The organism is Pseudomonas sp. CC6-YY-74 (assembly GCF_002025205.1).
GTDB lineage: Bacteria > Pseudomonadota > Gammaproteobacteria > Pseudomonadales > Pseudomonadaceae > Aquipseudomonas > Aquipseudomonas paeninsulae.
Genome location: NZ_CP019947.1, coordinates 4,520,354 through 4,576,998, shown reverse-complemented (window position 1 = coordinate 4,576,998; position 56,645 = coordinate 4,520,354). Strand labels below are relative to the sequence as shown.

General features: G+C 61.7%; 52 protein-coding genes, 1 tRNA gene and 4 pseudogenes (2 of these 57 running past the window's edge). 38 read left to right on the top strand and 19 right to left on the bottom strand.

Going from position 1 to position 56,645, the window contains the following annotated elements; genetic code table 11:
- A protein-coding gene (locus B2D37_RS20740) for a PAS domain S-box protein (protein WP_079204479.1) crosses the window boundary here: on the bottom strand, positions 1-2,391 show its 5' portion. Its footprint begins 9 nt before the window's first position; 2,391 of the gene's 2,400 nt are visible here — the first part of the coding sequence; it begins with the start codon at positions 2,389-2,391; the stop codon falls past the left edge of the window.
- A gap of 220 nt (positions 2,392-2,611) precedes the next feature.
- Here B2D37_RS20740 and B2D37_RS20735 point away from each other — a divergent pair, with 220 nt between their 5' ends.
- Positions 2,612-3,628 (top strand): alpha/beta hydrolase family protein, encoded by a 1,017-nt coding sequence (locus B2D37_RS20735; protein WP_079204478.1) that lies wholly within the window; start codon positions 2,612-2,614, stop codon positions 3,626-3,628.
- Between the two features lie 8 nt (positions 3,629-3,636).
- On the opposite strand, the gene B2D37_RS20730 is transcribed toward B2D37_RS20735, so the two are convergent.
- From B2D37_RS20730 to B2D37_RS20720, 3 genes and pseudogenes are all read right to left on the bottom strand, one after another.
- Positions 3,637-4,395: a TerB family tellurite resistance protein gene (locus B2D37_RS20730; RefSeq protein ID WP_079204477.1), complete on the bottom strand. Its 759-nt coding sequence runs from the start codon at positions 4,393-4,395 to the stop codon at positions 3,637-3,639.
- 1 nt (position 4,396) lies between these two features.
- Positions 4,397-5,067, bottom strand: a pseudogene (gene murU, locus B2D37_RS20725) (N-acetylmuramate alpha-1-phosphate uridylyltransferase MurU).
- Positions 5,064-6,089 (bottom strand): aminoglycoside phosphotransferase family protein, encoded by a 1,026-nt coding sequence (locus B2D37_RS20720; RefSeq protein WP_079204476.1) that lies wholly within the window; start codon positions 6,087-6,089, stop codon positions 5,064-5,066. Before B2D37_RS20720 ends, murU begins: the two are co-directional and overlap by 4 nt.
- A 124-nt stretch (positions 6,090-6,213) precedes the next feature.
- Between B2D37_RS20720 and B2D37_RS20715 the strand changes: the two genes are divergently transcribed.
- The 11 genes and pseudogenes from B2D37_RS20715 to B2D37_RS20665 all read left to right on the top strand — a co-directional run bounded on the left by B2D37_RS20715 (position 6,214) and on the right by B2D37_RS20665 (position 20,532).
- A complete protein-coding gene (locus B2D37_RS20715) occupies positions 6,214-8,979 on the top strand; it encodes an LPS-assembly protein LptD (RefSeq protein ID WP_079204475.1) in 2,766 nt (921 codons plus the stop codon).
- Positions 8,954-10,252: a peptidylprolyl isomerase gene (locus tag B2D37_RS20710; protein ID WP_079204474.1), complete on the top strand. Its 1,299-nt coding sequence runs from the start codon at positions 8,954-8,956 to the stop codon at positions 10,250-10,252. Before B2D37_RS20715 ends, B2D37_RS20710 begins: the two co-directional genes overlap by 26 nt.
- A 138-nt stretch (positions 10,253-10,390) precedes the next feature.
- Positions 10,391-11,382 (top strand): annotated as a pseudogene (pdxA, locus tag B2D37_RS20705) (4-hydroxythreonine-4-phosphate dehydrogenase PdxA).
- Positions 11,383-11,497: 115 nt separating this feature from the next.
- On the top strand, positions 11,498-12,304 hold the full coding sequence (gene rsmA, locus B2D37_RS20700; RefSeq protein ID WP_079204473.1) for a 16S rRNA (adenine(1518)-N(6)/adenine(1519)-N(6))-dimethyltransferase RsmA: 807 nt from the start codon (positions 11,498-11,500) through the stop codon (positions 12,302-12,304).
- 146 nt (positions 12,305-12,450) lie between these two features.
- The gene (apaG, locus tag B2D37_RS20695; protein ID WP_079204472.1) at positions 12,451-12,831 is read left to right on the top strand and encodes a Co2+/Mg2+ efflux protein ApaG; all 381 of its coding nucleotides are present in this window, start codon (positions 12,451-12,453) and stop codon (positions 12,829-12,831) included.
- Entirely contained in the window at positions 12,831-13,655 is an 825-nt protein-coding gene (locus tag B2D37_RS20690; RefSeq protein ID WP_079204471.1) for a symmetrical bis(5'-nucleosyl)-tetraphosphatase, read from the top strand. The genes apaG and B2D37_RS20690 overlap by 1 nt, the downstream gene beginning before the upstream one ends.
- Positions 13,652-13,981, top strand: a complete 330-nt coding sequence (gene glpE, locus B2D37_RS20685) for a thiosulfate sulfurtransferase GlpE (RefSeq protein WP_079204470.1) — start codon at positions 13,652-13,654, stop codon at positions 13,979-13,981. Before B2D37_RS20690 ends, glpE begins: the two co-directional genes overlap by 4 nt.
- Before the next feature lie 283 nt (positions 13,982-14,264).
- Positions 14,265-16,187 carry a PrkA family serine protein kinase gene (locus B2D37_RS20680; RefSeq protein WP_079205059.1) on the top strand — a complete coding sequence of 641 codons (1,923 nt, stop codon included), beginning with the start codon at positions 14,265-14,267 and terminating at the stop codon, positions 16,185-16,187.
- 103 nt (positions 16,188-16,290) lie between these two features.
- The gene (locus B2D37_RS20675) at positions 16,291-17,562 is read left to right on the top strand and encodes a YeaH/YhbH family protein (protein ID WP_079204469.1); all 1,272 of its coding nucleotides are present in this window, start codon (positions 16,291-16,293) and stop codon (positions 17,560-17,562) included.
- A gap of 23 nt (positions 17,563-17,585) precedes the next feature.
- On the top strand, positions 17,586-19,139 hold the full coding sequence (locus B2D37_RS20670; protein ID WP_177345295.1) for a SpoVR family protein: 1,554 nt from the start codon (positions 17,586-17,588) through the stop codon (positions 19,137-19,139).
- A gap of 169 nt (positions 19,140-19,308) precedes the next feature.
- Positions 19,309-20,532: a multifunctional CCA addition/repair protein gene (locus tag B2D37_RS20665; RefSeq protein ID WP_079204467.1), complete on the top strand. Its 1,224-nt coding sequence runs from the start codon at positions 19,309-19,311 to the stop codon at positions 20,530-20,532.
- Positions 20,533-20,575: 43 nt separating this feature from the next.
- Here the strand turns inward: B2D37_RS20665 and folK are convergent, their stop codons facing one another.
- Positions 20,576-21,115: a 2-amino-4-hydroxy-6-hydroxymethyldihydropteridine diphosphokinase gene (gene folK, locus B2D37_RS20660; protein WP_079204466.1), complete on the bottom strand. Its 540-nt coding sequence runs from the start codon at positions 21,113-21,115 to the stop codon at positions 20,576-20,578.
- The gene (folB, locus tag B2D37_RS20655; RefSeq protein ID WP_079204465.1) at positions 21,106-21,462 is read right to left on the bottom strand and encodes a dihydroneopterin aldolase; all 357 of its coding nucleotides are present in this window, start codon (positions 21,460-21,462) and stop codon (positions 21,106-21,108) included. Before folB ends, folK begins: the two co-directional genes overlap by 10 nt.
- Before the next feature lie 263 nt (positions 21,463-21,725).
- Between folB and plsY the strand changes: the two genes are divergently transcribed.
- Entirely contained in the window at positions 21,726-22,295 is a 570-nt protein-coding gene (plsY, locus tag B2D37_RS20650; protein WP_079204464.1) for a glycerol-3-phosphate 1-O-acyltransferase PlsY, read from the top strand.
- 57 nt (positions 22,296-22,352) lie between these two features.
- Here the strand turns inward: plsY and tsaD are convergent, their stop codons facing one another.
- Entirely contained in the window at positions 22,353-23,378 is a 1,026-nt protein-coding gene (gene tsaD, locus B2D37_RS20645) for a tRNA (adenosine(37)-N6)-threonylcarbamoyltransferase complex transferase subunit TsaD (RefSeq protein WP_079204463.1), read from the bottom strand.
- Positions 23,379-23,584: 206 nt separating this feature from the next.
- Here tsaD and rpsU point away from each other — a divergent pair, with 206 nt between their 5' ends.
- From rpsU to B2D37_RS20620, 5 genes are all read left to right on the top strand, one after another.
- Positions 23,585-23,800 carry a 30S ribosomal protein S21 gene (gene rpsU, locus B2D37_RS20640; protein WP_079204462.1) on the top strand — a complete coding sequence of 72 codons (216 nt, stop codon included), beginning with the start codon at positions 23,585-23,587 and terminating at the stop codon, positions 23,798-23,800.
- A 139-nt stretch (positions 23,801-23,939) separates the two neighbouring features.
- Positions 23,940-25,931 carry a DNA primase gene (dnaG, locus tag B2D37_RS20635; protein ID WP_079204461.1) on the top strand — a complete coding sequence of 664 codons (1,992 nt, stop codon included), beginning with the start codon at positions 23,940-23,942 and terminating at the stop codon, positions 25,929-25,931.
- 67 nt (positions 25,932-25,998) lie between these two features.
- On the top strand, positions 25,999-27,849 hold the full coding sequence (gene rpoD / locus B2D37_RS20630) for an RNA polymerase sigma factor RpoD (RefSeq protein ID WP_079204460.1): 1,851 nt from the start codon (positions 25,999-26,001) through the stop codon (positions 27,847-27,849).
- Between the two features lie 101 nt (positions 27,850-27,950).
- Positions 27,951-31,685: a bifunctional diguanylate cyclase/phosphodiesterase gene (locus tag B2D37_RS20625; protein WP_079204459.1), complete on the top strand. Its 3,735-nt coding sequence runs from the start codon at positions 27,951-27,953 to the stop codon at positions 31,683-31,685.
- 15 nt (positions 31,686-31,700) lie between these two features.
- Positions 31,701-31,777: transfer RNA gene (locus B2D37_RS20620), tRNA-Ile, on the top strand.
- Between the two features lie 81 nt (positions 31,778-31,858).
- Here the strand turns inward: B2D37_RS20620 and B2D37_RS20615 are convergent.
- On the bottom strand, positions 31,859-32,596 hold the full coding sequence (locus tag B2D37_RS20615) for a metallophosphoesterase family protein (protein WP_079205058.1): 738 nt from the start codon (positions 32,594-32,596) through the stop codon (positions 31,859-31,861).
- A 167-nt stretch (positions 32,597-32,763) separates the two neighbouring features.
- Here B2D37_RS20615 and B2D37_RS20610 point away from each other — a divergent pair, with 167 nt between their 5' ends.
- The 8 genes and pseudogenes from B2D37_RS20610 (at position 32,764) to B2D37_RS20575 (ending at position 37,258) form a co-directional block, all read left to right on the top strand.
- Positions 32,764-33,291 (top strand): PAAR domain-containing protein, encoded by a 528-nt coding sequence (locus tag B2D37_RS20610; protein ID WP_079204458.1) that lies wholly within the window; start codon positions 32,764-32,766, stop codon positions 33,289-33,291.
- A gap of 11 nt (positions 33,292-33,302) precedes the next feature.
- Positions 33,303-34,334: a hypothetical protein gene (locus B2D37_RS20605; protein ID WP_079204457.1), complete on the top strand. Its 1,032-nt coding sequence runs from the start codon at positions 33,303-33,305 to the stop codon at positions 34,332-34,334.
- A 5-nt stretch (positions 34,335-34,339) separates the two neighbouring features.
- Complete coding sequence (locus B2D37_RS20600) at positions 34,340-34,927, top strand: hypothetical protein (protein ID WP_079204456.1); 588 nt, start codon at positions 34,340-34,342, stop codon at positions 34,925-34,927.
- 29 nt (positions 34,928-34,956) lie between these two features.
- Entirely contained in the window at positions 34,957-35,352 is a 396-nt protein-coding gene (locus B2D37_RS20595; protein WP_079204455.1) for a putative Ig domain-containing protein, read from the top strand.
- Between the two features lie 111 nt (positions 35,353-35,463).
- Entirely contained in the window at positions 35,464-36,111 is a 648-nt protein-coding gene (locus B2D37_RS20590; RefSeq protein ID WP_079204454.1) for a CHAP domain-containing protein, read from the top strand.
- A gap of 68 nt (positions 36,112-36,179) precedes the next feature.
- Positions 36,180-36,389, top strand: a pseudogene (locus B2D37_RS23900) (hypothetical protein); the annotation flags it as partial.
- Positions 36,374-36,760 (top strand): hypothetical protein, encoded by a 387-nt coding sequence (locus B2D37_RS20580; protein ID WP_256573109.1) that lies wholly within the window; start codon positions 36,374-36,376, stop codon positions 36,758-36,760. The pseudogene B2D37_RS23900 and the gene B2D37_RS20580, both read left to right, overlap by 16 nt.
- Positions 36,761-37,000: 240 nt before the next feature.
- The gene (locus B2D37_RS20575) at positions 37,001-37,258 is read left to right on the top strand and encodes a helix-turn-helix transcriptional regulator (protein ID WP_079204452.1); all 258 of its coding nucleotides are present in this window, start codon (positions 37,001-37,003) and stop codon (positions 37,256-37,258) included.
- Positions 37,259-37,308: 50 nt separating this feature from the next.
- Here the strand turns inward: B2D37_RS20575 and B2D37_RS20570 are convergent, their stop codons facing one another.
- Entirely contained in the window at positions 37,309-37,560 is a 252-nt protein-coding gene (locus tag B2D37_RS20570) for a helix-turn-helix transcriptional regulator (RefSeq protein WP_079204451.1), read from the bottom strand.
- Between the two features lie 228 nt (positions 37,561-37,788).
- On the opposite strand from B2D37_RS20570, the gene B2D37_RS20565 reads away from it, so the two are divergent.
- From B2D37_RS20565 to B2D37_RS20545, 5 genes are all read left to right on the top strand, one after another.
- Positions 37,789-38,559 carry a nuclease-related domain-containing protein gene (locus B2D37_RS20565; RefSeq protein ID WP_079204450.1) on the top strand — a complete coding sequence of 257 codons (771 nt, stop codon included), beginning with the start codon at positions 37,789-37,791 and terminating at the stop codon, positions 38,557-38,559.
- Positions 38,560-39,247: 688 nt separating this feature from the next.
- Complete coding sequence (locus B2D37_RS20560; RefSeq protein ID WP_079204449.1) at positions 39,248-40,627, top strand: NAD-dependent succinate-semialdehyde dehydrogenase; 1,380 nt, start codon at positions 39,248-39,250, stop codon at positions 40,625-40,627.
- A gap of 20 nt (positions 40,628-40,647) precedes the next feature.
- On the top strand, positions 40,648-41,250 hold the full coding sequence (locus B2D37_RS20555; RefSeq protein ID WP_218190348.1) for an SDR family oxidoreductase: 603 nt from the start codon (positions 40,648-40,650) through the stop codon (positions 41,248-41,250).
- A gap of 61 nt (positions 41,251-41,311) precedes the next feature.
- Positions 41,312-42,427 carry an alkene reductase gene (locus B2D37_RS20550; RefSeq protein ID WP_079204448.1) on the top strand — a complete coding sequence of 372 codons (1,116 nt, stop codon included), beginning with the start codon at positions 41,312-41,314 and terminating at the stop codon, positions 42,425-42,427.
- 90 nt (positions 42,428-42,517) lie between these two features.
- Positions 42,518-43,255: an SDR family oxidoreductase gene (locus tag B2D37_RS20545; protein WP_079204447.1), complete on the top strand. Its 738-nt coding sequence runs from the start codon at positions 42,518-42,520 to the stop codon at positions 43,253-43,255.
- Positions 43,256-43,272: 17 nt separating this feature from the next.
- On the opposite strand, the gene B2D37_RS23240 is transcribed toward B2D37_RS20545, so the two are convergent.
- From B2D37_RS23240 to B2D37_RS20505, 9 genes and pseudogenes are all read right to left on the bottom strand, one after another.
- Complete coding sequence (locus B2D37_RS23240) at positions 43,273-43,437, bottom strand: ADP-ribosylglycohydrolase family protein (RefSeq protein ID WP_218190401.1); 165 nt, start codon at positions 43,435-43,437, stop codon at positions 43,273-43,275.
- Positions 43,438-43,468: 31 nt separating this feature from the next.
- Positions 43,469-43,684, bottom strand: a pseudogene (locus B2D37_RS20540) (transposase domain-containing protein); the annotation flags it as partial.
- Between the two features lie 138 nt (positions 43,685-43,822).
- Positions 43,823-44,026, bottom strand: coding sequence for a hypothetical protein (locus B2D37_RS20535; RefSeq protein ID WP_256573108.1), 204 nt, complete (start codon positions 44,024-44,026; stop codon positions 43,823-43,825).
- Positions 44,027-44,187: 161 nt separating this feature from the next.
- The gene (locus tag B2D37_RS20530; protein WP_079204445.1) at positions 44,188-44,475 is read right to left on the bottom strand and encodes a hypothetical protein; all 288 of its coding nucleotides are present in this window, start codon (positions 44,473-44,475) and stop codon (positions 44,188-44,190) included.
- Entirely contained in the window at positions 44,472-45,191 is a 720-nt protein-coding gene (locus B2D37_RS20525) for a peptidoglycan recognition family protein (protein WP_079204444.1), read from the bottom strand. Before B2D37_RS20525 ends, B2D37_RS20530 begins: the two co-directional genes overlap by 4 nt.
- Positions 45,188-45,730 (bottom strand): PAAR domain-containing protein, encoded by a 543-nt coding sequence (locus tag B2D37_RS20520; RefSeq protein ID WP_079204443.1) that lies wholly within the window; start codon positions 45,728-45,730, stop codon positions 45,188-45,190. Before B2D37_RS20520 ends, B2D37_RS20525 begins: the two co-directional genes overlap by 4 nt.
- Positions 45,731-45,931: 201 nt before the next feature.
- Positions 45,932-46,183, bottom strand: coding sequence for a helix-turn-helix transcriptional regulator (locus B2D37_RS20515; protein WP_079204442.1), 252 nt, complete (start codon positions 46,181-46,183; stop codon positions 45,932-45,934).
- 94 nt (positions 46,184-46,277) lie between these two features.
- Positions 46,278-46,583 carry a hypothetical protein gene (locus B2D37_RS20510; RefSeq protein ID WP_079204441.1) on the bottom strand — a complete coding sequence of 102 codons (306 nt, stop codon included), beginning with the start codon at positions 46,581-46,583 and terminating at the stop codon, positions 46,278-46,280.
- A gap of 73 nt (positions 46,584-46,656) precedes the next feature.
- Complete coding sequence (locus B2D37_RS20505; RefSeq protein WP_079204440.1) at positions 46,657-46,959, bottom strand: hypothetical protein; 303 nt, start codon at positions 46,957-46,959, stop codon at positions 46,657-46,659.
- Between the two features lie 545 nt (positions 46,960-47,504).
- On the opposite strand from B2D37_RS20505, the gene B2D37_RS20500 reads away from it, so the two are divergent.
- The 7 genes from B2D37_RS20500 to B2D37_RS23465 all read left to right on the top strand — a co-directional run bounded on the left by B2D37_RS20500 (position 47,505) and on the right by B2D37_RS23465 (position 56,300).
- Positions 47,505-48,590 (top strand): TRAP transporter substrate-binding protein, encoded by a 1,086-nt coding sequence (locus tag B2D37_RS20500; protein ID WP_079204439.1) that lies wholly within the window; start codon positions 47,505-47,507, stop codon positions 48,588-48,590.
- Positions 48,591-48,671: 81 nt separating this feature from the next.
- Complete coding sequence (locus tag B2D37_RS20495) at positions 48,672-49,286, top strand: TRAP transporter small permease subunit (RefSeq protein WP_079204438.1); 615 nt, start codon at positions 48,672-48,674, stop codon at positions 49,284-49,286.
- Positions 49,287-49,302: 16 nt separating this feature from the next.
- A complete protein-coding gene (locus tag B2D37_RS20490; protein ID WP_079205056.1) occupies positions 49,303-50,673 on the top strand; it encodes a TRAP transporter large permease subunit in 1,371 nt (456 codons plus the stop codon).
- A 273-nt stretch (positions 50,674-50,946) separates the two neighbouring features.
- Positions 50,947-52,428 carry a sigma-54-dependent Fis family transcriptional regulator gene (locus B2D37_RS20485; protein WP_079204437.1) on the top strand — a complete coding sequence of 494 codons (1,482 nt, stop codon included), beginning with the start codon at positions 50,947-50,949 and terminating at the stop codon, positions 52,426-52,428.
- A gap of 617 nt (positions 52,429-53,045) precedes the next feature.
- Positions 53,046-54,431 carry a GntP family permease gene (locus B2D37_RS20480; RefSeq protein ID WP_079204436.1) on the top strand — a complete coding sequence of 462 codons (1,386 nt, stop codon included), beginning with the start codon at positions 53,046-53,048 and terminating at the stop codon, positions 54,429-54,431.
- A gap of 114 nt (positions 54,432-54,545) precedes the next feature.
- Complete coding sequence (locus B2D37_RS20475) at positions 54,546-56,096, top strand: acyl CoA:acetate/3-ketoacid CoA transferase (protein ID WP_079204435.1); 1,551 nt, start codon at positions 54,546-54,548, stop codon at positions 56,094-56,096.
- Between the two features lie 81 nt (positions 56,097-56,177).
- On the top strand, positions 56,178-56,300 hold the full coding sequence (locus B2D37_RS23465) for an OprD family porin (protein ID WP_218190404.1): 123 nt from the start codon (positions 56,178-56,180) through the stop codon (positions 56,298-56,300).
- A 231-nt stretch (positions 56,301-56,531) separates the two neighbouring features.
- Here the strand turns inward: B2D37_RS23465 and B2D37_RS20470 are convergent, their stop codons facing one another.
- On the bottom strand, positions 56,532-56,645 hold the end of the coding sequence (locus B2D37_RS20470) for a BMP family ABC transporter substrate-binding protein (RefSeq protein ID WP_079204434.1). It continues 984 nt past the right edge of the window; the window shows 114 of its 1,098 coding nt (coding positions 985-1,098); the start codon falls outside the window, past its right edge; its stop codon occupies positions 56,532-56,534.

Here is a 56,645-nt window from a genome sequence, read left to right as displayed (position 1 = left end):
TGCCTCCTCGGCCACTGCCACTCGTGCGCACAGCGTAGTCCCCTCGCCGGGCTGGCTGTCAATCTGCAACTGGCCGCCGAGCATCAAGACCCGCTCCTGCATGCCGACCAGGCCGAACGACTGCCCCGGCTTGCGCTGCTCGGGCGCGAAGCCTTTGCCGTCGTCGCTGACGCACAGGCATAGCTCGCCGTCCTCCAGACGCAGGCTCACCTGCACGCTGTGTGCGCTGGCGTGGCGCATGATGTTGGTCAGCGCCTCCTGCAGAATGCGAAACAGGCCGATGGCCTTGGCATCGCTGAGCTTCGGCAGGTTCTCCGGCACCTCGACCATGCACGGGATCTGGGTGCGCGCCTCGAAGCGACGGACCTGCCACTCGATGGCCGAGGCGATGCCGGCATCGAGAATGGGCGGACGCAGCGCGGTGGCCACATCGCGCACCAGCTGAAACAGCTGGGCGATCAGGCGTTTCATGTTCTGCAGGCGCTGATCCAGCTCCGGCAACTGGCCGGAGCAGACCAATTCGCACATGGCGGTTTCCAGCTTGAGCACGGTGAGCACCTGGCCCAGCTCGTCGTGCACCTCGCGGGCGATGCGCGCCTTCTCCTCCTCGCGCACGCTCTCCAGATGCGCCGACAGCTCACGCAGATGCGCCCGCGATTCGCCCAGCGCCAGCTCCACCTGCTTGTTCTCGGTGATGTCCCAGACGATCCCATCCCACACCACCCGGCCCTCGTCCAGGCGGCGCGCGGTGGCCTTGATATCGGCCCAGCGCAGCTGTCCGGCGCGGGTGAGAATCCGCCCCTGCCACTGCCAGTCGCTGTCGCCGGCCAGGGCCGCGCCCTGGGTGCGCCGGTAGCTGGCTTGGTCGTCGGGATGCACCAGGCTGCGAATCCCGCGGTCGGCGCGCTGCAACTCGACGGCCGGATAGCCGACCAGCTCGGCACTGGCTTCGCTGATGTAGGCGAACACCACCGCTTGCTCGACGGCGGCACGCTCCAGGCGAAACACCAGGCCGGGTACATTACCGGCGATGCCCTTGAGCCGCGCCTCGCTCTCCTGCAGGGCGGCGCGGGCGCGGCGCCGCTCAGTCACATCGGCGAGGAACACCACCAGGTATTCCGCCCGGTCGAAACGCAGGAAACTCAACGACACGTCCACCGGCAAGCAGCTGCCATCGGCGCGCAGGCACTCGACCTCGAAACCCGGCAAGGCCTCGTCGCTGCTGCGCGCCAGCTTCCACAGGCTCAACCAGCGATCCATAGTCAGGCTCGGTTCCAGGGCTTGTAACGGCCGCTCCACCAGCGCCCCGCTGGCATAGCCGAGCATGTCCTCGGCGGCGCGGTTGGCATAACGCACATGGCTGTCCCAATTGACCCAGAGAATGCCCACGGTGCTGTGGTCGATGGAGAACTGGCTGAGGCGCAGGGCCTGCTCGGCCACCTCGCGCTGACTCAATTCCTGGCGCACACCGAGCAGCCGGCGCTCCAGATCGCGGCGCTGTTGGCGCAGGTGCAGGACGATGGCCGCGGCGCTGAGCAAGGCCAACAGCAGGAGCAGCGCGAGACCCCGCCAGAAAGCCAGGGATTCGCCAATCTGCGGGTATTTCAACGGCAGCCAGCGCTCACGCAGGTGCTCGATCTCGCGTCCGGGCATGGCCTCCAGGGTCCGCTCGACGATTTTCGCCAGCAGCGGTTCGTCGCGCCGACTGGCGATGCGCAGCAACTGCGGCAATCCGATATCGCCGACGATGCTCAGGGCGGCGAACTGCGGCTCGCGCAGCAGCAGACTGAGCCGCGCCTCGTCGACCACCGCGTAGCTGACCTCCTGGCGCAACACGCGCAACAAGCCCACGCGCTCCGAGCTCACCGCCTGCAGCCGCAGGTTGTTGTGGGTCTTGTACAGGTACTCGAACACCGGGCTTGGCTCGCGCACCGCGACCAGTTCATCGTAGCCAAGGCGGTCGAGGTCGACCGCACTGATGCCGCGCTGCGCACCCACCACCAGATGCGGAACCCGCATGTAGGGTACGGAATAGAGCCACAGGCGCAGGCCGTACGGGGTCTGCTGCAGCCCCGGCGCGAGGTCGACCTCGCCGCGGCGCAATGCGCTATCCAGCTCGTCCTGATCGGCGTAGCGCAGCCACACCGGCTCGACGCCCATGCCCAGCAGCACGCGCGTCATCAACTCGACGTTGGCCCCGGAAAGCCGCTGTAGACGGCGGTCGTACAAGGCCCAGGGCGCTTGCATGAGCAGACCTACGCGCAGCTGCCGATGTTCGGCGAGCCAGGCCTGCTGCTCGCCCGTGAAGACTGGGCGCAGGGGCAGCACCGGGTTTTCAGCCCAGGCAAACAGCGGCCATACCAGTAGCAGAAAGAGGATGCGCGACCACATAGGACTGATTGCCAAAATTACGCTGCCAGGGCAGCGGGATAACATTGCGGGAGCGTGAGAATCTCGAGCACCATTGCGAGGCAGTCGCCACGGGCGGGAGTCTTTTCACAAGGGCTCATACCTTACTCCAGTCCAGGTCTGGCTCGCCAAGGGATGACACTGACAAAACGCCGCACAAGCAGTAGGCTGAGTCGCTCATCATGCCACCCTGGAGCCGTCCATGCCCCGCGCCATCCGCCCCTTGCTGGCCGCCTTGAGCCTGAGCCTGAGCCTGACACTGCCGCTCGGCTCACCGTTGCAGGCCGCAGAGTCCAGCAGCATGGGCAAGGCCGGCGGCGAGCAGGCCGTAGCTGCTGATCCGCCCGCCGCTGACCTGAGCCGCCCGCCACAGGCCGAACGCAGTGCCGATGCCGCCCGCGCACTGATCCGCCAGCTACCCGACCAGGAACAGCAGTTGCTGCACGCCGGGGATGAGTTCTTCCTGGCCCTGTGGCTACCGGCCAATGCCGCCGAGGCCCATGGCGTAGTGGTGCTGGTCGCGGGCGATGGCGAAAGCGCCGACTGGCCCAAAGTGCTTGGCCCGCTGCGCCGCAAGCTGCCGGATGCCGGCTGGCACAGCCTGACCCTGAGCCTGCCCGATCCGCAGGACGAACTACCACGAGCGCTCGCCAGCAAGGCCGCAAGCGCGGCCACGGCGACCGCTGAGCCGCCGGTCGACGCTAACGCTGACGAGTCGCTGCCTGTCACCGACACCGCGCAACCCGACCCGAGCACCCAGGCTGAGCCGCCCCCGGAAGACGCCATCGAACGTCACGCCCGACGCATCAAGCAGCGCATCGCCGCGGCACTGGAACTGGCCCGCCAGCAGCAGGCCAAACATATCGTCCTGCTCGGCCATGGCAGTGGCGGCTACTGGAGCCTGCGCTATCTCAGCGAAGAGCAACCTGCCGACGTGCGCAGCCTGTTGCTGGTGGACGTCAAGCCGGCAGCCGATGCCAGCCCCGGACTGGACGAACTGCAAGCCAACCTCAAGCTGGCCACTGGCGATTTCTATTACCAGGACCTCCAAGTCGAGCGCAATGCGGCCAGCAAACGCGCCCAGGCCAGCAAACGCCAGGAGCACCCGGCCTATACCCAGGTGGCACTCAAGGCCCTGCCGGGCAACCCCGAGGTCGAACAGGAACAGCTGTACCGCCGCCTGCATGGCTGGCTTACGCTCCAACTGCAGGCGCGTTGAGCAGCCGGTTAACGAAAACCGCGCTGCTGGCGAACCAGTCCGTAGGCCTGGTGCAGTTCACGGGTCTTTTCCGTGGCTTCGCGCAGCCGCTCAGGCGATACACCGCTGCCGGCCAGCTTGTCCGGGTGGTTGCGACTCAACAGCCGCCGGTAGGCGCGTTTGATCTGCGCCGGCTCGCTATCGGCCGTCACCCCGAGCAGACGCAACGCCTGCTGATAGCTACCGCCCGCGCCCGCCACCGAAGCTTGCTTCGGCGCATAGGCCGCGCTCAGCACTTGCTGGGTCGCCATCGACACGCCCAACCACTTGCCCCACAGCAGAATCAACTCACGTTCGGTCTGGCTGACCCGACCGTCCACCCAGGCCATGCGCCAGCACGCCCGCAACAGGGCTTCGGCCTGTGCGCGTTGGCGGCGCAAGGGCGCGCGCAGGCCATCGCGTCCGGTCTTGCCACGCGCGAATGCCGCGACCGCCCGCTGCTGGCCCGCGGCATCCAGGCCCAGGCGCTGTATTTCGGCCCGCGCCTGGAGGATATGCGCCTGCAGCACACGGCCATCGCACTTGGCCAGGCGACCGAGCAGGACAAACAGCAACGCCTCGTCCCCCGGATACGGCTTGCCGCCCATCCGCTCGCGCAATGCCGCCCAGCTGTGCAACCGCAAGCGCCGATCCACGACCTGGCCGAGTAGCCCGCCGAGCAAGGCGCCGGGAATGCTGGCCAGGGCCAGGCCGCCAATGGCACCGAGCAGCGTCGCCGGCCAGAGCACCTCAGTGCCCCGCGGCGAGCAAACGCTCGACTTCAGCCAAGCGTTCATGGGTGCCGACATCGACCCAGCGTCCGGCGAAGCGCTCGCCGCTCAGCAATCCTTCGCCCATGGCGCGGCGCAACAGAGGGGCCAGTTTGAATGCGCCTGGCTGGCAACCGGCAAACAATGCCGGGGCCAGCACGGCGATACCGCTGTAGGTCAAACTCGGCTGATCGGCCTGCGCCTCGCCGACTCGCTCGGCGCACAAGGCAAAATCGCCAGCGCGGTGATGCGCTGGATTATCCACCAGCACCAGATGAGCCAGCCCCGACAAGGGTCGACGCAGCTGGGCAAAGGGTAATCGGTAAAGATGTCGCCATTGACCAGCACGAAGGGCTGATCGCCCAGCAGCGGCAACGCGCGAAAAATTCCGCCGCCGGTTTCCAGCGGTTCGCCTTCGGCCGAATAGACGATGCTCAGGCCAAACTGCGCACCATCGCCGAGGTAGTCTTCGATCTGCTGACCGAGCCAGGCGTGGTTGATCACCAGTTCACGGAAACCCGCGGCGGCCAGAGCGCGCACGTGGTACTCGATCAAGGGTACGCCAGCGGCCTGCACCAGCGGCTTGGGCGTATGCAGGGTCAAGGGCCGCAGGCGTTCGCCCTTGCCGGCCGCCAGGATCATCGCCTTCATGCCGGCACCGCCGGGGCCTGCGGCAGACTGGCGAACAGCTCCGCCAGCTCGGCCAACTCCGGACGGCGCGCCAGCACGGCCTCTATATAGGCGAAGAAACGCGGTACATCGCCCAGGTACCGGGGCTTGCCATCACGGTGACAAATCCGCGCGAAGATGCCGATCACCTTGAGATGCCGCTGCACGCCCATCAGGTCGCTGGCGCGGAGAAACTCGTCCAGCTCGGCCTGCACCGCAATCCCCGCCGCCCTGGCCTGCTGCCAGTAACCCTCGAGCCAGTCGCGCACCCGCGCCTCGGGCCAGCTGAGAAAGGCATCCTTGAACAGGCAGGTGACGTCATAGGTCACCGGGCCGTAGACCGCATCCTGAAAATCCAGTACCCCCGGGTTCGGCGTACTGAACATCAGGTTGCGCGGCATGTAATCGCGGTGTACCAGGACCTTGGGCTGGGCCAGGGCACTGTCGATCAGCAGCGCGCAGATACGCTGCCAGGCGGCCTGTTGCGCCTCGTTCAGCTCGACGCCCAGATGACGCTGCACATACCACTCGGGAAATAGCTGCAGCTCGCGGCGCAGCAAGGCATCGTCATAACTGGGCAGCGGCGCATCCATCGGCAGGCGCTGAAAGGCCAGCAAGGCCTGCAATGCATCGTCGAACAGTTGATCGGCGTTCTGGCTATCGATCACCTCCAGGTAGGTCTGCCGCCCCAGATCGCTGAGCAGGAGAAATCCGCGTTCCAGGTCTTGGGCGAGGACCTGCGGCACATTGACCCCAGACTCGGCCAGCCGCTCGGCGACCTTGACGAAGGGCCGGCAATCCTCCTGAGGGGGCGGCGCATCCATCAGGATCAGGCTGCGGCCATCGCCCTGCCAGCGGAAATATCGGCGGAAACTGGCGTCACTGCTGGCGGGCGTCAGCGTGCCAAGCGGCACCTCACCCCAACCGCGGGCGGCGAACAAGACCGGCAGTTGCTGATCGAGCCAATAATTGAGGAGCTGCAGACGTATATCTTCATCAGGCATTACAAGGGTCTCCGACGGCGCTAGCCGTTGCGCGGGTCATGCTTTATTATCCAGCATCTTTTTCAGCCCATCGAGAGGCGTGCGGCCCCTGGGCCTAATGCGCGCAGGAAGCCCGGAAAATAAGATGGCAGTAAAATACCCTAGGTTCCGCAAAAAATTCCCTCTTCTGGTAACTGGCGGCCTGTTGGCCTTGCAGCCACTGACCAGCCAATTCGCTGTCGCTGCCGAGCAGTATGACTGCCAGGCATCCGCTACCGGAGGCTGGGCATGCGCCCCGAAAACCAGTAGCGCTGCCGTGCCTGAGCGGCCCGCGCAGCAAATTTCGCCAACGGCCACGGCCCAGCGCCAGGATAGTTCTGACGCAAGTCGAGCCTCCGCCGCCACCCTGGTCACCGAGAGCGGCGGCAAAGCCCTGGCTTCGCGCAGCGCCGACTACAGTCACCTCGACTGGGTGCCCCGCGAGAACCTGAACGAAGCGCAACTGGCGGAAGTCGGCCCCTACTGTGCGGGCGGCTATGTCGAGCCGAGCCGGCCAGGGATGCACGACCAGACGCCAATGAGTGAAGCGCCACTGTTCATTTCCGCCAAAGCCTCGCGCTATGAGCAGGAACAACAGACTGCCACCCTGGCCGGCGATGTCGTGCTGCGCCAGGCTGGCATGCAGGTCGAGGCCGACGAAGCCAACCTGTATCAAGCCGAGAACCGCGGCGAGCTGATTGGCAACGTGCGCCTGCGCGACCAGGGCATTCTGGTTGTCGGTGATCGCGCCGAACTGCAACTCGACAACGGCGAAGCCAAGGTCGATAACGCCGAGTATGTGCTGCACAAAAGCCATGTACGCGGCAGCGCACTCTACGCCAAGCGTGAAGAAAGCGCGGTTATCCGCCTGAAAGACGGCACCTACACCACCTGTGAACCAGGCAGCAACACCTGGCACCTGAAGGGCAACAACGTCACCCTGAACCCGGCCACCGGTTTCGGCACGGCGACCAACGTGACCCTGCGGGTGAAGGATTTCCCGGTTTTCTACACCCCCTACATCTATTTCCCGATCGACGACCGTCGTCAGTCCGGCTTCCTGCCGCCGAGCATCAGCAGCTCCAGCGATAATGGCATGACGCTGCAAACGCCCTACTACTTCAACCTGGCGCCGAACTACGACGCCACGCTCTACCCGACCTACATGAGCGATCGTGGCCTGCTCATGGAAGGCGAAGGTCGCTACCTGACCAAGAGCAGCGAAGGCCAGTTCGGCGCGGCTTACCTCAACGACAGCAATGACGACCGCAAACTGCAGTCGGACTACGAAGATCAGCGCTGGCTCTACAGCTGGCAGCACAAGGGCGGCCTCAACTCGCGCTTGCTGGCCGAAGTCGACTACACCGACATCAGCGATCCTTATTATTTCCAGGACCTGGACACCGATCTCGGCATTGACTCCACCAGCTTCGTCAACCAGCGCGGCACCCTGACCTATCGTGGCGGCAGCTATACCGCGCGGTTGAATGCGCACGCCTATGAACTGGCCAATATCACCGATATCACGCCGTACAACCGCTTGCCGCAGATCACCCTGGATGGCGCCCTGCCGTTTCACCCGGGCGGCCTGGACTTTAGCTACGGCAGCGAACTGGTGCGCTTCGACCGCGATCTGCGTAGCGGCAGCTTCATCAACGAACAGGGGGTCGCCGAACAGCCGTGGTACGACGCTAACCTACGTGGCCTGGCCCGCGCCAACGGCACTCGCCTGCACCTCGAGCCAGCCGTCAGCTTGCCATTGGATTGGAGCTGGGGCTTCATCAAGCCGCAGGTCAAACTCCTACAGACCAACTATGACCTGAGCCTCGATCAGCAAGGCAAGAGCACTCTGCTGGCAGAAGAGCAGTTCAACGCCAGCCAAAGCCGCAACCTAGCCATGTACAGCGTCGACAGCGGCCTGTACTTCGATCGCAACACCGAGTGGTTCGGCAAGTCCTTCCGCCAGACCCTGGAGCCACGGCTGTTCTACCTCTATGTTCCCGAGGAAGACCAGACCGACATTCCGGTGTTTGACACCGGCGAGAGCACCTTCAGTTATTCGTCGCTGTTCCGCGAAAACCGTTTCTCCGGCAAGGACCGTATCGGCGACGAGAACAAACTGTCGCTGGGCGTCACCAACCGCTGGATCGAGAGCAACGGTTTCGAGCGTCAACGCTTCAGCATCGGCCAGGCCTTCTACTTCGAAGACCGCAAGGTGCAGATGCCGGGCATCGACTACCAAACTCGCCAAGACTCCCAGGCCTCGCAGTCGCCCTATGCCCTGGAATACCTGTACCGCTTCAACCGCGACTGGCGCTTCTCGTCAGACTTCAACTGGGACCCGGACACCCACCGCACCCGTTCGGGTAGCGCGATGTTCCACTACCAGCCAGAAGACAACCCGAACAAGGTGGTCAATGCCGGCTACCGCTACCGCAACGACACCATACGGTTTGACCAGACCAGCGGTAACTGGGTGGTTGGTGGCGGCGACTTCGGCACCCCAGGCAGCGCCAACTTCATCAAGGACTACTACAAAGTCAGCCAGCATGACTTCTCGGTAATCTGGCCAATCGTCCCGCAATGGAGCGCAATCTCCCGCTGGCAGTACGATTACAGCCGTGATCGCACCCTCGAAGCCTTCGCCGGCTTCGAGTACGACAGCTGCTGCTGGAAGCTGCGCCTGATCAATCGCTACTGGATCGACTATGACGAAGTCAGCCTGAACCCAGCGCTGAATGATGAGCCGGATCGCGGCATCTTCCTGCAAATCGTCCTCAAGGGCCTGGGCGGTGTGACAGGCAACAAGGTTGAGACTTTCCTCGATCAAGGCATTCAAGGTTATCGTGAACGTGAAGATCAAGCTTTCTGATTGCGTGCGCCCGCTGCTGTTGGGCGCACTGTTTCTGGGTGCCGCGGCGCAAGCCGAGGTACAACCCCTCAACCGTGTCGTGGCCATTGTCGACAATGACGTGGTCATGCACAGTCAGCTGGACGCGCGGGTGCGCGAGGTGCAGCAAACCATCGCCAAGCGCGGTGCGTCACTGCCGCCCGAGGATGTCCTCAGTCAACAGGTACTCGAGCGCCTGATCATCGAGAACATTCAGCTGCAGATTGGCGATCGCTCCGGCATTCGCATCACCGATGAAGAACTCAACCAGGCCCTGGCCAGCATTGCCCAGCGCAATAACATGAGTCTCGAGCAGTTCCGCGCCGCCCTCGTGCAGGACGGTCTGTCCTATGCCGACGCCCGCGACCAGGTGCGCCGCGAAATGGTCATCAGCCGCGTGCGGCAACGCCGAGTGGCCGAGCGCATTCAGGTCACCGACCAGGAAGTGCAGAACTTCCTCGCGTCCGACCTCGGCAAAATGCAGCTGTCGGAAGAGTTCCGCCTGGCCAACATCCTCATCCCACTGCCCGACGGTTCGTCCCCGCAAGCCATTCAGACGGCCGAGCGCCAGGTAAAGGAACTGCACCAGCAACTGCGCGAAGGCGCCGACTTCGCCCAGATGGCAGTGACCCACTCGGCCAGCGAGACGGCCCTTGAAGGCGGCGAGATGGGCTGGCGCAAAGCGGCGCAAATGCCACCGCCATTTGACGCAATGATTGGCGCGATGTCGGTCGGTGACGTCACCGAGCCCATGCGCACGCCCGGCGGTTTCATCATGCTCAAACTGCTGGAAAAACGTGGCGGCGGCACCCAGGTGCTCGAAGAAGTCAACGTTCGGCACATTCTCATCAAGCCCAGCGAGATTCGCAGCGAAGCAGAAACCAAACGCCTGGTCGAACGCCTGCATGAGCGCCTCCTGGCCGGCGAAGACTTCAGTGAACTGGCGAAGAGCTTCTCGGAAGACCCAGGTTCGGCACTCAACGGCGGCAGTCTCGACTGGATTGACCCCAGCGCGCTGGTGCCCGAGTTCCGCGACGTGATGAGCAACACCGCCAGCGGCGAACTGTCCAAACCGTTCAAGAGCCCTTACGGCTGGCATGTCTTGCAGGTTGTAGGCCGCCGCGCCAGCGATGGCAGCGCGCAGTTCCGCGAGCAACAGGCATTGACTGTGCTGCGCAACCGCAAGTACGACGAAGAACTGCAAGCCTGGTTGCGGCAGATCCGCGACGAGGCTTACGTCGAAATCAAGCTGTAGGCAAGACGAACCAGATCAAAGCCCGGTGCCTGCTTCTCGCAGCGCCGGGCTTTTTTCGTTCCGCAGCAAGCTGCGGCGTAACATAGCGCCCATGCCCGCCGCGATGCCCACCCCACTGGCACAACCGAGAGCCGGCCCATGACTGCACCACATCTCTTTGCACTGACTCCTGGCGAACCGGCGGGCATAGGCCCCGACCTGTGCCTGTTGCTCGCTCGTCAGGCACAACCCCAGGCACTGGTCGCCATCGCCAGCCGCGACCTGCTCGCCGAGCGCGCCAACTGCCTGAACCTGGATATTCAGCTGATTGCGGTCGGCCCCGGTAACTGGCCGACCGCACCCGCACCGGCTGGCAGCCTGTTTGTCTGGGACACTGCGCTGACAGAAAGCGTACTGCCTGGCCAACTGAACCCGGCCAATGCCGCCTATGTGCTGGAAACTCTGACTCGCGCCGGCCAGGGCTGTGTCGATGGGATTTCGCCGGCATGATCACCGCACCCGTGCATAAGGGTGTGATCAACCAGGCCGGTATTCCCTTCTCCGGACACACCGAATTTCTCGCCGAACTGACTCACACCGAACAGGTGGTGATGATGCTTGCCACCCACGGTCTGCGCGTGGCCCTGGTGACCACCCACCTGCCGCTCAAGGATGTCGCCGCCGCCATCACCGCCGAGCGCCTGGCCCGAGTCGCACGCATCCTCGACCATGACCTGCGCACTAAATTCGGCATTCCCCGGCCACGCATTCTGGTCTGCGGCCTCAACCCGCACGCCGGCGAGGGCGGCCACCTTGGCCGCGAAGAAATCGAGATCATCGAACCGACCCTCGAGCTACTGCGCGGCGAAGGCATTGACCTGGTCGGCCCGCTGCCGGCCGACACCCTGTTCACGCCCAAACACCTCGACCATTGCGATTCAGTCCTGGCGATGTACCACGACCAGGGCCTGCCGGTACTCAAATTCAAGGGCTTCGGCGCCGCGGTCAATATCACCCTGGGCCTGCCGATCATCCGCACCTCGGTCGACCACGGCACGGCACTGGATCTGGCCGGCAGCGGCAGGATCGACAGTGGCAGCCTGCAGGTCGCCCTGGAAACCGCCTATCAGATGGCGGCCAGCCAGGACTGACCGCGGCAAGCCAATCAGGATGCCGACTGCGCCCGCAACTGGTAAGCTGCGCCCCTTTGCCTTGCTGCTTTGGGCGCTTGCTTGACGCTTGCAGCTTGAGGCTTGGAGCTGCTCCATGTCTGAACATCCGCAACATCGCGCGCGCAAGCGCTTCGGCCAGAACTTCCTGCACGATGCCGGAGTCATCCACCGCATCCTGCGCGCCATTCATGCTCGTGAAGGCGAACGCATGCTGGAAATCGGTCCGGGCCAGGGCGCCCTCACCGAAGGCCTGCTCGACAGCGGTGCACAACTTGACGTGATTGAACTGGATCGCGATCTGATCCCGATCCTCAATGCCAAGTTTGCCGCAGAGCCGCGCTTCCAGTTGCATCAGGGCGACGCCCTGAAGTTCGATTTCAGCAGCCTCAACCCCGCGCCCCATAGCCTGCGCGTGGTCGGCAACCTGCCTTACAACATCTCCACCCCGCTGATCTTCCACCTGCTGAACAACGCCGCACTGATCCGCGACATGCACTTCATGCTGCAGAAGGAAGTGGTCGAGCGTCTGGCGGCAGGCCCGGGTGGCAAGGACTGGGGCCGGCTGTCGATCATGGTGCAGTACCACTGCCGGGTGGAGCATCTGTTCAATGTCGGCCCCGGCGCGTTCAATCCGCCGCCCAAGGTCGACTCGGCGATCGTCCGTCTGGTGCCACATGAAGTGCTGCCCCATCCGGCCAAGGACCACCGCCTGCTCGAGAACGTCGTGCGCGAGGCCTTCAACCAGCGCCGCAAGACCCTGCGCAACACGCTCAAGGCCCTGTTGAGCGCAGAGGAAATCGAGGCGGCCGGAGTAGACGGCAGCCTGCGTCCCGAGCAGTTGGACCTGGCGGCCTTCGTGCGCCTGGCCGATCGCTTGGCCGAGCAACCCAGCGCCGCTTGAGCCAGCTAAACTGGCTCTTCGCAACGACTGCGGAGGATGCTCGAGACGAGCTTACAAGGTGTGAATGAGCCTTTCGAGACCCTGAGTCCCGGCCCATTTGCAACGCAGCATTATCCAGCGCAGCAGCTATCAAGCAGGTTTTGTACATGTCAGATTCTCGTTACCAAGTCGACGTCAAGGTCGTTACCCGCTACTTGCCGGAACAATCGCAGCCGGAGCAGAACCGCTTCGCCTTCGCCTATAACGTGACCATCGCCAATCAGGGTCAGTTGCCGGCCACACTGCTGTCGCGCCACTGGGTCATCACCGATGGCGACGGCGGCGTACAGGAGGTGCGTGGCGCCGGCGTGGTCGGCCAACAACCGCTGATCGCGGTCGGCGAGAGCCACACCTACAGCAGCGGCACCGTCATGGCCACCCGCGTCGGCACCATGCAGGGCAGTTACCAGATGCTCGCCGAAGACGGCAAGCAGTTCGACGCCCTTATCGCACCGTTCCGCCTGGCAGTTCCAGGCTCGCTGCACTGATGGCGACCTATGCCGTCGGCGACCTGCAAGGTTGCCTGAAACCGCTGCAATGCCTGCTGCAGCGGGTCGCATTCGATCCCGCTAAAGATCGTCTATGGCTGGTCGGCGACTTGGTCAACCGCGGCCCGGAATCGCTCGCCACCCTGCGTTTTATCTATCAGATGCGTGATGCGCTGACCTGCGTGCTGGGCAACCATGACCTGCACCTGCTGGCCGTCGCGTCCAATATCGAACGGCTGAAGAAGAGCGACACCCTGCAGGAAATTCTCGACGCACCCGATCGCGCCGATCTGCTCGACTGGCTGCGCCGCCAGAAGCTGCTGCATTATGACGCCGAGCGCGACACCGTCCTGGTGCATGCCGGCATCCCGCCGCAGTGGTCGCTGCAGAAAGCCCTCAGGCGCGCAGCCGAGGTTGAGGAAGCCCTGCTCGACGACGCGCGTTTTCCACTGTTCCTCGATGGCATGTACGGCAACGAGCCGGCCAAGTGGGACAAGGATCTGCATGGCGTGACCCGCCTGCGAGTGATCGCCAATTACTTCACGCGCATGCGCTTCTGCACGGCCGATGGCACCCTGGACCTGAAAAGCAAGGAAGGCGCCGGCAGCGCGCCGCCCGGTTATGCGCCCTGGTTCAGCCACAAACAGCGCAAGACCCGCGGACAGAAGATCATCTTCGGCCACTGGGCCGCACTCGAAGGTCGCTGCGAGGAACCCGGCCTGTTCGCCCTGGACACCGGTTGCGTCTGGGGTGGCGCCATGACCCTATTGAACATCGACAGCGGCGAACGCCACCGCTGTGACTGCAGTGAGGTGCCCGTATGAGCGAGTTCACACGTATCCCCCCGTCTGAGGCCCAGCTTCTGCGCCAGCAAGGCGCCGTAGTGGTCGACATCCGCGATCCGCAGAGCTTTGCCGCCGGCCATATCAAAGGCGCGCAGCACCTGGACAATCATTCGCTGCATGATTTTATCGCCAGGGCCGATCTCGACCTGCCGCTGATCGTCTCCTGCTACCACGGCAACTCCAGCCAGAGTGCCGCCGCTTACCTGGCAGGCCAGGGCTTCTCGGCAGTGTTCAGCCTGGATGGCGGCTTCGAATTGTGGCGGGCGACCTTCCCGGACGAAATTGCGCAAACGCCAGACGAATAAAAATTTATTCGCCCCTCAAGGCCACGCCAGCACTGGACTACCGCCCGTTCCTAACGAGCAGTAATATCCTGTTATCGTTCGTTGCCACTTGATCTTACCGATTCCGAACTATCCTTTAGCTCAGGCCATCCAAAATCAAGGTAGAGCCGGCCAGCCGGCATCCGGGCCATCGGTAAGATCTTTAGGCGTTCTGGGGGACTCTTCTCGGCTGATGCATCAGCCGATCGCCAGCACCCGCACGACCGATGCCACGGCGGCTCTAAGCATCGAGCGAGGTGAAGTTATGAGCATATTCAGCCACTTCCAGCAACGTTTCGAGGCGACCCGGCAGGAGGAGTACTCCCTGCAGGAATACCTCGAACTGTGCAAACAGGATCGCAGCGCCTACGCCACGGCAGCAGAGCGTCTACTGCTGGCGATTGGCGAGCCTGAGTTGCTCGATACCTCAAGCAACTCGCGGCTGTCGCGGATCTTCTCCAACAAGGTGATCCGCCGTTACCCGACCTTCGCCGACTTCCATGGCATGGAAGAATGCATCGACCAGATCGTTTCCTACTTCCGCCATGCGGCTCAGGGCCTGGAAGAGAAGAAGCAGATCCTCTACCTGCTCGGCCCGGTTGGCGGCGGCAAGTCGTCGCTGGCGGAAAAGCTCAAGCACCTGATGGAAAAGGTGCCCTTCTATGCGATCAAGGGCTCACCGGTGTTCGAATCACCACTCGGACTGTTCAACGTTGATGAGGACGGCGCCATCCTCGAGGAGGAATACGGCATTCCGCAGCGCTACCTGAACAGCATCATGTCGCCCTGGGCAACCAAGCGCCTGACCGAGTTCGGTGGCGACATCAGCCAGTTCCGCGTGGTCAAGCTGTACCCTTCGATCCTCAATCAGATCGCCATCGCCAAGACCGAGCCGGGCGACGAGAACAACCAGGACATCTCCGCCCTGGTCGGCAAGGTGGATATCCGCAAGCTCGAGGAGTTCCCGCAGAACGACGCCGACGCCTACAGCTATTCCGGCGCTCTGTGCCGGGCCAACCAAGGCCTGATGGAATTCGTCGAGATGTTCAAGGCGCCGATCAAGGTGCTGCACCCACTGCTCACCGCCACCCAGGAAGGCAACTACAACAGCACCGAGGGGCTGGGGTCGATCCCCTACAGCGGCATCCTGCTGGCCCACTCCAACGAGTCGGAATGGCACAACTTCCGCAACAACAAGAACAACGAGGCGTTCATCGACCGCATCTACATCGTCAAGGTGCCCTACTGCCTGCGCGTCATCGACGAAATCAAGATCTACGACAAATTGCTGTTCAACAGCTCCCTGGCCAAGGCCCACTGCGCACCGGACACCCTGAAGATGCTCGCCCAGTTCTCGGTGCTGAGCCGCCTGAAAGAGCCGGAGAACTCGAATATCTACTCGAAGATGCGCGTCTATGACGGCGAGAACCTCAAGGACACCGACCCCAAGGCCAAGTCGATCCAGGAGTACCGCGACACTGCCGGGGTCGACGAGGGCATGAACGGCCTGTCGACCCGCTTCGCCTTCAAGATCCTGTCCAAGGTGTTCAACTTCGACCCCCACGAGATCGCCGCCAACCCGGTGCACCTGCTCTATGTGCTGGAGCAGCAGATCGAACAGGAGCAGTTCCCCGCCGAAACCCGCGAGCGCTACCTGCGCTTTATCAAGGAGTATCTGGCACCGCGCTATATCGAATTCATCGGCAAAGAAATCCAGACCGCCTACCTCGAGTCTTACAGCGAATACGGGCAGAACATCTTCGACCGTTACGTGCTGTACGCCGACTTCTGGATTCAGGACCAGGAATACCGCGATCCAGAAACCGGCGAGATCCTCAACCGCGTCGCGCTCAACGAGGAACTGGAGAAAATCGAGAAACCGGCTGGCATTAGCAATCCGAAGGATTTCCGCAACGAGATCGTCAACTTCGTCTTGCGCGCCCGGGCCAACAACAACGGCAAGAACCCGACCTGGCTCAGCTACGAAAAGCTGCGCGTAGTGATCGAAAAGAAAATGTTCTCCAATACCGAGGACCTGCTACCCGTCATCAGCTTCAATGCCAAAGCGAGCAAGGAGGATCAACAGAAACACAACGACTTCGTCACTCGCATGGTCGAGCGCGGCTACACCGACAAGCAGGTACGCCTGCTGTCCGAGTGGTATCTGCGGGTTCGTAAATCGCAGTAAGGCAGCCATAAGCAGCACGCTTCGAGCTGCCAACCAAAGCGACCGCGGGCGGGGTCGCACTTGCAGCTTGTGGCGTGTCGCTTGCAGCTCCTCGGAGGGCCCTATGAGCCAAGTGATCGACCGACGTCTGAACGGCAAGAACAAGAGCACGGTTAACCGTCAGCGGTTCTTGCGGCGTTACCGTGACCACATCAAGAAAGCCGTCGAAGAGGCGGTGAGCCGTCGCTCCATTACCGACATGGAGCATGGCGAACAGATCAGCATTCCCGGTCGCGATATCGACGAGCCGATGTTTCATCATGGCCGCGGCGGCAAGCAGACCGTCGTGCATCCAGGCAACAAGGAATTCATCGCTGGCGAACACATCCCCCGTCCGCCTGGCGGCGGTGGCGGCCGAGGAGCGGGCAAGGCCAGCAATACCGGCGAAGGCATGGATGAATTTGTCTTCCAGATCACCCAGGAAGAGTTTCTCGATTTCATGTTCGAGGACCTCGAACTGCCCAACCTGGTGAAACGCCACCTGAGCGGTAGCGACACCTTCAAGACCGTGCGCGCGGGCATCAGCAACGAAGGCAATCCATCGCGGATCAACATAGTGCGCACCCTGCGCTCGGCCCATGCCAGGCGCATTGCGCTATCCGGCAGCAGCCGCGCCAAACTGAAAGAGGCACAGATCGAACTGGAGCGCCTGAAGCGCGAAGAGCCGGACAACTTCGGCGACATTCAGGATCTTGAAGCAGAAATCGGCAAAATCCAGGCCCGGATAAAACGCGTGCCTTTCCTCGACACCTTCGACCTCAAATACAACCTGCTGGTCAAGCAGCCCAATCCCAGCTCGAAAGCTGTGATGTTCTGCCTGATGGACGTCTCCGGCTCGATGACCCAGGCCACCAAGGACATCGCCAAACGCTTCTTCATCCTGCTGTACCTGTTTCTCAAGCGTAACTACGACAAGATCGACGTGGTGTTCATCCGCCACCACACCAGCGCCAAAGAGGTAGACGAGGAAGAGTTTTTCTACTCCCGCGAAACCGGCGGCACCATCGTCTCCAGTGCGCTCAAACTGATGCAGGAGGTCATGGCCGAGCGTTACCCGACCAACGAGTGGAATATCTATGGCGCCCAGGCGTCGGATGGCGATAACTGGAACGACGATTCACCGATCTGCCGGGATATATTGATCAAGCAGATCATGCCGTTCGTGCAGTACTTCACCTACGTCGAGATCACCCCGCGTGAGCACCAAGCGCTGTGGTTCGAGTACGAGCAGGTCAGCGAAGCCTTTGACGACACCTTTGCTCAGCAGCAACTGGTGTCGGCAGGCGATATCTACCCAGTGTTCCGCGAACTGTTCCAGCGGAGGCTTGTGACATGACAGCGCATGACAGCAGCGTACACATGAAGAAACGCCAACCGATCTCCACCAGCTCGGAGTGGACCTTCGAGCTGGTGCGCGCCTACGACCGCGAAATCAGTCGGATTGCCGAACGCTATGCGCTGGACACCTACCCCAACCAGATCGAAGTAATCACTGCCGAACAGATGATGGACGCCTACGCCTCGGTGGGCATGCCGCTGGGTTATCACCACTGGTCATATGGCAAACATTTCCTTAGCACCGAGAAGAATTACAAACGCGGACAAATGGGTCTGGCCTACGAGATCGTGATCAACTCCGACCCTTGCATCGCCTACCTGATGGAAGAGAACACCATGTGCATGCAGGCACTGGTGATTGCCCACGCCTGCTATGGCCACAACAGTTTCTTCAAGGGCAACTACCTGTTCCGCACCTGGACCGACGCCAGCTCGATCGTCGACTACCTGGTCTTCGCCAAGCAGTACATCATGCAGTGCGAGGAACGCCATGGCATCGATGCGGTGGAAGACCTGCTCGACTCCTGCCATGCCCTGATGAATTACGGAGTTGACCGCTACAAGCGTCCCTACCCGATTTCCGCCGAGGAGGAGCGGCGCCGGCAGAAGGAGCGCGAAGAGCATCTGCAGAAACAGATCAACGACCTCTGGCGCACCATTCCCAAGGGCAGCGGCAAGCGCGATGAGCAAGACAACAAGCGCTTCCCCTCGGAGCCCCAGGAAAATATCCTGTACTTCCTGGAGAAACATGCGCCCCTGCTCGAGCCCTGGCAGCGTGAAGTGATCCGCATCGTGCGCAAGATCGCCCAGTATTTCTATCCGCAGCGCCAGACCCAGGTGATGAACGAAGGCTGGGCTTGTTTCTGGCATTACACCCTGATGAACGATCTGTATGACGAGGGCCTGGTCACCGACGGCTTCATGATCGAGTTCCTCCAGTCGCACACCAGCGTGATTTACCAGCCGCCCTTCGACAGCCCCCACTACAGCGGCATCAACCCCTACACCCTCGGCTTCGCCATGTACCGCGACATCCGCCGGATCTGCGAAGAGCCCACCGAAGAAGACAAGCACTGGTTCCCCGATATCGCCGGCAGCGACTGGCTGACGACCCTAAAATTCGCCATGAGCAGCTTCAAGGATGAGAGTTTCATCCTGCAATACCTGTCGCCCAAGGTGATTCGCGACCTCAAGCTGTTCAGCATTCTCGATGACGACCAGAAAGATGAATTGCTGGTCCCGGCCATCCATGACGAACCGGGTTACCAAAACATCCGCGAAACCCTGGCCGCCCAGTACAACCTGGGCAATCGCGAGCCCAACATCCAGATATGGAGCATTGACCGCCGCGGCGACCGCTCACTGAGCCTGCGTCACCAGCAGCACGACCGCAAACCCCTGGGCAACTCCACCGACGAAGTGCTCAAGCACCTGCATCGCCTGTGGGGCTTCGACATTCACCTGGAGACCCTGCAAGGCGACAAATTGATCAACACCCAGCACGTGCCGCCCAAGGGTGACAGCGATCACGACAGCGACTACCCCCGGCTTGACCTGATCATTCCGCCAATTTGATCGACGACTTCGACCCGGTCCCTTCCGGGTCGTCTGCCCGAGCACCATCCAGCACCATCGCCCTACCAGATTTTGCGGAGTGAAACCCCGCGCGAGGTGCTTATCCTGCAACTTCCTGGCCGCCCGCCCGTGCCAGCCGTTATCCTCTGCACTCAGCGGAGGAATAGCTATGCAGATCTACAAAGTCGGCGGTGCAGTGCGTGAGCGCCTGCTCGGCCGCGAAGTCACCGAGGTCGACTGGGTGGTGGTCGGCGCCAGCGCCGAACAGATGCTGGAACAGGGCTATCGCCCGGTGGGGGCAGACTTCCCGGTGTTCCTGCATCCGCAAACCGGCGAGGAGTACGCCCTGGCACGCACCGAGCGCAAGAGCGGGCGCGGCTATGGCGGCTTCACCTTCTACGCCAGCCCGGACGTCACCCTGGAAGAAGACCTGATCCGCCGCGACCTCACCGTCAACGCCATCGCCGAGGACGCGCAGGGCCGCTTGATCGATCCCTACGGCGGCCAGCGCGACCTCGCAGCCAAGCTGCTACGGCATGTCTCCCCAGCCTTTGCCGAAGATCCGCTGCGCGTCCTGCGAGTCGCCCGCTTCGCCGCGCGCTATGCGCCACTGGGTTTTCGCGTGGCCCCCGAGACCCTGGCGCTGATGCAGCAGCTGAGCGACTCCGGCGAACTTTCGGCGCTGACAGCCGAACGCAGCTGGAAGGAAATCTCCCGCGCCCTGCTCGAGCCTCGCCCCGATGTATTTATCCGGGTACTGCGTGACTGCGGCGCACTCAAGGCGCTGCTACCGGAAGTCGACGCCCTGTTCGGCGTGCCACAACCGCCCGCTCATCACCCGGAAATCGATACCGGCCTGCATGTACTCAGCGTGTTGCGCCAGTGCGCCGAATACCAGCAGCCGCTGACGGTGCGCTGGGCCTGCCTGCTACACGATGTCGGCAAAGGCCTGACGGCGAAGGCCGACTGGCCCCGGCATATCGCCCACGAACGGCGCGGACTGAAGCTGATCCGTGCGATCAACCAGCGCAGCAAGGCGCCGAAAGACTGTCAGGAACTGGCCCTGCTGGTCGGTGAGTACCACACGCACGGCCACCGTGCCCTCGAGCTGAAAGCCTCGACCCTGCTGGAGCTACTGCAGCACTTCGATGTGTTTCGCCGCCCGCAGCGCTTCGAGGCGTTCATCGCGGCCTGCGAAATGGATGCCCGGGGCCGGGACGGCCTGGAGCAACGCGACTATCCGCAGGCCGACTACCTGCGCGGGGCCATGCAGGCGGCTCGCACCGTGGCGGTACAGCCGCTGCTGGAGCAGGGCTTGCAAGGTCCCGAACTGGGCGAGGCGCTGGGTCTTGAGCGCCTCAAGGCGCTCAAGACCTACAAGGCACAGCCATAAGCCAACCCCTGCGGCCTAACGTCGACGGCGCGCGCCGCGCGGTCTAGGCGGGCGCTGGGAAGGTTTGGCGCAGCTCGACTGGAGTCAGCTCGGCCCCGCGCCACTGGAATGCCACAGGATGGAGCTGCTGCTCGATCTGCGCCGCCTGCCACAGCGCGGCAAAACTGCGCTGTTCCGCCGGGTGCAGGCTATCCGGCACCAGTAGCGCCAACGGCCAGAGTACAAAGGCGTTTTTCAGGATTTCCGCGCGCGGCAGCACCAGTCCGTCGAAATTACCGACTTGATCGCCATACAGCAGCACATCGATATCCAGCGGCAGGCCCTTGCGCTCGGGCGCATAACGACCGTTGTCCGCCTCGATGAATTTCAGCCGGCGATCCAGCTCACCCAACGGCAGCTCGCTATAGCCGGCCACCACCAGGTTGAAGAAGGGTCCACTCTTGATGCCCACCGCCTGGCTTTCGAACACCGGCGAACAGCGCATGTCGCGCAGCATAGCGGCCAGCGCATCGAGCCCGGCGTGCAAATGCGCCTCACGCTCGATATTGCTGCCCAGACCAAGCACAACCGGAGTTAGCGACATCCGCGCTCGATCTCCACGCCAACACCGCCAATCGCTGCCGGCACTGCACCGGGCTTGGTCAACCTGAGGCGCAACCAGGGAATCTGGAACTCGCTCAGCAACACCTCGGCCAGCCGCTCGGCAAAGGTTTCCACCAGAATGAACTGCGCTTCGCTGGCGAAGGCCTGGACACGCGCCGACACCGCCGCGTAGTCGAGCGCCTTGCTCAGGTCATCACCAGCCGCTGCCGGACGGTTGTCCCAACCCAGGCACAGATCCAGACGCAAGCACTGGCGAATAGTCCGTTCCCAGTCGTAGGCGCCGATTACCGTATCGACTTCCAGGCCCTCAATAAAAACTGTGTCCAAGCACGCTCTCCACAACTCGAAAAACCACAACACGCCAAAGCCGCACCATATCGCTGGCTGACCGAGGAACAACTACTGTGCACGACTATACGGCGTTGAAATCAGGTTTAAATGCTCATTTGCGACTCGTACGCCACGCTTTTGTCTTGTCGGGCTAGCCGTCCACGCCATCGAGGTAGCGTACTCGAGCCATCGCCGGCGCTCGCTACCTTTTTCAACCGCCTGCTAGAATCCAGCCATTCCTTCACCATGGAATGGCTACCATGTTTTGGTTACTGGCGATCCTCGCCTACCTGCTCGGCTCGCTGTCCTTCGCCATTCTACTCAGCCGCAAGGCGGGTGGGCCGGATCCGCGTGCCAATGGCTCCGGCAACCCCGGCGCCACCAATATGCTGCGGGTCGCCGGCAAACGCCTGGCCACCTTGACCCTGCTCGGCGACCTGCTCAAAGGCTTGCTCCCGGTCCTGACCGGCGCCCTGCTTGGCTTGAGCCTGCAACAGCAAGCCTGGCTGGGCCTCGCCGCCGTGATCGGCCATCTTTACCCGCTGTACTTTCGCTTCCAAGGCGGCAAAGGCGTCGCCACGGCCACCGGCATGCTGCTGGGGCTGTACCCGCCGGCTGCACTGCTGGCCATCTGCGCCTGGCTACTGAGTTTCAACCTGACCCGCACCAGCTCATTGGCCGCGCTGATCGCCATCCCGCTGAGCCTGCCATTATTGGCCTGGCAACAACCCGAAGGACTGCTGCCGATGAGCGCAGTGACCGGCCTGATCATCTGGCGACACCGTAGCAATCTACGTGATCTGTTCGACGGCCGAGAACGGCATTTCTAGCTAGCCGCCGCAAGACCAGCGGCAGACCGGCTGGAGCTTGCGCCATGCCGTTCGCCGCTAGAGCGCCGGCAACGCCTCCATCGGCCAACGCGCCTGCACCTTGATGTTCAGCTCCTCATGCTGCCCGGCCTTGAGGCGCTGGCAACCGGCATAGGCGATCATCGCACCGTTGTCGGTGCAGAACGCCGGACGGGCGTAGAACACCTGCCCTTTGAACTCGGTCAGCATTTTTTCCAACCCCAGACGCAGCGCCTTGTTCGCGCTGACGCCGCCAGCGATCACCAGGGAGCTGAGCCCGGTCTGCTTGAGCGCCCGGCGGCACTTGATGGTCAGGGTATCGACCACCGCCTGCTGGAACGCCAGGGCGACGTCACAGCGGGTCTGCTCGCCGTCATCGCCGGCAGCGCGGCACTGCTGCCAGGTATTCAGGGTAAAGGTCTTCAAGCCACTGAAACTGAAATCCAATCCCGGCCGGTCGGTCATCGGCCGCGGGAAGGTAAACCGCCCCGGTGTGCCCTGCTCGGCCAGTCGCGCGATTTCCGGTCCGCCCGGATATTGCAGGCCCATCATCTTGGCGGTCTTGTCGAAGGCTTCGCCGGCGGCATCGTCGAGGGACTCGCCGAGCAGCTGATAACGACCGATGCCATCGACCCTCACCAACTGGGTATGACCACCGGAGACCAACAAAGCGACGAACGGAAAAGCTGGTGGGTTTTCTTCCAGCATCGGCGCCAGCAAGTGGCCCTCCATATGGTGCACGCCAAGCGCAGGAATGCCCCAGGCGAAGGCCAGCGCCTGGGCGCAGGAAGCGCCCACCAACAGCGCCCCAACCAAGCCCGGGCCTGCGGTATAGGCAACGGCCTCGATATCGCTCGGTGTGCACTCGGCCTCGGCCAATACCTCGCGGATCAACGGCAGCATGCGCTTGACGTGATCGCGCGAGGCCAGCTCGGGCACCACCCCTCCGTAGATGCGGTGCTGCTCGATCTGACTGAACAAGGCATCGGCCAGCAGGCCACGCTCGCTGTGATAGAGTGCGACACCTGTCTCATCGCATGAAGTTTCCAATCCCAGTACCAGCATGGGCAACGCCTTGATATGGAGAGGCTGAACGCCAGAAGGCGCGCATGATAATCGGCGCTGGCGGACTCAGACCAGTCCTTTTCGATCAGAGGCTTTGCATTCCTGGCGATGAGGCGGTAACATCCGCAACCCTTAAAAACGTACGTTCTCCAGCGCCATTTGCCAGGAGTACGACACCCCCCGGTAATAAAGAAGGTACGCCCTGGATGCCAGCCGTCAAACTTAAAGAGAACGAACCCTTCGACGTAGCTCTGCGTCGTTTCAAGCGCTCTTGCGAAAAAGCCGGTGTTCTGGCCGAAATTCGCAGCCGTGAATTTTATGAAAAACCGACTTCCGAGCGCAAGCGCAAAGCAGCAGCCGCTGTTAAGCGTCACGCCAAGAAAGTACAGCGCGAACAGCGCCGCAGCGTTCGCCTGTACTAATACGTACAAGCGCAACGCCTGAATGCCCGGCCTCGGCCGGGCTTCGCTTTTGGACTCCGCACCACCCACGGGTGGCGCGGGGTCTTTTAGTTTCCGCAATATTGTCCAGCCGCCTCGCACGGCAGTATCCTGAGCAACTATGGCCGGCCTGATCCCCCAGTCTTTTATCGATGACCTGCTCAACCGCACCGATATCGTCGACGTGGTCGCCTCGCGCATCCAGCTGAAAAAGGCCGGCAAGAACTACACCGCCTGCTGCCCCTTTCATAAAGAAAAAACCCCCTCATTCAGCGTCAGCCCGGACAAACAGTTTTATTACTGCTTCGGCTGCGGCGCGGGCGGCAACGCCCTGGGCTTCATCATGGACCACGACCAACTGGACTTCCCCCAGGCGGTCGAGGATATGGCCAAGCGCGCCGGCATGGACGTGCCGCGCGAAGAAAACGGACGCGACAGCAAACCGCGCCAACCCACCGACTCACCGCTATACCCACTGCTGACCGCCGCAGCCGAGTACTACCGCCAAGCCCTGAAGAGCCATCCACAGCGCAAGGCCGCCGTGGAGTACCTCAAGGGTCGCGGCCTGTCCGGCGAGATCGCCCGCGATTTCGGCCTGGGCTTCGCCCCACCAGGCTGGGACAACCTGTTCAAGCACCTGGCCAGTGACGGCCTGCAGCAGAAGGCCATGATCGATGCCGGCCTGCTGGTTGAAAACGCCGACAACCCGGAAAAAGTTAAGCGCTACGACCGCTTCCGCGACCGCGTGATCTTCCCCATCCGCGACAGCCGCGGCCGGGTGATCGCCTTCGGCGGCCGGGTACTCGGCGACGACAAACCCAAGTATCTGAACTCCCCGGAAACCCCGGTATTCCACAAGGGCCAGGAACTCTACGGCCTGTTCGAGGCACGCAAAAGCAACCGCGACCTCGACGAAATCATGGTCGTCGAAGGCTACATGGACGTCATCGCCCTGGCCCAGCAAGGCCTGCGCAACGCCGTCGCCACCCTCGGCACCGCCACCAGCGAAGAACACCTCAAGCGCCTGTTCCGCGTCGTGCCCAGTGTACTGTTCTGCTTCGACGGCGATGCCGCCGGACGCAATGCCGCCTGGCGCGCCCTGGAAGCGACCCTGCCGAGCCTGCAGGATGGCCGACGCGCACGCTTCCTGTTTCTGCCGGACGGCGAAGACCCGGACACCCTGGTGCGCAGCGAAGGCACCGACGCCTTCCGCGCCCGCATCAACCAGCAGGCGCAACCGCTGGCCGACTACTTCTTCCAGCAACTCAGCGAAGAGGCCGACCCGCGCTCACTCGAAGGCAAAGCCCATCTGGTGACCCTGGCCGCCCCGCTGATCGACAAAATTCCCGGCAACAACCTGCGCACCCTAATGCGCCAGCGCCTGACCGAAATCACCGGACTCAGCGGTGAAACCCTGAGCCAGATGGCACCAACCGGCAAAAGCAGCGCCCAATCGCACACCAGTCATGCGACGCCCGGCGACTACTATCCGGAGCATGGCGAAATCCCCGATAGCGCCTACTATGATGTCGCCCCCAGCCACAATGAATACGAAAACCCCAACCCAACGGCGGGCTTCGAGCACAGCAAGGGCAAGAGCAACTGGAAGAAAGAAGGCGGAAAGTGGAGTAAAAAGGGTCGCGACGACGCCACGCCACGCGCACCACGCACAGCCGTAAGCGTCGAATCGCCGCACCTGAGCGCTTTACGCACACTGCTGCATCACCCGGAACTGGCGCAGAACGTCGAAGACGTCAGCCACTTCGCCGCCGAAGATGACACCTACGCACAATTGCTGGTTGCCCTGCTCGGCGCCCTGCAAAAGAACCCGAAACTGCGCGCACTGCAACTGATCGCGCGCTGGCACGGTACCGATCAGGGCCGCCTATTGCGGGCCCTGGCGGAAAAGGAGTGGCTGATTTCGGCCGACAACCTTGAACAACAGTTTTTCGACACTATAACTAGTCTTGTAGCCCGCCAACGCGAGCGCAGCCTGGAACATTTGATCAACAAAGCCCGTCAAAGTGAGTTGAGTGCAGAGGAAAAAAACCAGCTGCGCAACCTGCTGAGCCGTAATGCATCACCGGTAATCCCGAGCCCAACTGGCGCATAGGGGTCTTATTCGGGTATAATCCGCGGCTTGTTTTTAGCCCGCCAAGACCTTCAGTGGATAGGGTGTTATGTCCGGAAAAACGCAACAACAGTCCCGTATCAAAGAGTTGATCACCCTGGGTCGTGAGCAGAAGTATCTGACTTACGCAGAGGTCAACGACCACCTGCCGGAAGATATTTCAGATCCGGAGCAGGTGGAAGACATCATTCGCATGATCAACGACATGGGGATCCCTGTACACGAGAGTGCTCCGGATGCGGACGCCCTTATGTTGGCCGACTCCGATACCGACGAGGCCGCCGCTGAAGAAGCTGCTGCCGCGCTGGCAGCGGTGGAGACCGATATTGGCCGTACCACCGACCCGGTGCGCATGTACATGCGTGAAATGGGCACCGTGGAACTGCTGACACGTGAAGGCGAAATCGAAATCGCCAAGCGTATCGAAGAAGGTATCCGAGAAGTCATGGGTGCTATTGCCCACTTCCCGAACACCGTCGACAGCATCCTCGCCGAATACACTCGCGTTACCACCGACGGTGGCCGCCTGGTCGAAGTCTTCAACGGCTATATCGACCCGGATGACGGCACTGTTCCTGTTGCAGCCCCTGCCGCGCCTGTACCGGTCAAAGACGGCACTGCCGCCGACGCCGGTGACGACAAGGAAGAGGCAGAGGACGACACCGAAGAGGAAGAAGAAGGCGACGGCGGCCCGGATCCGGAAGAGGCCCTGCGCCGCTTCACCGCGATCTCCGAGCAACTTGAGATCGCCAAGAAGACGCTGAAGAAGCATGGTCGCGGCAGCAAGCAAGGCATTGCCGAGCTGAAAGCCCTGGCTCAGCTGTTCATGCCGATCAAGCTGGTGCCCAAGCAGTATGAAGCACTGGTGGTTCGTGTGCGTGGTGCCTTGGAGCGCCTGCGCGCTCAAGAACGCGCCATCATGCAACTCTGCGTACGTGATGCACGCATGCCCCGCGCTGACTTCCTGCGCCTGTTCCCAGGCAATGAAATTGATGCAACCTGGTCCGAGCAACTGGCCAAGGGCAAAGCAAAGTACGCCGAGGCCATCGGCGGCCTGCAAGTCGACATCCAGCGCTGCCAGCAAAAGCTGGTTGCCCTGCAAGCCGAGTGCGACCTGACTCTGGCCGAGATCAAGGACATCAACCGGCGCATGTCGATCGGCGAAGCCAAGGCTCGTCGCGCGAAGAAAGAGATGGTTGAGGCGAACTTGCGCCTGGTGATCTCGATTGCCAAGAAGTACACCAACCGCGGCCTGCAATTCCTCGATCTGATCCAGGAAGGCAACATCGGCTTGATGAAAGCGGTGGACAAGTTCGAATACCGTCGCGGCTACAAGTTCTCGACCTATGCCACTTGGTGGATCCGTCAGGCGATCACTCGCTCGATTGCCGACCAGGCCCGCACCATCCGTATTCCGGTGCACATGATCGAGACGATCAACAAGCTCAACCGTATCTCGCGGCAAATGCTGCAGGAAATGGGTCGCGAACCGACCCCGGAAGAGCTGGGTGAGCGCATGGAAATGCCTGAGGACAAAATCCGCAAGGTATTGAAGATCGCCAAAGAGCCGATCTCCATGGAAACCCCGATCGGCGACGACGAAGACTCGCACCTGGGTGATTTCATTGAGGATTCCGGAACTCAGTCGCCGATCGACGTGGCGACCGTGGAAAGCCTCAAGGAAGCTACCCGCGAAGTACTCTCCGGCCTCACCGCACGTGAAGCCAAGGTATTGCGCATGCGCTTCGGCATCGACATGAATACCGACCACACCCTCGAGGAGGTTGGTAAACAGTTCGACGTAACGCGTGAGCGGATTCGTCAGATCGAGGCCAAGGCGCTGCGCAAGTTGCGCCACCCGACGCGAAGCGAGCATCTGCGCTCCTTCCTCGACGAGTAATCCAAAACCCCCGGCCCAAACCGGGGTTTTGCTATCTGCTGGCCTTGCGTGCCAAGCCCCGTCTACACTCGACACATCACTCGATCTGTTACGAGGCCGTCATGCCGCGATTGCCGGCCATTCTCCTGTTGTGTCTGGTGTATTGGGTCAGTCCGGTTGCAGCCTTGTCGCTCAGCGAAGAGGAGCGCGCCTGGCTTGCCGAGCACCCCGTATTGCGCCTGGGCATCGACGCCTCCTGGCCGCCATTCGAGTTCCGCGACCCACAGGGCCGCTACCAGGGCCTGGCCGCCGACTACATCGCCTTGCTCGAGCAACGCCTGGGCGTGAGCCTGCAACCGAGCGACAGCACCAGCTGGAGCGAAGTACTGGAGCAGGCCAAGGCCGGCCAACTGGACTTATTGCCCGCGGTCATGGCCACGCCTGAACGGCAGGCTTACCTGGCCTTCAGCCGTCCTTATCTGGACTTCCCGATTGTCATCCTGGCGCGCGATGACGGCCCGCAACCACGCGCGATGAAGGACCTCCATGGCCTTAAAATTACCGTGGTCGATAATTATGCGCCCCATGTACTGTTGCGCAGCCAGCACCCTGACCTCAACCTGCTACCGCTGCCGACCGTCAATGCGGCCCTGCAAGCACTAGCAACCGGCCAGGCCGATGCCTTGATCGGCGACCTCGCCTCCAGTGTCTGGAGCATGCGCCAGCTCAAACTGAAAGGCCTGACCATCAGTGGCGAAACGCCCTACCGCTATAAGCTCTCCATGGCCGCGCCACGCGACCACGCGGTGCTCATCGGGATTCTCGACAAGCTCCTCGCCGACATCAGTAGCAGCGAAATCAGTGCCCTGCAGGCGCGCTGGGTCGGCCACCTAGAGGACAGGCGCAGCATCTGGCGCGAACTGCTGCTGTACGGCCTCCCGGCTTTGCTTGCACTGTGCGCCATCATCGCCGTGATACTGCGTATCAACCGCCGCCTGCATGCCGAAATGGCCACTCGCAGTCTGCTCGAACAAAAATTGCGCAACAGCGAACAACACTACCGCAGCCTGGTGGAAAACCTCTCGGCCATCGCCTGGGAAGCACGCCTGGATGACTACAGCTTTACCTACGTCTCGCAACATGCGGAAAAACTGCTCGGCTATCCGCTGGCCGACTGGAAACGTCCAGGCTTCTGGCTGAGTACCCTGCACCCGGATGACGCACAGCAGGCCCTCGGCTACTGCCAACGCGAAAGCACCGCCGGCCGCGACCATAGCCTCGACTACCGCATGTATGCCGCCGACGGTCGCGTGCTATGGATCCGCGACATCGTTACCCTGGCCCGCAGTGGCGACGAGACGATCATGCGCGGCCTGATGGTCGACATCAGCGAAGCCAAACAGGCCGAGCAGGCCCTGCGCCTCTCCGAACAGAAATTCGCCTCGGTATTCCAACAATGCCCGGACATCCTGGTGATCGCGCGCAGGGCCGACGGCTGCCTGCTGGAAGCCAACAACGCCTTCGAACAGCAGACCGGCATCCCCGTCAGCGAGGCGCTCGGCAAAACTGCCACCGAATTGAACATCTGGGGCAGCCCCGGCATCGGCCAGACCCTGCTCAGACGCCTGCAAGACGAGAGCCTACGCAACCTGGAAATTTCCTTTCAGCGGCGTGACGGCCAATCCTTCACCGGCCTGATCTCCGCCCAAGCCTTCCAGCTCGCCGATACGCCGGCGCTGGTAATGGTGGTACGCGACATCAGCCAACTCAAAGCCACCCAACAGCAACTGCTGAACTCCGAAGAAAAATTCGCCAAAGCCTTCCACGCCTCCCCCGACGGCCTCGTGATCAGCCGCGTTCGCGACGGCCAGCTGATCGAAATCAATCAAGGCTTCAGCCGTATCACCGGCTACAGCAGCAGCCAAGCAGCCGGCCGCTCAACCCTGGAACTGGGTGTCTGGGCCGACCCCGCAGACCGCGTCAGGATGATCGAGCAGATCGACCTGCACGGCAGCGTGCATGAACTGAGCGCCTCGATCCGCACCCGCGATGGGCAGACACGCCTGTGCGAACTGTCTGCCCAACCGATCCAGGTCGGCGACGAGGCCTGTCTGCTGACCATCGCCCGCGACATCACCGAACGCCAGCTCATGCAGGAAAAACTCCAGCAGGCCGCCACCGTGTTCGAAAGCACCGCCGAAGGCGTGATGATCACCGACCCCCAGCAGCGCATAGTCGCGGTCAACCGCGCCTTCAGCGCAATTACCGGCTTTAGCGAAGCCGAAGCGCTCGGGCAAACACCCCGGCTACTTGCCTCCGGCCAGCACGACAGCGCTTTTTACAGTGCCATGTGGCACCAACTGGAAGATCAAGGACACTGGCAAGGGGAAATCTGGAACAGCCGCAAGAACGCCGAAATCTTTCCGCAATGGCTGACCATCAACGCCGTGCGCAATGCCGACCAGCAGACCACGCACTTCGTCGCCGTGTTCGCCGATATCAGCTCACTCAAACAGGCCCAAGCCCGACTCGACTACCAGGCCCACCACGACTCGTTGACCGGCCTGCCTAACCGCCTGCTGTTCGAAACGCGGCTGCATGCCGCACTCGACGCTGCGAGAACCGACGAGCGCCAAGGCGCAATCCTGTTTCTCGACCTCGACCGCTTCAAGCACATCAACGACAGCCTTGGCCACCCGACCGGCGACCAGCTGCTCAAGAGCATTGCCATCCGCCTCAAGCAACAACTGCGCGACATCGACACCGTTGCCCGACTCGGCGGCGACGAGTTCATCATCCTGCTGCCGGGCCTGCACCAGAGCGAGGACGCCAAACGGGTCGCCAACAAACTGCTCGCCTGTTTCGGCCCGCCCTTCCACATCGACGACCACCAGTTCCATATCAGCGCCAGCATCGGCATCAGCCTGTACCCGGATGACGGCCTGGACGTCGCCACCCTGGTGAAGAACGCCGACGCCGCCATGTACCGCTCCAAAGCCAAAGGCCGCAACCGGGCCGAAATGTACACCCGCGACCTGACCTTTCAGGCCACCGAACGCATGGCCCTGGAACATGAACTGCGCCGCGCCCTGGAGCGCCAAGAGCTGCAACTTTACTACCAGCCGAAACTCAACCTGAGCACCAATCGCCTGGCCGGTGCCGAAGCCCTGATACGCTGGATCCACCCGGTGTTTGGCGAAATCCCACCCGACCGTTTCATCCCGCTGGCCGAGGAAACCGGGCTGATCCTGCCGCTGGGCGACTGGGTGCTGCAGCAAGCCTGCTGGCAAATGCGCGAATGGCAACTCCTCCACGCGCCTTTCGGCCCCCTCTCGGTCAACCTGGCCGGCGCCCAACTGCACCAGCCGCACCTGCTCGAACGCATCTCGCAGCTGCTCGACAGCAACTCTCTCGACCCCAGCCTGCTGCAACTGGAAATCACCGAAAGCTTCATCATGAACCAGACCGAGGACGCCCTGAGCATCCTCCACCAACTGAAAGCCCTCGGCGTGCAGCTGGCCATCGACGACTTCGGCACCGGCTACTCCTCGTTGAGTTACCTCAAGCGCCTGCCACTGGACACCCTGAAGATCGACCAATCCTTCGTCCGCGGCCTGCCGAACGACCCACACGACGTAGCCATAGCCCGCGCCATCATTGCGCTCGGGCGCAGCATGCAACTCACGGTGATCGCCGAAGGGGTGGAAACCAAGGAACAGGAACTGTTTCTCGCCGCCGAAGGCTGCGAACAGATCCAGGGCTTCATCCTCAGTCGCCCCATCGCCGCCGACGCATTCGCCCATAATTTCCTCGGCCCGCGTCGTACGGTTGGCACTACAGAGAAGGCACCGGTATAATCCGCCGGCTTCTGAGGGCCCATAGCTCAGTTGGTTAGAGCAGGGGACTCATAATCCCTTGGTCCACGGTTCGAGTCCGTGTGGGCCCACCAACTTAAAAGCCGCGCACTGCGCGGCTTTTTCATGTCCGCAGGAAAAGCAGCTAGACCAGTCCCATAGCTATAGCCGGCTGGTTAAAGCTCAATGATCAGATTCGAGCGAAAGCCCGTCTCTTCCCCCGGATACCCCCTGGGATTGCAGACCACCCGCGTTCCCGCCACGTCATAGTCGACAGCCATATGCGAATGGCCATGCACCCACAGCGCCATGTGCTCACCACCCATGAGGTCTTCCCAGCGATTGGCATACGCGGCATCCATGTGAGTACCCGCGTGCGGGTTGCCTTGGAGGGAGCGTAGCGTTGGCGCATGGTGAGTGATCACCACAGTTGGGCCGTCAAATGGTTCCGACAACTTCATGCGTAGCCAATCCTTTGTCTGCACTGACTGGGCAACCAAATCAGCCGGGCGGATAGGTCTATAGCTTTCAGTGCGGATTTGCCGGAAGTCGTTCATCGCATTCTGCGCACTCAAGCATGCCATCGGCGAGTTGCCGGTTGCGGTGAAATCCGTCCACATGGTCGCGCCCAGAAACCTTGTACCACCAAGGATCAATTCATCCCGATCCAACACCCGAACGCGATCATCCTGAGCCGCCCGCAGTTTCTGCAGAGTGTGAGTCAGGTGCCCACCGTAAAACTCGTGATTGCCTGGCACGTACAACACTGGCCCAGAGAAGGATTGCCTGGCCCACTCAACAGCGCGTGCCTTGACATCGATGTCGCCCGCCAGAATGACGACATCGCAGTCCATGGGCTCTGGAGTAAAGGGGCTGAACTCATTGTGCAGGTCCGACAGCAAGTGGATACGCATCATCATTTCTCAGTGATTTACTGGGGCTGCGCCTTCGTCGACGACACCTTGCGGAATTTAAGGCAAGAGCACGCAGGAAGTTAACGCCGCGAAAAGTGAACTTAGCCACACCGAAAAAATCCCATGGAGCTCAGAATGCCTGATCACTTGGCACAAGGACGACAGCCATGGCAAAACCAGCCTCCCGCCTTAGCGATTTAAATGCTTGCCCCATTCCTGGGCATGGCACCAACCCGACCACCAGTGGTTCGCCGGATGTACTGATCAACAACCTACCCACCCTGCGTGTCGGTGATAGTACGGCCTGTGGCGATGCGGTCACCGAAGGTATAGGCAGCATCCTGGTCAATGGAAAACCCATTGCGTTTCTTGGTAGTGCCACCGCTCATGGCGGGATCATCATCACCGGTTCAGGAGACGTACTGGTTGGTACTCAATCGGGCAGCGCGCCGTTCAGCGCACCAGAGATCCTGCCCAGGCACAGCGAGCAGTACCAGCTGATAGACAGCAATAGCGGCCAGCCTGTCGAGGACGCGCTGTACTGCGTGGAGTGCGGCGATGGCCAGCGCTTTGTCGGTTACACCAATGCCTACGGCAATACCGAGCGGGTATTCACCAAAGCCCCACAATCCGTGGTCGTTCGCTGGGGCCGGGATGCGGCCAACCACCTCAAGCAACAGGGCATTAGCTTCTAAGGACAGATGCAATGACAGCGCCTCACCAGGGTAAGACCAGCTCCCAGCACGCTATTCAACAGATCCCTGTTTCGCTACAGCGCGACTTCATTACCGTAGTCGGCGCCTCGCATATGGGCCTGATGGAAAAGCTGCGTGGGCAGAAAGGCAACAAGATGCGTTTTATCAACCAAGGCATCCGGCAAGTTCGCCTCTACCCGCCGGCAAGCGCCAACGATGCCACCCAGCGTATTTTTCTGATTTTCACCGAAGACTACGAACGCCCCCTGCTCGACGCCGTGAAGGACGTGGTCGAAACCCGCTATGGCGCCAAGTACCGTGAACTGGATTCCATCGCCCAACTACTCGACTTTATCAACCTGCGCATCAACAAGAAGCGCGAGATCAAGCAGCTCGACTTTTTCTCCCACGGCCTGGTTGGCACCATCGAGTTTGGTTATGAGCTGGATAAGGCAGACAGTTACCGCATGCGCGATGCCCAAGCCCTCATGCTCAAGCCTGAGGCGTTCGACCTGAGTGCCAAGATTCACTCCTACGCCTGCCGTACCGGTCTTGGTATTCATGCAGACGTACACGTCAGCGAAGGTGAAGATCCGCTGTACGAGCAAAGCCTGGCGCAGTTGATCGCCAACACCGCTCAAACTGCTGTGTGGGCGTTTCCACGGCGCAGTAATTATGACCAGACCTATGGCAATGCCAGTGATCGTGCTGGGTTAACCAATGCCCAGGAGAAAACCAAAGCCGACGCACAAGCAATGAAGGCATACAGGCGTCGACTCAGCGACTATCAGAGGCGCCTAGCCGCGCACCGACAGGCCAGTAAAGATGCAAACGCCCAACTACCTAACGCAACCGCGCCACAGCCACCGATCAAAACTGCCAGCGCGCAGGATGAGGCCCTAGTACGCCATGCCAATAGTCGCGATGGAAATGATCGAACCATCGGTTACCCACTGGACGCTGAGGGGGCGGTTCGCCCTGTGCGTGCGGGCGACTCGCCCACTGGGGTGCCTGCCACCCTGCGGGAATACAAGCCACTATGAGGCGCTTGAACAAGCTACTGCTATGTAGCATTGCCCTGGTCGCCAGTTTGGCGACCGGGCTTTATCTGAATGCCAAGGAAAGCCAAATGCCTAAAAAAATCATGATGTATTACGGCGGTTTCGAAGTCGAAGAGATGTTCGATGCCAGCCAGTGGTTTGTTAGTGGCATGTACAAACCACGCAACATTGAGGCCGACGGCGGAGCCAGCAATGTCACCATGCTACGCAGCCAGCTCAGGCCCTTTACACCCGAGCAATTGGCCGAGCTTCCCTATGCCGCGGCCGAAGCCTTCGACAGCAGCTACCTTGAAGACACAGATACCCAGGCACTGATACTGAACCCGCCCGATCTCAGCCATCGCATCCGCTATACCTACAGCGCCTTCGCCGAGCCCAACAAGCCCGAGGACTACTACTACCTCTACTTGGAATTGGACGGTCGGAAGTTTGCCATCCTGTTCGCGCGCGATGCGCTGACTGGCAATGACCTAACCGGGAAAGACGCCAAGGAAATCAGCGGCGACTATGCCTCGCAAGCCGAGCATCGAAAAGCCTTTGCTGAAATAGCAGAACTCGAACGCAAATCGCGCTAACCACCTCCTCCGCAAAGAACAACGCAACCATGCTGCAAAAGACGCTGCTCACTCTCTGTATGGCCACTTCGCTAACAGGCTGTGAAGTCCTCATGCTCGGCAATGTTGTGGCCGGCTGCGCCCTAAGGCCCAACCCGGAACTTCTGCCCAATGCGCTTCCTGCCGCCGCCGTGGGCGTGCCGTATAGCATCCGTATAGATGTGATCAACGCCAGCACCCCAGTGAGCACACTGCAGGTAGCACCCAGCAAACCCCTGCCCGATGGTTTGGAGTTGACCCACACCGAAAGAGACAAGCATGGCGAAATCCGAGGGACTCCAACCGAGACCGGACGCTACAACGTACTGGTCTATGGCAGTACCTATGGCACCCAATGCGCGGGGCAGGATGTGGAAAAGCTCTACACGCTCCAGGTCACTGAATAACCGGCACTCAACAGAAGATGGCCCAAACCTGGGGCATTGGCGCTCCATGCCGTACTGACGATCCAGACCAAAGAGCTACAGCACCGCTCTCCAATTGATAAAGACCTCACGATGAACAAACGCCGAATCGCCCTGCTCGCTAGCTGTGTGCTGCTGCCTTTTATCGCTCTGGCGACTTATGCAGCCGTTACCCGTATCAACCCCAACAGCCAGCATGCCGTGGGCGAACAACTCGATGAGCTAAATGGCGTGGCGATCTACTACAACGGCGGGGTCAATACGGTGCAGGGCCGTAACCTGAGCCAGGATGGTTACAACCTGGGCCTGCGCTATCAGTGCGTGGAGTTCGTCAAACGCTACTACTTCGAGCGGCATGGCCACCGCATGCTCGACACCTATGGGCACGCCAAAGACTTCTTCGACCCAACCCTCAGCGACGGCAGTTTGAACGCCAAACGGGCGATGCTGCAGTTCCGCAACGGCAGCGCCGAGCAACCGCAAGCAGAAGACTTGCTGGTATTCGCCCCCTCGCTGCTCAACCGCTACGGTCACGTTGCGATTATTGCCAGCGTTGGCACCGACACCCTGCAGATCGCCCAACAAAACCCCGGCCCCTTTGGCAGCTCCAGAGAAGACCTAGGGCTTACCCAACGAGAAGGTCACTGGTATATCGAGCAGGCACGGGCACTGGGCTGGCTGAGGCTGCAGCCAGCTGACGAACTGTCTGTACCTGAGCAGAACTACATCCAGAAGCCATAAATAGCGCCCCTCGCATAACCTGGGGCAATGCGGAGTGTAGTGGTCTACTGATTCCGGACACCGATTTAGGCGAAAAGGAGACTGCGCGCCAAGGCATGATCATCGGTGGCGGTGCCGCAGGCGGCCTTCTCGCTGGTCTTGGCGTCTCGCTCATCTGTGGCCCCGGCGCACCGTTCTGCGCCATCGCCGTGGTGCTAGCGGGTGGAGCAGTGGGCGGGATCGCAGCAGACGCCCTGGATGACGAACTTGAGGAGTTTTCCAAGTGGGAAGTGTTTTGACGCGCGATGAGCGCACTCGATTGTGGTCGGCGCTATCGGATGCCTTCATCGACAACGAAGTCGACTACAACGCCATCGCTCGGCAGTTGGCGGGATTTGACCTCGCCACGATAGAGGTCGCGTTCTTCGAGGAAGTGGCTCCCGTTTGCTATTCCAACCTGCAGGCCCCCATCCCGCCGATCTGGACAGCATTCGAGAGCACTTGGCTCACCGAGACTATCGAGAGCACTCAGGAAGCCCGCCGCACCTCGACCTTTCGCCGCCTGCGCGATCAGGCCTTCGTGGCCTACCTTCGTTATCGGCTCAAGGACGAGTGGCTGAGCATCGAGCGCGAGCTAGATCGCCAGGGCGCGGCCGACGCTGGCAGATGAGTAGCTGCCGCAGGTCGATTGAGCAAGGACGGCGACCACCTGATCCCGCGCCCACTCTAGAGCGCAGTCATGAGCTTAGTGATGCCAGCTGACCTGTAGCCTTGAGGCCACAAATTATGACTAACACACCCATTTCGTAACCTGTCAGCTACAGCTCAAGGCTGGCAGCCCTTGTGTAAATGTAGCCCAAGGGCTACATTTTTCGGCATATTCGCTTTTTTTGATGCCCGAAGGCTACAAATGACCTCTCTCTACGATGTTTCCGAAATGCTAAAACAGGCCCGTGGTGAGGCGAAGCTGAGCCAAGAAGCGCTGGCCAGCCGTGCCGGCGTCTCGCGTACCACGGTGACGCGCATGGAAACACTGGCCAAAGGCGACATGAGCGTTTCGGTGCTGGTTCGGCTGCTGGAAGCGGCCGGCTATGACCTGAAGCTGGTCAAGGCAGGACACCAGCGCACGATTGAAGACATCCTCAACGAGCAGCGGTCAGGAGAGTGAGGAGACGACAGCGAGCTATCCTGCGATAGAAACCGCCGGCAGGGTCGCCATCAATCGAATACTGCATGGATTTCGTCCAGCGTGGGCATGACTGCGGGCACGACATTGAACTCGGCATCTAGAGCTGCCAGCGCTCTCGCATAAGCCAGCATGCCCACCGACAGGTCACCCTTTTCGATAGCGATGATTTTCTGCCGGGTAAGGCCAGCCAGAGAAGCGAGCGCAGCCTGGGTCAGTCCACGATTGAGGCGGCGCTGGCGAAGCTGCTGGCCGAGACGCTGCGTGATTAGGGAATGGTCCATGTTATGCATACGTTACTAAATAGAGCAGATGTAACGTATAGATGACCGCATCACAAATCAACGTGGCGGCTGATACTCAAGCCTGAAATAGGGCCAGGAAGCTTGTGAGCCGAATAGCCAGAATAATCGGCTCACGTAATGAGCCGAATATCGTCATTGAATACGTTCGTCCATTTACGCTTACTTTCGGTAGTATCCGGGTAACTCAGAATTACTGAAGGTTGAGAAATGGACTTCACCCCCGTTATCGCGCAGGTCTGGGGCACGCTGGGCTGGTTTATTCCGCTGATGCTGCTGGTCGGCCTGCTCAAGTCGCCTTGGGCCAAGGGCCACATCGGCGAACTCCTGGTGCGCCTGTTCGCTCATTGGCAGCTGGACAAGCAAACCTACCGCCGCCTGCACAACGTCACCCTGAGCACACCCGACGGCACCACCCAGATCGACCACGTATTCCTCTCGCCCTTCGGCATCTTCGTGCTAGAAACCAAGAACATGAGCGGCTGGATCTTTGGCAGCGAAAAGCAGCCACAGTGGACGCAGAAGCTCTACAAACGCACGTTCAAGTTCCAGAACCCGCTGCGGCAGAACTACAAGCACCTCAAGGCTTTGGAAGCCACCCTGGGCGTTAACCCGGAGCACCTGCACTCGGTTATCACCTTTGTCGGCGGCAGCACCTTCAAGACCGAAGTGCCGGCCAACGTGACTCAGGGCATCGGATTTATCCGCTACATCAAGTCATTCCAGCAGCCGGTATTCAGCGAGGCTGACGTCGACGCCATGTTGAAAGCCCTGCAAAACGGTCGCCGCGCACCGACCCTCGCCACCCACCGCGAGCACGTGCAAAACCTCAAACGCCGCAGTGATCCAACAGCCGAGCGGCAGTGTCCGAAATGTGGCAGCGCGCTGCTGATCCGTACCGTGAAGTCAGGGGCGAAAATGGGACAGCAGTTCTGGGGCTGCTCGACTTTCCCCAAGTGCCGGACGATGCAGAGTCTTTGAAATGCAGAAAGGCTTGAAAATCGTGGTCTGTCCCCTATTACCATTCGTACCGTGAAATCAGGGCCGTAAGCGGGGCAGCAGTTTTGGGGGTGCTCGACATTTCCCAAGTGTCGAACCATGCAGGCTCTTTGAGCCGCAGGGCAGTGAAACGATCAAGGAGTTTCCGTGCAGAAAATAAATCTGTCCCCTTTTTCCCTTCTTTTTCCCTTTTCCCCTTGAGTGCGACGGGCAGAAGTGGCGAGTTTCATACAGCCACCTGCACTGGGTACTGGGCAGCGATTCGTTATAGGTCAAGCGCAATAACGGTGGGACGGCTGAACGCTTACACTGCACCACCATGCTGCGCTGAAACGCGCCTGTGCCCCGGAGAAAGCACTGCTGATCGCGGCCCATGCCTGGGATGACCACTGCGCGATTCAGGCCGGGTTTCATGGCATCTGGATTCAACGCCACGAGTCGCTCTTTCACCCCCTGATGGGTAGCCCTGACCAACAGGTTACCGACCTGGTCGATGCCGTGGAGCTGGCAATTCTACGGCTCCGGGGAACAGACAGCGATTAAGCCTCGGCCCCTGGTTTTCGCCATTTGCCACGGTAACCAAGACTTTGTTGGCTATCGCACCGACCTGGTAGCGCCTTGCAGTCCAGTATCTGTGTTTCTTCCCTAATATCCTCACGGAGGAAACCAGATGTCTGATACCAAAAAAACCATCAATCCTGCTACTGAAGACGTTCTTGAAACCTATTCGCTGATGTCACGGCAAGAGGCCGAAGGCATTATTGAGCAGACCCACGATGCGTTTCTGAGCTGGCGCAAAACCAGCTTCAGTGAACGTGCCGAGATCCTGAACAAAACCGCCGCGCTGATCCGGGAGCGCCAGGACGACTACGCCGCACTGATGACCCGTGAAATGGGCAAGACTCTCGCTGAAGGCAAACAGGAATGCGAGCTTTGTGCTGCAGTCTGTGAGTTCAGCGCCGAGCACGGCCCCAAAGAACTGGCCGATGAAACACGGGAGCTTGAAGGCGGCTGGGCCCTGGTCTCCTATCAGCCCCAGGGCGTGATCTACGGGATCCAACCCTGGAACTTTCCGCTTTACCAGGTCATCCGCTACAGCGCCGCCAACCTGATGGCAGGCAACACCGTGCTGCTGAAGCACGCTGCCAATGTCTGGGGTATGGCGCTGGAAGTTGAAAAGCTCTATCGGGATGCCGGAATGCCGGAAAACGCTTTCCGCACCCTGTTGATTGGCCACGACGTTTCGGACGCGGTTATTGAACACAAACTGGTACGTGGCGTCACGCTAACCGGTAGCCCCACGGCGGGCCGAGCTGTGGCACAGCGTGCCGGCAAAGTACTGAAGAAAACCGTGCTTGAACTGGGCAGTAACGATGCCTACCTAGTGCTGGCGGATGCAGATGTGCAGAAGGCGGCCAAAGTCTGTGTTTTGGGCCGCACCAACAATACCGGCCAGACCTGCGTGGCAGCGAAACGCTTTATTGTCGTGGACTCGGTCTACGACGAGTTCCGGGATGCCTTCCTCGCCGGAATGAAAAACCTCGTCGTCGGCGACCCCACCAGCAGCGACACCCAGATGGGACCCATGGCGCGTTCAGATCTGAGAGATAGCCTTCATGAACAGGTTCGACAGTCTGTCGACGCCGGTGCCACCTGTTCTCTGGGCGGTGAAATTCCCGAAGGCAAGGGCTACTTCTATCCGGCAACCGTGCTGGAAGATGTCGCACCGGGCCAGCCAGCTTATGACGACGAGTTGTTTGGTCCGGTAGCTGCACTGATTCGGGTGAAAGACGATGCCGAGGCCATGCGGGTGGCAAATAACTCCATTTATGGTCTGGGCGGCGGCATTTTCTCTGCCAATGAAGACCGGGCCGTACGCCTGGCCCGGGATGAATTCGACACCGGCATGGTCAATATCAATGGCTACAACCTGGCCATACCCAACCTGCCTTTTGGTGGCGTAAAGCAGAGTGGTTATGGCCGCGAACATGGTGGCTTTGGCATGCGCGAGTTTGTGAATGTAAAGGCGGTCATGGTGGCCCAATCCTGATTCGGCATTAAGGAAATTTTATGAGCATGAACATCCTTGTTGCCGGGGCGACCGGCAGAACGGGCCTGCATCTGGTCCAGTACTTGGTTGACCAGGGCCACAAGCCGACAGCGCTTGTTCGCGCAAGCTCTGACACCACGGCGCTGCCCCAGGGAGTCGGCCTGCGCAATGGCGATCTCGCTGACCTGCACGCCGGCGTATGCGATGGCATGGAGGTGGTTATCTTTGCGGCAGGCTCCGGCGGATCCACGGGCCCTGAAATGACCAAAAAAGTGGATCGGGACGGCGCCAAGCGACTGATTGATCTGGCGCTGGAATCAGGCGTGAAACGTTTCGTGATGCTCAGTTCAATCGGGGCAGACCAGTCCAATCCCACGGGCGACATAGCGCCCTATCTGAATGCCAAACATGAGGCGGATGAACACCTGAAGGACTCTGGGATGACTTATTCGATCCTGCGCCCGGTCGCGTTAACCGACGACGGACGGGGCGAAAAAGTGATCCTGGGCGAAGCTGTCAACAAATCCGCCAAAGCCTCTCGCGCAGATGTAGCCCATGTGCTGGCGGAGGCCGCGACTACAGGCCGTTACGACGGTATAGCCCAGAATATGCAGTCCGCCTGACCGAACCAGAAGGGGCTGCCTGCCGGTCGGCGCGCAGCCCAGCAGACTTCAGGAGAAATCCATGACACAGCAAGCCGACATCCTGTTCGACCCCTTTGTTCTCGGGAAGCTGACACTGCCCAACCGGGTATTGATGGCCCCGCTGACCCGCTCGCGGGCCACGCAGCCCGGCGACGTGCCCAACGACATGAACGTGGAATACTACCGCCAGCGTGCCGGCGCCGGACTGATCATCTCCGAAGCAACCCAGGTCTCGCCTCAGGGCAAGGGTTACGCCTTCACCCCGGGCATCCACTCCGAGGCGCAGATCGAGGGCTGGCGGCGCGTGACCGACGCGGTGCATGCGCAAGGCGGCCGCATCATAATGCAGCTGTGGCACGTCGGGCGCATCTCGCACCCAGACCTGCAGCCTGACGGCAATGCGCCGGTGGCGCCCTCGGCCATCAAACCCGAAGGCGCCAAGACCTACATCAACGCCGACTCCGGCATGGTCGAGATTCCGACGCCGCGGGCGCTGACGCTCGAGGAGATGCCCGGCATCGTCGAGCAGTTCCGCCAGGGTGCCGAGAACGCCAAGCGCGCCGGCTTCGATGGGGTCGAGGTTCACGCCGCCAACGGTTATCTGCTGGACCAGTTCCTGAAAAGCGCCAGCAACATTCGCGACGATGCCCATGGCGACTCGTTGGACAATCGCCTGCGTCTGCCATTGGCGGTGGTCGAGGCGGTAGTGGATGTGTGGGGAGCGGAGCGCGTCGGTGTGCGGATCAGTCCCACGGGCAGTTTCAACGCCATGGAGGATGCCGACCCGGAAGCGACCTTCGGTGCCTTCGCCGGCAGACTTGACGCTTTGGGGATTGCTTTCATTGAGGTAGTCGAGGATTCCTTCCAGGGCAATCACGCCTCTGGCCGCCCTGACAGGGTGATCGAGGCCATCCAGAATGCGTTTTCGCGTACCTATATCAGCAACGGTGGCTACACCGCCGACGAGGCCCGTGAGCGCATTGCCGCCGGCAAGACCGACCTGGTGACCTTCGGCCGTCCCTTCATCGCCAACCCCGACCTTCCAGAACGCTTTCGCCTTGGCGCCCCGCTTAACGAATGGGACGACAGCACCTTCTACGGGGGCGATGAGCACGGTTATACCGACTATCCGAGTCTCGCCGAGCAACCGGCGTAACACCCGGTTTCCAAGCCCAGACCCATCGGTTGGGGCCTGTTTCAGCCGACGCGCAACATCCAACGATTCATGTTCACAGGAGAAGAAATCATGTCAGAAATCAATGGCAAGGTCGTCATCATTACCGGTGCCAGCAGTGGTCTCGGTAAAGCTACCGCCCTCCGTCTGGCCAAGGGTGGCGCCAAGCTGGTGCTTGCTGCCCGACGCGAGGAACGCCTGGTGGAGCTGCGGGACGCTATCATCGAGCAGGGCGGTGATGCTATCTACCAGGTGACCGACGTCACTGACCGCGATCAGGTCGAGTCGCTGGCCAAGGCGGCGAAGGAAGCCTATGGCCGCATCGATGTGCTGGTCAACAATGCTGGCCTGATGCCGCTGTCGCCGCTCGATGAGCTCAAGGTCGACGAGTGGGATCAGATGGTCGACGTCAACATCAAAGGTGTGCTTTACGGTATTGCCGCGGTGCTGCCGACCATGCGCGAGCAGCATGTCGGCCACATCATCAATCTCTCGTCGATAGCGGGGCATAAGGTCTTTCCGTCGTCGGCCGTCTACTCCGCAACCAAGTATGCCGTGAGGGCGCTATCAGAAGGACTTCGTCAGGAAGGCGACGGGGAAATCCGTTCCACCAATATCTCGCCGGGGGCCGTGGCGACCGAGCTGACCAGTACCATCAGCGATCCCGATACCGCCAAGAATGTGGATGAAATGTACGAGATGGCTATCGACCCCGATGCGATTGCCCGGGCGATTGCTTACGCCATCGAGCAGCCGGCGGATGTCGATGTCAATGAGATTATCATCCGCCCCACCAAGCAGCCGCTCTAATCAGGCAGGCGTTCTATTCAGCCCGGCATCTGAGTGACCAGGAATCGGGCCAGTTTCCGGATGTCCTCCGAGCGTTCGAGGCCGTCCACGAACCGCTTCGGAATACCGGCAAGGCCCACCTGCGCGCCGACCAGTGCCCCGGTCAGCATGGCCCGGGACTGGTTCTGACCGCCGCCATTGATGGCGGTAAGCGTCCAGCCGCCCCACCTCTATTCAGTTTGAGGGGCTGAGGGGCAGCAGCTCATCGATTCGCCTGTTAGGCCAGGTGGGCAGTTTTTCCAGCGTATCCTTGAGCCTGGCGGCGGGTTCGATGCCGTTCAGTTTGGCGGTGGCCAGCAGGCTCTGGATGGCGGCGGCGCTACGTCCGGAGCGTTCTGAACCGGCAAACAATCAGTTCTTTTTGCCCAAGGCGATTGGCCGAATTACGACGGAAAAGGGGACAGATTTATTTCCCCAAATCAGTCCTCGGTAGGCCGACGGGAGGTGTGCCAGCCGCTTGGGGTTGACCTGAGCACTTTGGCCACCAAGAGCAAGTAAAAGGCGCCACTGGCGCCTTCACGATGCCGACTACCGCTGCTTGCACGCCTCCAATTCCTCTTGGTTGTTCAGCGCGGTTTCTATGCCGAGGCGGTATTTGCAGTAATCAATTACCTGCTCACGCTGCTCGGCAGTCAGCCTTTCCAGAGGCTTGTCGTCAGCATCGTTGGCGAATAGGTGCCTGAACTTGACCTGCAGAGCGGGGGACTTCTTGATAAAGAAGACCTTGTTCACCTCTGCATCGTCCAGGGACTCGTAGTAGCCGACAAAGAGCACGCAAGCAGGACAAATGTGATGAAAACAGTTAGTTTTTTCATGAGCCAGGGGGAAAAGAGCAATATGGGACAGGCCACGATTTACGAAGAGATCAATCGTGGCCTGCGTGCGCCCTACGACTACCGCTCTTTACAGACTTCTAGCTCCTCTTGCGATCTCAGTTCAGTTTCGATACCTAACCGGTACTTACAGTAGTCAACTACTAACTTACGCTCTTCGCCATTTAACTCGTGCAGTTTTTTATTGTCTGCGTCGTTAGCAAAGAGGTTCTCGAACTTAACCTGGAAGGTGGGGCTCTTCTTGATGAAGAACACCGTATTCAGCTCCGCATCGTCAATTGCTTTGTAGTATCCAACGAACAGAGCGCCTAGCAATAATAGTGCAATAAGAATGATTGATTTTTTCATGCTGTAGGCGGCTGTAGCAGTTGGGTTTTGACACGAATAGCCTTCACCAGCTCCATGCCGACGTTACCAGGGCAGACCTTCCCTTCCGCTCGTTGCCCTGGATACTCGCGATGACCACCGACGCGAGTTATGAAGAAAACACTTTTCAGCGCGGTAATAAGGTTCACGACAGCATCAATTTGGGCAGCAGGAATAGAATTTGTTGTACTGACGCCCCAAGACTCAAGGGTTTCCCTTCCATAGGAGACTAGGTCATCGCCCTCCTCCGCAGTGGTGAAGTTGTTCAGCAGCACCACACCGATGACACCGGTGTTGTACTCGAGCACGCTTGATCCCTTGAATCTGATATCTCGCCCTTCATAGATGATGCCGGCACAATCGATACCATAGTGGTAACCAATATCGTCGTACTTACCTTCCAAGTGATCCTCTTGGGTCTCAAGCATCTGCTCGGCCCCGCCACCACACGAATAGCTACGGCCGGCGTGGTGCAGAGCAATCATGCTGTAGCCCCAATCATTTGCTAGGCCGACCTTGGCCTTATGGGCACCCCAAGACGAGCGCGTAACCAACTTATGACCCAGATCGCGGGCCTTGCGGATGATGGACTCACGTGTAGCAGCCCTGTCATTCACGGTAATAGTGACGGGCACAATAGGCTGGCTTGGCTTTACCTCTTGAGCCTTGGCAGTGGTTTTGTACGCCGTACTGGTCATTGGCCACTCTCGGACAACTCGACCAGAGTGCGAACCGGTGATTTGAATATGACATGCAGGAAGATGAGCGAGTTCTCGTTCGGTGCCTGGACATGCGCCAAACCGTTGGAGTCCGTTACCCCGGACTCCTCACGACCATCTACCACAGCCAAAAACTCTCGGTTAGCCAGTGGCTCACCTGTTTCGCTATCGGTAATGACGAATGCCTGGGCAAAGGTTTTGGCGAACTGGAGAGGGGCTGGGGCCTGGAAGGATGCGGCTGAGTGGCTGTCGCCGATGCGTACGCTGCCAGAACCGGCTATGACGGTATTGCCGTGTGTGCCACCACTGCTCACGGTTGCCGCGTGTAGGCCGTTGATGATGACCGTCGATGACAGCCCCGAGACGAGCGGGCTGCCACAGGCGCTTGGGTCTGACTCGCGAGCGGCAGGCAGCCCATCAAACAAGACATTTGGAGAACCAACTGCAATTGGGTTGGTGCCGTGCCCTGGGATCGGGCAACTGGTGGGGTCAGACAGACGAGCAGCGGGCTTGGCCATACGAGTTCCTTTCGTTAGTGGGGTGGCTAACCGATCAAAGCCTGCCGATCTTATCGACTGAATAGACCATGGAGTTGAATCTGCTTCTCATCTGAGGACGATCGGATCAAGCCACGCTGGGGCTTAATCCTGGCCTTCCCCAAAGCGCTGCGGCGCTCGCGCTGGTCACTTTGTTGAGTTCCATTTGCTGCACGACCGTCATCAGTCGAACACCCCCTGAATGTCATCCAGCGTGGGCATTCTTGCCGGTACTACCGTGAACTCACAGTCCAGGGCACCCAGCACTCGCGCATAGGCCATCATCCCCACGGAGAGGTCGCCCTTCTCGACGGCGATGACCTTCTGCCGGGTGATGCCGGCCAGGGAGGCCAGCGCGGCCTGGGTCAGTCCGCGATTCAGGCGACGCTGCCTAACCTGTTCGCCAAGCCGCGTCGTGATAAGGGAATAGTCCATGTTCTGTATACGCAACAATTCACATGAAATGTAACGTATACCGGACTACCGGGAAAATCAAAGGGGATGCAGTCACTCAGCCCAAGAACCGACGCTACGCGGCCATATAGCGATCCACCACCACGCGCAATTCGCGACTGCGTTGCCGGTAGGTTTCCAGCACCTGCTGATAGGTCTCTACGCTTGCTTCTAATAGCGAGTACTGCAGGTCAAAGGCTTCGCTGTCCATCGCTTCCCACTGCGCGATCAATTGAAGATCCGGTTGGGCTTTCTGGCTTTCCGCATGGACCAGATAAGTCAGACCGGAGACGAAGAAATCAACCGTGTCCTCGACGCTCTCCAATAGAGCCAAGCATTGGCTGTGGGTCATTCCCAGCTCTTCGGCTCCCGGTAACAACATGCTGCCTCCTTTCAAGCCAGTCCCAATCGGGGACTCATCAGTCCCAGATTGGGACTGATCGGGGGCTGTCGCGTCAACGCCTGATCCGCAAAACGATCAGCAGCATCTGCGCAGTCATCGCCCGATGGAAAAGCAAAACCTGACCGCTTCGCGGTACAAAAAACAGTACGCTGACGGTACCGTGCCCAGCTTTTACAGACTCCTCTAAATCACCCTTAAACCCATCTACGACGCTACTTTCAGCTAACTGTACCTGCGCGTAGCTACGCACCCTTTCACTGGGCTTGCGGCGTTTTGTGGGAGCGAAGGGGGCGCCATGCTGGGGTACCTGGCCCATGCCCGCGACTTTGTCGCGCTGTCTGGGTTTCGCGGACATGGTCCGCTCCTACAGGTAGCCTTCGCGCATGCAGTACTCGCAACAGTTAACGGGTACATAGCCAATCAAACAGCCCAGAACACTGCCGGCTGGGCGCCCGCGGCTTAACCGATCGACTATCGCAGATGCGCCGGATGCGCGCCATTAGCCCATGGCATGAGCCACGGGGCGGCGGCGGCGACTAGTCTAGAGGGCGGCGCGCAGGGCGGCCGGCCTTGCGCCGCTGCCACCATCGCGCGCCACAGGGGGAGCGACGTCCGGATTTACGGACACTGGTCTTTATTTCTGGACACTCTGACTTGGCGACCGCAAAACCTGTCCAGATTTCCGGACACAATACTCAGCTGCTTATTAAATAAAATATTAATCAATTGATCTAAAAGGATTTATTCAATGAGGCACAGAACCTGCTTAGTCCCAACGGCTAACCGTCGGCGCCCTTGCAGCGCCGACCGCTGCAGCTGACGGGGCGTGATCCGCCCCGCTTCGCCTTGGTCGCTGCCCGACCGGCAGCCCAGACAAAAACAACAACAAGGAACTCCAGCATGTCGATGAAGCTACAGTTGTCCCGCCTGACCCACGGCATCACTGCCGCCGCGCTGCTTACCGGCAGCCTGCTGGCCAGTCCGGCGATGGCCACCGAGAAGATCCGCTGGCAGGTGCCGCTGGCCTTCCCGTCGCACCTGATAGGCCTGACCACTCCGATCAAGCACCTCGCCGAGTCGCTCAAGACCATTTCCGCCGGTGACATTCAGCTGCGCTACTACGAGCCGGGCGAACTGGTGCCGCCGTTCGAGATCATGAATGCGGTGAGCAGCGGCAAGTACCCGGCCGGCTACACCTGGATCGGCTACGACCAGGGCAGCATCCCGGCCCTGCCGCTGTACTCCGGTGCGCCCTTCAACATGGAGCCGCCGGCCTACCTGGCCTGGTACTACCAGGGCGACGGCAAGAAGCTGCTGGAAGAAATCTACGCCCCGCACAACATCCACCCGATGCTGTGCAGCATCATCGGCCCGGAAGGCGCCGGCTGGTTCGCCAAGCCAATCACCCAGCTGCAGGACTTCGACGGCCTGCGCATCCGCTTCGCCGGTATCGGCGGCAAGGTGCTGGAGAAGCTCGGCGCCTCGGTCACCATGATCCCCGGCGGCGAGATCTATCAGGCGCTGGAGCGCAAGACCATCGACGCCACGGAGTTTTCCCAGCCGGCGATCGACAAGATGCTCGGCCTCGACCAGATCATCAAGAACTACATCATGCCGGGCTGGCACCAGACCCTTACCACCTCGCACCTGCTGGTCAACCAGGATGTGTGGGACAAGCTCGAGCCGCAGAGCCGCGCGCTGATCGAGATGGGCTGCGAATCGGCCACCCTCAAGGGCCTGGCCGAGAGCGAGTGGGCCCAGCCGACCGCCCTCGCCGAGTACAAGAAGGAAGGGGTGAAGGCCCAGGTCCTGCCCGAGCCGGTGCTGCGCGAACTGCAGCGCGTGACCAACGAGGTGCTCGACGAAATCGCCGGCCAAGACGCCATGTTCAAGCGTGTGCTGACCAGCCAGCGCGAGTTCATGAGCCTGCACGGCACCTGGCACAGCATGGGTTACCTGCCACGGGACTTTTACCAGCACGACTGATCACGCACCCTGAACCTGCACGGGCCCGGCCATGCCGCGGCCCGTTGCGTCTTCCTGCCTGATACGTGCGAGGTTTTCCCGATGCAGCAACCTGCTTCTGCCGATCCGCTGGCCACCGCTGATCTGCCCAACAATCGCCTGTCCTGGCGCCTGGACCGCCTGATCGTCGCCATCGGCCACGCCAGTGCCTGGCTGTGGCTGGCGGTGCTGGGGGTGGTGCTGAGCAATGTGTTCAGCCGTTTCGTCCTGGCGCGCGGCTCGATCGCCCTGGAAGAGCTGTCCTGGCACCTGTTCGGCGCCGCGATGATGCTGTCCCTGGCCTATGCCGTGGTGCGCGACGACCATGTCCGCGTCGATGTCCTGCGCGAGAAGTTCTCCCTGCGCCTGCAGGCCCAGATCGAGCTGGCGGGCATCGTCCTGCTGGCCCTGCCGATAATCGGCCTGATGATCGACAGCCTGATCCCTTATGCCTACACCGCCTTCGTCTATCAGGAACACTCGCAGGCGCCCAGCGGGCTGCCCTACCGCTTCCTGTTCAAGAGCGTGTTGTCGCTGGGCCTGATCCTGGTGGCCATCGCCCTGGTTTCCCGCGCCTCACGCTGCAGCACCCTACTGTTCAACTTCCCCCGGGCCATTAGCGTGCCCGCCGATGACCGCGATGGCGGCCACCACAATGGCGGCCATCCGCATCCCTGATCACGAGGCTGAAGTAATGGGTCTGGAACAACTGCTTGTCATTGCCATGTTCGCCAGCTTCATGGGCTTGCTGCTGCTGGGTTTCCCCGTGGCCTGGTCGCTGGCCGGCATCGGCCTGGTCTTCGCCGCCACCGGCCATGTGCTGGTTGAGTATTTCGACGCCGACCTCTGGTTCACCTGGAGCGGCACCATCGGCGTGCTCGATGCGCGCATCTACGGCATCGTCGCCAATGAGTTGATGGTGGCGCTGCCGCTGTTTATCTTCATGGGCATCATGCTCGACCGCTCCGGCATCGCCGAACGCCTGATGCACAGCCTGGTGCGGGTGCTGGGGCCGCTGCGCGGCGGCTACGCGATCACCGTGGTGATCGTCGGCGTGCTGCTGGCCGCCTCCACCGGCATCGTCGGCGCCTCGGTGGTGCTGCTCGGCATGCTCTCGCTGGGGCCCATGCTGCAGGCCAACTACAACAAGAGCCTGGCGGTCGGCACCGCCTGCTCGGTGGGCACCCTGGGCATCCTGGTGCCGCCGAGCATCATGCTGGTGCTGATGGCCGATCGTCTCGGCACCCCCGAGGCCTCGGTCGGCAAGCTGTTCATGGGCGCGCTGATTCCCGGCATGATGCTCGCCGCCCTGTACATCCTCTATATCGTGATCGTGTCCTGGCTGAAAAAGGACTTCGCCCCGGCGCCGAAAAACCGCCAGCCCCTCGACGGCCGCGCCCTGATCGACGTGTTCATGGCCGTGGTGCCGCCGCTGGTGCTGATCCTCGCGGTGCTCGGTTCGATCTTCTTCGGCATCGCCACCACCACCGAGGCCTCGGCGGTAGGTGCCGCCGGCGCCCTGCTGATGGCCGGGCTCGGCCGCCGGCTGAACCTGGCCATGCTCAAGGAGGCGCTGTACCAGACCAGCCGCACCACCGCGTTCATCTTCGGCATCTTCATCGGCGCCACGGTGTTCGCCGCGGTGCTGCGCGGCCTCGGTGGCGACGACGTGGTGCGCGCGGCGCTGACCGGCCTGCCGTTCGGCCAGACCGGCGTGCTGCTCACCGTGCTGTTCATCACCTTCCTGCTGGGCTTCTTCCTCGACTGGGTGGAGATCACCCTGATCATCCTGCCGCTGGTGGCGCCGGTGCTGTTCTCCATGGGCGTCGACCCGCTGTGGTTCGCCATCCTCTTCGCCCTGTGCCTGCAGACCTCGTTCCTCACCCCGCCGGTGGGCTTCGCCCTGTTCTACATCAAGGGCGTGTGCCCGCCCGAGATCACCACCCGCGACATCTACCTGGGCGTGGCGCCCTTCATCGCCCTGCAATTGCTCGGCCTGGCCCTGGTGTTCAATTTCCAGGAGCTGGCCACCTGGCTGCCCAACGAGGTGTATGGCGGCCCGTAGGAGCCTGTCGCACTTAACGCTGTTCTACTGCGGAAAAGCCGGATTTGGTCATTTTTGCTGCTTTCCCTCGTTAAATAGCCAGCTATTCGCCTCGGAAAAACAACAAAACTGCCTCAACCCGGACTTTCCCTCGCTACGAACGGTCAAGTCCGACAGGCTCCTAGACCAACCTTTCCCCGAGCCGCCCCCGACGGGCCCTCGGGGGAACGCCTTGCCTCCAGTGTGCGGCGGCTCCCATACTCCCTCGCATCATCCTGTGGAACCCCTGCTGCCATGGCCATATCCCGCGACGACCTCGACCAGCACGGCCTGATCGTCGGCGTGTCCCCCGAGCGCTTCCGCGCGGTGGCCATGCCGCTGCTGTTCGATCACCTCAACGCCCAGTGTGAGGGCACCATCGCGGTCAACCGTCAGGCACGGATCGTCTGGATCAACGACAAGTACGCCGAGAAGGTCGGCATCAGCGATCCGCGCAGCGTGCTCGGCAAGGAGATCGAGCAGGTGTTGCCGGCGAGCAAGCTGCGCGAGGTGGTGGAGAGCGGTCAGCCGAGCATGCTCGACCTGATGGCCTTCGGCAGCGAGCACTTCGTGGTCACCCGTATCCCGCTACGCGACGAGGACGGCACCCTGGTCGGCGCCCTGGGTTTCGTCCTGTTCGACCGCGCGCGCCACCTGAAACCCTTGATGGCCAAGTTCAACGTGCTGCAAAACCAGTTGCTCGCCACCCAGAACGAACTGGCCAAGGCCCGCCGCGCGCGCTACACCATCGCCGGCTTCATCGGCAGCAGTGCTGCCGCCAGCGAGGTCAAGCGCCAGGCCCGGCGCGCCGCCCAGCTCGACGCCACGGTGCTGCTGCGCGGCGAGACCGGCACCGGCAAGGAGCTGCTGGCCCAGGGCATCCACAACCTGTCGCCGCGGGCCAACGGCCCCTTCGTCGCGGTCAACGTTGCCGCCATCCCCGAGACCCTGGTCGAGGCCGAGCTGTTCGGCACCGCCCCCGGCGCCTACACCGGCGCCGACCGCAAGGCGCGCATCGGCAAGTTCGAGGTGGCCAACGGCGGCACCCTGTTCCTCGACGAGATCGGCGACCTGCCGCTGGCGCTGCAGGCCAAGCTGCTGCGCGTGCTGCAGGAGCAGGAGGTCGAGCCGCTCGGCTCGAATCAGGTCAAGTCGCTCAACGTGCGGGTGATCGCCGCCACCCATATCGACCTGGAGGCCAAGGTCGCCGCCGGCCAGTTCCGCGACGACCTCTACTACCGCCTCAACGTGCTGGCCCTGCACGTGCCGCCACTGCGCGAGCGCCGCGAGGACATTCCCACCCTGGTCGAGCACCTGCTCGATGACATCGCCAACCGCTCCGGCCAGGCGCCCATGGAACTGAGCCGCGAGGCCCTGGCGCTGCTCGGCCGGCAAGCCTGGAAAGGCAACGTGCGCGAGCTGCGCAACCTGCTGGAGCGCACGCAGCTGGACGCCGAAGGACCGCTGCTCGACGCCGCGCAGCTGCAGCCGCTGCTGGCCGCGCCCGGCGCACCCCTAACGACAGCGACAGCGGCCAGCCCGCTGGCGGAAGCCGCGCCGCTCACCGACGAACCCCTGCAGCCCTTGGCGCAGAGCGTCGCCGCCGCCGAGCGCCGCGCCCTGCAACTGGCCCTGGTGGCCTGCGCCGGCAACCGGCGGCGCACCGCCAGCGAGCTGGGCATCTCCCGCGCCAGCCTGTACAGCAAGCTGCAACAGCATGGCTTGAGCGCGCGCTAGAACGGAATCCCGCTGCACCGCACAGCCCGTAGGGCGGACCGGGCGGCGTTCCGATCAGGAGCGCAGCGAACAGTCCGCCAGCTTTTGTGCCGCGCCGATCAACCACGGCGCACTGCCTGCGGCGAGTACACCCTACGGATCGTGGCTTGCTTCCAAATTCGACAGCCACCATCTGCCCGTAGGGCGGACCGGGCGGCGTTCCGATCAAGAGCGCAGCGACAGCCCACCAAGCGATAGCGAAAATGCCCCCCTTCCCCTGCGCTAGTACGCCTTACCGACCAAGCGAGGAGGGCCGCGCTCCGCGCACGCCGCCGTCCAGAAAACTGGACAATGTCTTCGGCAGCTACTGCCTCTCTGAGCATGTCCAGATAAGCAGACACTCGCATTCGCCCTGGCAGCTGCGTGCGAAGCAAGGCGACGCAGCCGACACGGGTCGCCAAGCCTCATGGCGCCTGGCCCGCAGCCTGTTCTTCGACTTTCCCCAACGCCCCGCGAACGACTTGGCATGCCTTTCGCTAAAGCTTGTCTATCCACCGCACCGGGCCGCCGCCCGGATGCTTGAAGTCGACGCGCCGTAGAGCGCGCCAGAAAACAACAACAAAAGGAATCACCCCACCATGGGTACCCTCGGTATTCTGATTTCCCTCGCCCTGCTGATGTACCTCGCCTACCGCGGCCTCAACGTGCTGATCCTCGCCCCGCTGCTGGCCCTGCTGGCCCTGCTGTTCGCCGGCGACATCGCGCTGCTGCTGCCCACCTACACCCAGGTGTTCATGAAGGCCATGGGCGGCTACGTGATCCAGTTCTTCCCGCTGTTCCTGCTCGGCGCGCTGTTTGGCAAGCTGATGGACGACTCCGGCTCGGCCCGCGCCATCGCCCACGGCATCGTCGCCAAGGTCGGCAGCCAGCGCGCCATCCTGGCCATCGTGCTGGCCTGCGGCATCCTCACCTATGGCGGCGTGTCGCTGTTCGTGGTGGCCTTCGCCGTCTACCCGATCGGCGCCGCGCTGTTCCGCGAGGCGGGCATTCCCAAGCGCCTGATCCCCGGTGCCATCGCCCTCGGCTCGTTCACCTTCACCATGACCGCGCTGCCCGGCACCCCGGCGATCCAGAACGCCATCCCCAACCCCTTCTTCGGCACCGACGCCTTCGCCGCGCCAGGCCTGGGCCTGATCGCCGGCCTGATCATGTTCGGCCTCGGCACCTGGTGGCTGAGCGCCCAGGCACGCAAGCTGATGGCCGCTGGCGAAGGCTACGGCGCACACCGCGACGATCCAGTGGCCCAGGACACTCGCGGCATCCCCGGTTTCTGGCTGGCGCTGCTGCCGATCCTGCTGGTGATCGGCTTGAACTTCCTGATGGCCAAGCAGGTGCTGCCGCACTTCGACGCCAGCGTCCTGGCCAAGCCGGAGTTCGGCGGCCTGCAGGACGCCAAGTCGCTGATCGGCATCTGGTCGATCATCGTCGCCCTTAGCGCCGCCATCCTGCTGCTGATCGCACTGCACTGGCAGCGCTGGATGGACCTGAAGAAAACCGTCAACGACGGCGCCTTCGGTTCCATGTTGCCGATCCTCAACACCGCCGCCGAAGTCGGTTACGGCACGGTGATCGCCTCCCTGGCCGGTTTCGTGGTGATCCGCGACCTGGTGCTCGGCGTCTCCGATAACCCGCTGATCTCCGAGGCGGTGGCGGTGAACATCCTCTCCGGCATCACCGGCTCGGCTTCCGGCGGCATGTCGATCGCCCTGAAGACCCTCGGCGAGCAGTACTTGACCTTGGCCACCAGCGCCGGCATCAGTCCCGAGCTGCTGCACCGGGTCGCGGCCATGGCCTCCGGCTGCATGGACACCCTGCCGCACAACGGCGCGGTGATCTCGCTGCTGGCGATCTGCAAGCTGACCCACCGCGAGTCGTACAAATTCATCTTCGTCAACACCGTGGCCTTCCCCATGGTCGCGCTGGTCATGGTGATTACGCTGGGCACCCTGTTCGGTAGTTTCTAAGCAACGCTCCTCTGTAGGAGCGGGGGGGACGCCTAGTCCCATGCCCGCGAAAGCCATCGCGGGCATGGCCCGCTCCTACGGTCGAGATACCCCCTTCGTTTCGAGTACCCCGCCATGAGCAAGATCATGACAGCCGCCGCCGCGGTGGCACGCATCGCCGACAACGCCAACGTCGCCACCGGCGGCTTCGTCGGCATCGGTTTCGCCGAACAGATCGCCATCGCCCTGGAGCAGCGCTTCCAGACCGAACAGGCACCGCGCGACCTGACCCTGGTGTATGCCGCGGGCCAGGGCGACGGCAAGGGCCGCGGCCTCAACCACCTGGCCCATGAGGGCCTGGTGCGGCGGGTGATCGGCGGCCACTGGGGCCTGGTGCCCGGCTTGCAGAAGCTGGCGGTGGAGAACCGCATCGAGGCCTACAACCTGCCGCAAGGGGTGATCTCGCAACTGTTCCGCGACATTGCCGCCGGCAAGCCGGGGCAGCTGTCGCGGGTCGGCCTGGGCACCTTCGTCGACCCCGAGTTCGGCGGCGGCAAACTGAATGCCAGGACCACCGTCGAGCTGGTGCGGCGCATGCCGATCGACGGCGAGGACTACCTGTTCTACCAGGCCTTTCCGATCCACGTCGGCATCATCCGCGCCACCAGCGCCGACCCGGACGGCAACCTGTCGTTCGAGCGCGAGGCGCTGACCATCGAGAGCCTGGCCATCGCCATGGCCGCGCACAATAGCGGCGGCCTGGTGATCGCCCAGGTCGAACGCATCGTCGAACGCGGCTCGCTGAATGCGCGCGAGGTGAAGATCCCCGGCATCTTGGTCGACTGCGTGGTGGTGGCCGAACCGCAGAATCACCAGCAGACCTTCGCCACCGCCTACAACCCGGCCTTCGCCGGCGAGACCCGGGTGCCGGTGGACAGCCTGGCGCCGCTGCCGTTGGACGTGCGCAAGCTGATCGCCCGCCGCGCCGCCCTGGAGTTGCAGGCCGGCGCGGTGGTCAACCTGGGCATTGGCATGCCCGAAGGCGTGGCCGCGGTGGCCGCCGAGGAAGGCGTGATCGACCTGCTGACCCTGACCGCCGAGCCCGGCGTGATCGGCGGCATTCCGGCCTCGGGCCTGGACTTCGGTGCGGCGAGCAACCACAGCGCCCTGCTCGACCAGCCCTACCAATTCGACTTCTACGACGGCGGCGGCCTCGACCTGGCCTTCCTCGGCCTGGCCCAGGCCGACGCCGCCGGCAACCTCAACGTGTCCAAGTTCGGCAACCGGCTGTCCGGCGCCGGCGGCTTTATCAACATCAGCCAGAACGCCAAGCGGGTGGTGTTCGTCGGCACCTTCAGCGCCGGCCCCCAGGACATCCGCATCGAGGACGGCCGGCTGCGCATCGTCGAGGACGGCGCGCTGCGCAAGTTCGTCGCCGAGGTCGAGCAGCGCACCTTCGCCGGGCGCCGGGCCGCCGAGCGCGGCCAGCCGGTGCTCTACGTCACCGAACGCTGCGTGTTCGCCCTGACCCTGCAAGGCCTGGAGCTGATCGAGATCGCCCCCGGCGTGGATCTGCAGCGCGACATTCTTGCGCGCATGGACTTCGCCCCCATCGTGCGCCAACCGAAATTGATGGATGCGCGGCTGTTCCGCGCCGAGCGCCTGGGTCTGCGCGAGACCCTGTAACCCTTGAGCGAAAACGCGGGCCCGCGTCTTGGGTCCGCGCTTTTTTTTCAGCTTTCACCCCCCAACCCCACGGCGCTGCCAGTGAACGTCCGAGCTCGCCACCAGCGACTACGGCTGGTCTCGACGGTATCTACCCGCAGCAACGTCGGCAGCGAGCTGGACGAGAACCGCTTTATCGTCAGCTACAGCCTGCCGCTCTGGTAAGCCCGCAACGCAAAAGGCCAACCTCGCGGTTGGCCTTTTGTTTGTCGTGCTCAGAGGCTGTGAAAATATCGAGCGCCGTCGCGAGGCTGCCTCCAGGCGTTCGCGGCAAGGCGCGCTGCTTGAAAAGCGGGGGAGTTTAGTGAGCTAAATGACCCCACTTTTCACGTAGCGCAACGCCAGCAGCGAGCGTTTGGAGGCTGCCGCAGTAGGCGGGAGTTTTTTCACTGTCTCTCAGTTCTGCCGCAGCTTGGACGCGACACCCTCGACGAAGTACTTCATGTGGCCCAGGTCGTCGTCGCTGATGACCTCGCCGGCGGCGACGCGAGTCTTGCCGTCCTGATCGAC

What these genes read in the sequence shown, in the direction of transcription:
- B2D37_RS20735 (WP_079204478.1), top strand. Translation starts at nt 2,612, where the DNA reads ATGCCCCGCGCCATCCGCCCCTTGCTGGCCGCCTTGAGCCTGAGCCTG.
- B2D37_RS20720 (WP_079204476.1), bottom strand. Translation starts at nt 6,089, where the DNA reads ATGCCTGATGAAGATATACGTCTGCAGCTCCTCAATTATTGGCTCGAT.
- B2D37_RS20715 (WP_079204475.1), top strand. Translation starts at nt 6,214, where the DNA reads ATGGCAGTAAAATACCCTAGGTTCCGCAAAAAATTCCCTCTTCTGGTA.
- rsmA (WP_079204473.1), top strand. Translation starts at nt 11,498, where the DNA reads ATGTCTGAACATCCGCAACATCGCGCGCGCAAGCGCTTCGGCCAGAAC.
- apaG (WP_079204472.1), top strand. Translation starts at nt 12,451, where the DNA reads ATGTCAGATTCTCGTTACCAAGTCGACGTCAAGGTCGTTACCCGCTAC.
- B2D37_RS20690 (WP_079204471.1), top strand. Translation starts at nt 12,831, where the DNA reads ATGGCGACCTATGCCGTCGGCGACCTGCAAGGTTGCCTGAAACCGCTG.
- glpE (WP_079204470.1), top strand. Translation starts at nt 13,652, where the DNA reads ATGAGCGAGTTCACACGTATCCCCCCGTCTGAGGCCCAGCTTCTGCGC.
- B2D37_RS20680 (WP_079205059.1), top strand. Translation starts at nt 14,265, where the DNA reads ATGAGCATATTCAGCCACTTCCAGCAACGTTTCGAGGCGACCCGGCAG.
- B2D37_RS20675 (WP_079204469.1), top strand. Translation starts at nt 16,291, where the DNA reads ATGAGCCAAGTGATCGACCGACGTCTGAACGGCAAGAACAAGAGCACG.
- B2D37_RS20670 (WP_177345295.1), top strand. Translation starts at nt 17,586, where the DNA reads ATGAAGAAACGCCAACCGATCTCCACCAGCTCGGAGTGGACCTTCGAG.
- B2D37_RS20665 (WP_079204467.1), top strand. Translation starts at nt 19,309, where the DNA reads ATGCAGATCTACAAAGTCGGCGGTGCAGTGCGTGAGCGCCTGCTCGGC.
- folK (WP_079204466.1), bottom strand. Translation starts at nt 21,115, where the DNA reads ATGTCGCTAACTCCGGTTGTGCTTGGTCTGGGCAGCAATATCGAGCGT.
- plsY (WP_079204464.1), top strand. Translation starts at nt 21,726, where the DNA reads ATGTTTTGGTTACTGGCGATCCTCGCCTACCTGCTCGGCTCGCTGTCC.
- tsaD (WP_079204463.1), bottom strand. Translation starts at nt 23,378, where the DNA reads ATGCTGGTACTGGGATTGGAAACTTCATGCGATGAGACAGGTGTCGCA.
- rpsU (WP_079204462.1), top strand. Translation starts at nt 23,585, where the DNA reads ATGCCAGCCGTCAAACTTAAAGAGAACGAACCCTTCGACGTAGCTCTG.
- dnaG (WP_079204461.1), top strand. Translation starts at nt 23,940, where the DNA reads ATGGCCGGCCTGATCCCCCAGTCTTTTATCGATGACCTGCTCAACCGC.
- rpoD (WP_079204460.1), top strand. Translation starts at nt 25,999, where the DNA reads ATGTCCGGAAAAACGCAACAACAGTCCCGTATCAAAGAGTTGATCACC.
- B2D37_RS20625 (WP_079204459.1), top strand. Translation starts at nt 27,951, where the DNA reads ATGCCGCGATTGCCGGCCATTCTCCTGTTGTGTCTGGTGTATTGGGTC.
- B2D37_RS20615 (WP_079205058.1), bottom strand. Translation starts at nt 32,596, where the DNA reads ATGCGTATCCACTTGCTGTCGGACCTGCACAATGAGTTCAGCCCCTTT.
- B2D37_RS20610 (WP_079204458.1), top strand. Translation starts at nt 32,764, where the DNA reads ATGGCAAAACCAGCCTCCCGCCTTAGCGATTTAAATGCTTGCCCCATT.
- B2D37_RS20605 (WP_079204457.1), top strand. Translation starts at nt 33,303, where the DNA reads ATGACAGCGCCTCACCAGGGTAAGACCAGCTCCCAGCACGCTATTCAA.
- B2D37_RS20595 (WP_079204455.1), top strand. Translation starts at nt 34,957, where the DNA reads ATGCTGCAAAAGACGCTGCTCACTCTCTGTATGGCCACTTCGCTAACA.
- B2D37_RS20590 (WP_079204454.1), top strand. Translation starts at nt 35,464, where the DNA reads ATGAACAAACGCCGAATCGCCCTGCTCGCTAGCTGTGTGCTGCTGCCT.
- B2D37_RS20575 (WP_079204452.1), top strand. Translation starts at nt 37,001, where the DNA reads ATGACCTCTCTCTACGATGTTTCCGAAATGCTAAAACAGGCCCGTGGT.
- B2D37_RS20570 (WP_079204451.1), bottom strand. Translation starts at nt 37,560, where the DNA reads ATGGACCATTCCCTAATCACGCAGCGTCTCGGCCAGCAGCTTCGCCAG.
- B2D37_RS20565 (WP_079204450.1), top strand. Translation starts at nt 37,789, where the DNA reads ATGGACTTCACCCCCGTTATCGCGCAGGTCTGGGGCACGCTGGGCTGG.
- B2D37_RS20560 (WP_079204449.1), top strand. Translation starts at nt 39,248, where the DNA reads ATGTCTGATACCAAAAAAACCATCAATCCTGCTACTGAAGACGTTCTT.
- B2D37_RS20555 (WP_218190348.1), top strand. Translation starts at nt 40,648, where the DNA reads ATGAGCATGAACATCCTTGTTGCCGGGGCGACCGGCAGAACGGGCCTG.
- B2D37_RS20550 (WP_079204448.1), top strand. Translation starts at nt 41,312, where the DNA reads ATGACACAGCAAGCCGACATCCTGTTCGACCCCTTTGTTCTCGGGAAG.
- B2D37_RS20545 (WP_079204447.1), top strand. Translation starts at nt 42,518, where the DNA reads ATGTCAGAAATCAATGGCAAGGTCGTCATCATTACCGGTGCCAGCAGT.
- B2D37_RS20530 (WP_079204445.1), bottom strand. Translation starts at nt 44,475, where the DNA reads ATGAAAAAATCAATCATTCTTATTGCACTATTATTGCTAGGCGCTCTG.
- B2D37_RS20525 (WP_079204444.1), bottom strand. Translation starts at nt 45,191, where the DNA reads ATGACCAGTACGGCGTACAAAACCACTGCCAAGGCTCAAGAGGTAAAG.
- B2D37_RS20520 (WP_079204443.1), bottom strand. Translation starts at nt 45,730, where the DNA reads ATGGCCAAGCCCGCTGCTCGTCTGTCTGACCCCACCAGTTGCCCGATC.
- B2D37_RS20515 (WP_079204442.1), bottom strand. Translation starts at nt 46,183, where the DNA reads ATGGACTATTCCCTTATCACGACGCGGCTTGGCGAACAGGTTAGGCAG.
- B2D37_RS20510 (WP_079204441.1), bottom strand. Translation starts at nt 46,583, where the DNA reads ATGTTGTTACCGGGAGCCGAAGAGCTGGGAATGACCCACAGCCAATGC.
- B2D37_RS20505 (WP_079204440.1), bottom strand. Translation starts at nt 46,959, where the DNA reads ATGTCCGCGAAACCCAGACAGCGCGACAAAGTCGCGGGCATGGGCCAG.
- B2D37_RS20500 (WP_079204439.1), top strand. Translation starts at nt 47,505, where the DNA reads ATGTCGATGAAGCTACAGTTGTCCCGCCTGACCCACGGCATCACTGCC.
- B2D37_RS20495 (WP_079204438.1), top strand. Translation starts at nt 48,672, where the DNA reads ATGCAGCAACCTGCTTCTGCCGATCCGCTGGCCACCGCTGATCTGCCC.
- B2D37_RS20490 (WP_079205056.1), top strand. Translation starts at nt 49,303, where the DNA reads ATGGGTCTGGAACAACTGCTTGTCATTGCCATGTTCGCCAGCTTCATG.
- B2D37_RS20485 (WP_079204437.1), top strand. Translation starts at nt 50,947, where the DNA reads ATGGCCATATCCCGCGACGACCTCGACCAGCACGGCCTGATCGTCGGC.
- B2D37_RS20480 (WP_079204436.1), top strand. Translation starts at nt 53,046, where the DNA reads ATGGGTACCCTCGGTATTCTGATTTCCCTCGCCCTGCTGATGTACCTC.
- B2D37_RS20475 (WP_079204435.1), top strand. Translation starts at nt 54,546, where the DNA reads ATGAGCAAGATCATGACAGCCGCCGCCGCGGTGGCACGCATCGCCGAC.